Origin of the sequence: Maribacter sp. 4U21, assembly GCF_002742365.1 — a bacterium.
GTDB lineage: Bacteria > Bacteroidota > Bacteroidia > Flavobacteriales > Flavobacteriaceae > Maribacter.
The window spans coordinates 1-57,671 of sequence record NZ_MDGN01000023.1 but is presented as its reverse complement, the minus strand read 5'-3'; the positions used below and the strand labels follow the sequence as shown (position 1 = coordinate 57,671).

General features: G+C 38.9%; 53 protein-coding genes and 1 pseudogene (1 of these 54 running past the window's edge). 18 read left to right on the top strand and 36 right to left on the bottom strand.

Annotation, left to right across the window (positions count from 1 at the left end):
• The 3 genes from BFP77_RS04685 to BFP77_RS04675 all read right to left on the bottom strand — a co-directional run.
• On the bottom strand, positions 1-643 hold the 5' portion of the coding sequence (locus BFP77_RS04685; protein ID WP_099572908.1) for a hypothetical protein. 380 nt of this gene lie to the left of the window's left edge; only the first 643 of its 1,023 coding nucleotides appear in the window; it begins with the start codon at positions 641-643; its stop codon lies off the left edge, out of view.
• Positions 644-731: 88 nt separating this feature from the next.
• Complete coding sequence (locus tag BFP77_RS04680; protein ID WP_099572907.1) at positions 732-2,147, bottom strand: M20/M25/M40 family metallo-hydrolase; 1,416 nt, start codon at positions 2,145-2,147, stop codon at positions 732-734.
• Complete coding sequence (locus tag BFP77_RS04675; RefSeq protein ID WP_099572906.1) at positions 2,119-3,000, bottom strand: PPK2 family polyphosphate kinase; 882 nt, start codon at positions 2,998-3,000, stop codon at positions 2,119-2,121. Before BFP77_RS04675 ends, BFP77_RS04680 begins: the two co-directional genes overlap by 29 nt.
• A 195-nt stretch (positions 3,001-3,195) precedes the next feature.
• On the opposite strand from BFP77_RS04675, the gene BFP77_RS04670 reads away from it, so the two are divergent.
• Positions 3,196-3,891: a hypothetical protein gene (locus BFP77_RS04670; RefSeq protein WP_099572905.1), complete on the top strand. Its 696-nt coding sequence runs from the start codon at positions 3,196-3,198 to the stop codon at positions 3,889-3,891.
• Between the two features lie 5 nt (positions 3,892-3,896).
• Here the strand turns inward: BFP77_RS04670 and BFP77_RS04665 are convergent, their stop codons facing one another.
• From BFP77_RS04665 to BFP77_RS04620, 10 genes are all read right to left on the bottom strand, one after another.
• Positions 3,897-5,060, bottom strand: coding sequence for a sigma-54-dependent transcriptional regulator (locus tag BFP77_RS04665; protein ID WP_099572904.1), 1,164 nt, complete (start codon positions 5,058-5,060; stop codon positions 3,897-3,899).
• 9 nt (positions 5,061-5,069) lie between these two features.
• The gene (locus BFP77_RS04660; RefSeq protein ID WP_143751845.1) at positions 5,070-5,945 is read right to left on the bottom strand and encodes a DUF6268 family outer membrane beta-barrel protein; all 876 of its coding nucleotides are present in this window, start codon (positions 5,943-5,945) and stop codon (positions 5,070-5,072) included.
• The gene (locus tag BFP77_RS04655) at positions 5,924-6,868 is read right to left on the bottom strand and encodes a mechanosensitive ion channel family protein (protein WP_099572902.1); all 945 of its coding nucleotides are present in this window, start codon (positions 6,866-6,868) and stop codon (positions 5,924-5,926) included. Before BFP77_RS04655 ends, BFP77_RS04660 begins: the two co-directional genes overlap by 22 nt.
• A 2-nt stretch (positions 6,869-6,870) precedes the next feature.
• A complete protein-coding gene (locus BFP77_RS04650) occupies positions 6,871-8,199 on the bottom strand; it encodes an ABC transporter permease (protein ID WP_099572901.1) in 1,329 nt (442 codons plus the stop codon).
• A complete protein-coding gene (locus BFP77_RS04645; RefSeq protein ID WP_099572900.1) occupies positions 8,192-9,130 on the bottom strand; it encodes an ABC transporter ATP-binding protein in 939 nt (312 codons plus the stop codon). The genes BFP77_RS04650 and BFP77_RS04645 overlap by 8 nt, the downstream gene beginning before the upstream one ends.
• A gap of 261 nt (positions 9,131-9,391) precedes the next feature.
• On the bottom strand, positions 9,392-10,513 hold the full coding sequence (dnaJ, locus tag BFP77_RS04640) for a molecular chaperone DnaJ (RefSeq protein WP_099572899.1): 1,122 nt from the start codon (positions 10,511-10,513) through the stop codon (positions 9,392-9,394).
• Between the two features lie 8 nt (positions 10,514-10,521).
• Complete coding sequence (locus BFP77_RS04635) at positions 10,522-11,070, bottom strand: nucleotide exchange factor GrpE (protein WP_099572898.1); 549 nt, start codon at positions 11,068-11,070, stop codon at positions 10,522-10,524.
• A 137-nt stretch (positions 11,071-11,207) separates the two neighbouring features.
• A complete protein-coding gene (locus BFP77_RS04630) occupies positions 11,208-12,170 on the bottom strand; it encodes a TIGR01777 family oxidoreductase (RefSeq protein WP_099572897.1) in 963 nt (320 codons plus the stop codon).
• Positions 12,171-12,276: 106 nt separating this feature from the next.
• On the bottom strand, positions 12,277-12,939 hold the full coding sequence (mnmD, locus tag BFP77_RS04625) for a tRNA (5-methylaminomethyl-2-thiouridine)(34)-methyltransferase MnmD (RefSeq protein WP_099572896.1): 663 nt from the start codon (positions 12,937-12,939) through the stop codon (positions 12,277-12,279).
• Between the two features lies 1 nt (position 12,940).
• Positions 12,941-13,423 carry a DUF4920 domain-containing protein gene (locus BFP77_RS04620; protein WP_099572910.1) on the bottom strand — a complete coding sequence of 161 codons (483 nt, stop codon included), beginning with the start codon at positions 13,421-13,423 and terminating at the stop codon, positions 12,941-12,943.
• A 106-nt stretch (positions 13,424-13,529) separates the two neighbouring features.
• Here BFP77_RS04620 and BFP77_RS04615 point away from each other — a divergent pair, with 106 nt between their 5' ends.
• Positions 13,530-14,600, top strand: coding sequence for a branched-chain amino acid aminotransferase (locus BFP77_RS04615; protein ID WP_099572895.1), 1,071 nt, complete (start codon positions 13,530-13,532; stop codon positions 14,598-14,600).
• A 25-nt stretch (positions 14,601-14,625) separates the two neighbouring features.
• Here BFP77_RS04615 and BFP77_RS04610 read toward each other — a convergent pair whose 3' ends face one another.
• Positions 14,626-15,012 (bottom strand): nucleoside triphosphate pyrophosphohydrolase family protein, encoded by a 387-nt coding sequence (locus BFP77_RS04610; protein WP_099572894.1) that lies wholly within the window; start codon positions 15,010-15,012, stop codon positions 14,626-14,628.
• A gap of 550 nt (positions 15,013-15,562) precedes the next feature.
• Here BFP77_RS04610 and crcB point away from each other — a divergent pair.
• The 4 genes from crcB to BFP77_RS04585 all read left to right on the top strand — a co-directional run bounded on the left by crcB (position 15,563) and on the right by BFP77_RS04585 (position 18,994).
• Positions 15,563-15,934, top strand: a complete 372-nt coding sequence (crcB, locus tag BFP77_RS04600; protein WP_099572892.1) for a fluoride efflux transporter CrcB — start codon at positions 15,563-15,565, stop codon at positions 15,932-15,934.
• A gap of 290 nt (positions 15,935-16,224) precedes the next feature.
• Positions 16,225-16,563 carry a P-II family nitrogen regulator gene (locus tag BFP77_RS04595; RefSeq protein WP_099572891.1) on the top strand — a complete coding sequence of 113 codons (339 nt, stop codon included), beginning with the start codon at positions 16,225-16,227 and terminating at the stop codon, positions 16,561-16,563.
• Between the two features lie 30 nt (positions 16,564-16,593).
• Positions 16,594-17,832, top strand: coding sequence for an ammonium transporter (locus BFP77_RS04590; protein WP_099572890.1), 1,239 nt, complete (start codon positions 16,594-16,596; stop codon positions 17,830-17,832).
• A 118-nt stretch (positions 17,833-17,950) separates the two neighbouring features.
• Entirely contained in the window at positions 17,951-18,994 is a 1,044-nt protein-coding gene (locus BFP77_RS04585; protein ID WP_099572889.1) for an outer membrane beta-barrel protein, read from the top strand.
• A gap of 63 nt (positions 18,995-19,057) precedes the next feature.
• On the opposite strand, the gene BFP77_RS04580 is transcribed toward BFP77_RS04585, so the two are convergent.
• Entirely contained in the window at positions 19,058-19,705 is a 648-nt protein-coding gene (locus BFP77_RS04580; protein WP_099572888.1) for a DUF1684 domain-containing protein, read from the bottom strand.
• Between the two features lie 88 nt (positions 19,706-19,793).
• Between BFP77_RS04580 and BFP77_RS04575 the strand changes: the two genes are divergently transcribed.
• The gene (locus BFP77_RS04575; protein WP_099572887.1) at positions 19,794-20,531 is read left to right on the top strand and encodes a DJ-1/PfpI family protein; all 738 of its coding nucleotides are present in this window, start codon (positions 19,794-19,796) and stop codon (positions 20,529-20,531) included.
• On the opposite strand, the gene BFP77_RS04570 is transcribed toward BFP77_RS04575, so the two are convergent.
• Both BFP77_RS04570 and BFP77_RS04565 read right to left on the bottom strand, forming a co-directional pair.
• Positions 20,518-21,930 (bottom strand): alpha/beta hydrolase, encoded by a 1,413-nt coding sequence (locus BFP77_RS04570; protein WP_099572886.1) that lies wholly within the window; start codon positions 21,928-21,930, stop codon positions 20,518-20,520. The genes BFP77_RS04575 and BFP77_RS04570 overlap by 14 nt on opposite strands.
• Positions 21,931-22,043: 113 nt before the next feature.
• Complete coding sequence (locus tag BFP77_RS04565) at positions 22,044-22,502, bottom strand: Lrp/AsnC family transcriptional regulator (RefSeq protein ID WP_099572885.1); 459 nt, start codon at positions 22,500-22,502, stop codon at positions 22,044-22,046.
• Between the two features lie 111 nt (positions 22,503-22,613).
• On the opposite strand from BFP77_RS04565, the gene BFP77_RS04560 reads away from it, so the two are divergent.
• The 8 genes from BFP77_RS04560 (at position 22,614) to BFP77_RS16815 (ending at position 33,305) form a co-directional block, all read left to right on the top strand.
• Positions 22,614-23,003 (top strand): hypothetical protein, encoded by a 390-nt coding sequence (locus tag BFP77_RS04560; protein WP_099572884.1) that lies wholly within the window; start codon positions 22,614-22,616, stop codon positions 23,001-23,003.
• Positions 23,004-23,100: 97 nt separating this feature from the next.
• Positions 23,101-23,952 (top strand): formyltetrahydrofolate deformylase, encoded by an 852-nt coding sequence (gene purU, locus BFP77_RS04555; protein WP_099572883.1) that lies wholly within the window; start codon positions 23,101-23,103, stop codon positions 23,950-23,952.
• A gap of 37 nt (positions 23,953-23,989) precedes the next feature.
• Positions 23,990-24,694 carry a DUF4197 domain-containing protein gene (locus BFP77_RS04550; RefSeq protein ID WP_099572882.1) on the top strand — a complete coding sequence of 235 codons (705 nt, stop codon included), beginning with the start codon at positions 23,990-23,992 and terminating at the stop codon, positions 24,692-24,694.
• 348 nt (positions 24,695-25,042) lie between these two features.
• On the top strand, positions 25,043-26,563 hold the full coding sequence (locus tag BFP77_RS04545) for a helix-turn-helix domain-containing protein (protein ID WP_099572881.1): 1,521 nt from the start codon (positions 25,043-25,045) through the stop codon (positions 26,561-26,563).
• A gap of 603 nt (positions 26,564-27,166) precedes the next feature.
• The gene (locus BFP77_RS04540; RefSeq protein WP_099572880.1) at positions 27,167-30,406 is read left to right on the top strand and encodes a SusC/RagA family TonB-linked outer membrane protein; all 3,240 of its coding nucleotides are present in this window, start codon (positions 27,167-27,169) and stop codon (positions 30,404-30,406) included.
• Between the two features lie 25 nt (positions 30,407-30,431).
• Positions 30,432-32,138 carry a SusD/RagB family nutrient-binding outer membrane lipoprotein gene (locus BFP77_RS04535; protein WP_099572879.1) on the top strand — a complete coding sequence of 569 codons (1,707 nt, stop codon included), beginning with the start codon at positions 30,432-30,434 and terminating at the stop codon, positions 32,136-32,138.
• 24 nt (positions 32,139-32,162) lie between these two features.
• Entirely contained in the window at positions 32,163-32,963 is an 801-nt protein-coding gene (locus BFP77_RS04530; RefSeq protein ID WP_143751844.1) for a hypothetical protein, read from the top strand.
• A 147-nt stretch (positions 32,964-33,110) separates the two neighbouring features.
• Entirely contained in the window at positions 33,111-33,305 is a 195-nt protein-coding gene (locus BFP77_RS16815) for a hypothetical protein (RefSeq protein ID WP_143751843.1), read from the top strand.
• A gap of 345 nt (positions 33,306-33,650) precedes the next feature.
• Here BFP77_RS16815 and BFP77_RS04525 read toward each other — a convergent pair whose 3' ends face one another.
• Entirely contained in the window at positions 33,651-34,439 is a 789-nt protein-coding gene (locus BFP77_RS04525; RefSeq protein ID WP_099572909.1) for an alpha/beta fold hydrolase, read from the bottom strand.
• 223 nt (positions 34,440-34,662) lie between these two features.
• Here BFP77_RS04525 and BFP77_RS04520 point away from each other — a divergent pair, with 223 nt between their 5' ends.
• Positions 34,663-34,857 (top strand): hypothetical protein, encoded by a 195-nt coding sequence (locus tag BFP77_RS04520; protein ID WP_099572877.1) that lies wholly within the window; start codon positions 34,663-34,665, stop codon positions 34,855-34,857.
• 3 nt (positions 34,858-34,860) lie between these two features.
• On the opposite strand, the gene pyrF is transcribed toward BFP77_RS04520, so the two are convergent.
• From pyrF to BFP77_RS04475, 9 genes are all read right to left on the bottom strand, one after another.
• Positions 34,861-35,682, bottom strand: coding sequence for an orotidine-5'-phosphate decarboxylase (gene pyrF, locus BFP77_RS04515; protein ID WP_099572876.1), 822 nt, complete (start codon positions 35,680-35,682; stop codon positions 34,861-34,863).
• Between the two features lie 31 nt (positions 35,683-35,713).
• Positions 35,714-36,790 (bottom strand): peptide chain release factor 1, encoded by a 1,077-nt coding sequence (gene prfA / locus BFP77_RS04510; RefSeq protein ID WP_099572875.1) that lies wholly within the window; start codon positions 36,788-36,790, stop codon positions 35,714-35,716.
• 133 nt (positions 36,791-36,923) lie between these two features.
• Positions 36,924-38,207 (bottom strand): DUF3570 domain-containing protein, encoded by a 1,284-nt coding sequence (locus BFP77_RS04505; protein ID WP_099572874.1) that lies wholly within the window; start codon positions 38,205-38,207, stop codon positions 36,924-36,926.
• A gap of 214 nt (positions 38,208-38,421) precedes the next feature.
• The gene (locus BFP77_RS04500; RefSeq protein ID WP_099572873.1) at positions 38,422-38,631 is read right to left on the bottom strand and encodes a DUF4266 domain-containing protein; all 210 of its coding nucleotides are present in this window, start codon (positions 38,629-38,631) and stop codon (positions 38,422-38,424) included.
• Positions 38,632-38,640: 9 nt separating this feature from the next.
• On the bottom strand, positions 38,641-39,636 hold the full coding sequence (locus BFP77_RS04495; protein ID WP_099572872.1) for an FAD:protein FMN transferase: 996 nt from the start codon (positions 39,634-39,636) through the stop codon (positions 38,641-38,643).
• Positions 39,633-40,067: a thioredoxin family protein gene (locus BFP77_RS04490; RefSeq protein WP_099572871.1), complete on the bottom strand. Its 435-nt coding sequence runs from the start codon at positions 40,065-40,067 to the stop codon at positions 39,633-39,635. Before BFP77_RS04490 ends, BFP77_RS04495 begins: the two co-directional genes overlap by 4 nt.
• A 28-nt stretch (positions 40,068-40,095) precedes the next feature.
• Positions 40,096-40,539: a ubiquinol-cytochrome c reductase iron-sulfur subunit gene (locus tag BFP77_RS04485; RefSeq protein ID WP_099572870.1), complete on the bottom strand. Its 444-nt coding sequence runs from the start codon at positions 40,537-40,539 to the stop codon at positions 40,096-40,098.
• A 49-nt stretch (positions 40,540-40,588) separates the two neighbouring features.
• On the bottom strand, positions 40,589-41,767 hold the full coding sequence (locus tag BFP77_RS04480) for an AIR synthase related protein (protein WP_099572869.1): 1,179 nt from the start codon (positions 41,765-41,767) through the stop codon (positions 40,589-40,591).
• Between the two features lie 67 nt (positions 41,768-41,834).
• Entirely contained in the window at positions 41,835-44,021 is a 2,187-nt protein-coding gene (locus BFP77_RS04475; RefSeq protein ID WP_099572868.1) for a glutamine synthetase III family protein, read from the bottom strand.
• Positions 44,022-44,213: 192 nt separating this feature from the next.
• Between BFP77_RS04475 and BFP77_RS04470 the strand changes: the two genes are divergently transcribed.
• Entirely contained in the window at positions 44,214-45,236 is a 1,023-nt protein-coding gene (locus BFP77_RS04470; protein ID WP_099572867.1) for a glutamine synthetase beta-grasp domain-containing protein, read from the top strand.
• Between the two features lie 129 nt (positions 45,237-45,365).
• Here the strand turns inward: BFP77_RS04470 and BFP77_RS04465 are convergent.
• Positions 45,366-46,574: pseudogene (locus BFP77_RS04465) on the bottom strand (IS256 family transposase); the annotation flags it as partial.
• Positions 46,575-46,596: 22 nt separating this feature from the next.
• Here BFP77_RS04465 and BFP77_RS04460 point away from each other — a divergent pair.
• Positions 46,597-46,779 carry a hypothetical protein gene (locus BFP77_RS04460; RefSeq protein ID WP_180272308.1) on the top strand — a complete coding sequence of 61 codons (183 nt, stop codon included), beginning with the start codon at positions 46,597-46,599 and terminating at the stop codon, positions 46,777-46,779.
• Positions 46,780-46,854: 75 nt separating this feature from the next.
• Here the strand turns inward: BFP77_RS04460 and BFP77_RS04455 are convergent, their stop codons facing one another.
• From BFP77_RS04455 to BFP77_RS04425, 8 genes are all read right to left on the bottom strand, one after another.
• Positions 46,855-47,196 carry an L-rhamnose mutarotase gene (locus BFP77_RS04455; protein WP_099572866.1) on the bottom strand — a complete coding sequence of 114 codons (342 nt, stop codon included), beginning with the start codon at positions 47,194-47,196 and terminating at the stop codon, positions 46,855-46,857.
• 5 nt (positions 47,197-47,201) lie between these two features.
• A complete protein-coding gene (locus tag BFP77_RS04450) occupies positions 47,202-48,032 on the bottom strand; it encodes an amidohydrolase family protein (protein WP_099572865.1) in 831 nt (276 codons plus the stop codon).
• Between the two features lie 73 nt (positions 48,033-48,105).
• Complete coding sequence (locus BFP77_RS04445; RefSeq protein WP_099572864.1) at positions 48,106-48,882, bottom strand: SDR family NAD(P)-dependent oxidoreductase; 777 nt, start codon at positions 48,880-48,882, stop codon at positions 48,106-48,108.
• Positions 48,872-50,215, bottom strand: coding sequence for an L-fuconate dehydratase (locus BFP77_RS04440; RefSeq protein WP_099572863.1), 1,344 nt, complete (start codon positions 50,213-50,215; stop codon positions 48,872-48,874). Before BFP77_RS04440 ends, BFP77_RS04445 begins: the two co-directional genes overlap by 11 nt.
• Positions 50,216-50,762: 547 nt before the next feature.
• Positions 50,763-50,921 (bottom strand): hypothetical protein, encoded by a 159-nt coding sequence (locus BFP77_RS16915; RefSeq protein WP_180272307.1) that lies wholly within the window; start codon positions 50,919-50,921, stop codon positions 50,763-50,765.
• A gap of 73 nt (positions 50,922-50,994) precedes the next feature.
• Entirely contained in the window at positions 50,995-53,496 is a 2,502-nt protein-coding gene (locus BFP77_RS04435; RefSeq protein ID WP_099572862.1) for a glycoside hydrolase family 95 protein, read from the bottom strand.
• 5 nt (positions 53,497-53,501) lie between these two features.
• Positions 53,502-56,072 carry a glycoside hydrolase family 31 protein gene (locus tag BFP77_RS04430; RefSeq protein ID WP_099572861.1) on the bottom strand — a complete coding sequence of 857 codons (2,571 nt, stop codon included), beginning with the start codon at positions 56,070-56,072 and terminating at the stop codon, positions 53,502-53,504.
• Between the two features lie 38 nt (positions 56,073-56,110).
• Positions 56,111-57,671, bottom strand: a 1,561-nt coding sequence (locus tag BFP77_RS04425; RefSeq protein WP_306475413.1) for a biotin/lipoyl-containing protein, incomplete at its 5' end; no start/stop codon positions are given.

Here is a 57,671-nt window from a genome sequence, read left to right as displayed (position 1 = left end):
TTTTTTCTTGAATGATCTTTTTATTATCAACCATAGGACTATTCGCCATATACGCCAGATAAGCTTGAACTAAATCTGATTTATTGAAAGAATTCATTTTAATTTTAACTGCTCTTTCTTTTTCAGTTTGAACTTCAATTCCAAGTTCTTTAAAGTCAAAAACGTTCGCCATCATTACTTCAACCTGATGCCTTGGCGTCATTGGTTTTTGTCCATTATTAAGAGTAATCATTCTATAAAGTAATTTGTCAACCGAATCACTGTACACAATGTTTAGATAAAGTTTTTTTTCTAAATCAATTCCCTTTGATTCGCTAACTCTTGAAAGCGTATTTAGCCTTTGAATACCATCTAAGACGAATGATTTCGAATAATTCTTTTCAAAAAATTTAATGATATCTTCTTTTTTAGAACTTGTGTTAATAGACTTGTCAACAAATGCAATTGTAATTGATGGCATTATACATCCATCTACTATATCTCTTTCTAATTTTTCATAGAATTTTTTATCCTGAAGTTTTCTTTGAAATTCCGTCTTACTAATTAAAGGCACCAACTTTTCAATCGCTTCTTTATAAGTTATCGAACCACTTGCCACGATTGCATTAATTACTTTATCAGAATCAATATCGTATATATTCATTTCATTTTTTTTTCAAACGTCTTAAAGCGACTATTTTAATATATTACCAAGTCTATTTCCATTCCAACAGCACTCACACAAATGTTCTTTATTTTCCTTTTGAAACATCAGTACCATAGGCATCAAAAAGATAAATAAGACTGGTCATAGCGGCGGCGCCCAGTTCCAATTCTCTTTTATTTACGTGCTCAAAAGTATCGTTCTCTGCATGGTGGTAATCAAAATACCGCTGAGAATCCGGTCGTAGTCCGGCTAAAACCATAGTTTCGTTCTTCAATGGACCAATATCCGCACCACTGCCTCCTTTGGTAAACAAGTTCGTGAGATAAGGCTCAAAAAGATGCGCCCAGGACTTTACTTGTTCAAAACTGGCATCCGTAGTATCAAATGAAAATCCCCTTGGGGTAAATCCCCCAGAATCACTCTCCAAGGCAAAAATATGGTTCTCCTTATTTGCTAGAGCTACCTCAGCATACTTCTTGCCACCTCTTAGGCCATTTTCCTCGTTCATAAAAAGAACGGCCCTAATCGTGCGCTTGGGTTGATAACCTGTTTTCTTCAAAATTCGCAAAACCTCCATACTCTGTACGCATCCGGCGCCATCATCATGCGAGCCATCACCCAAATCCCAAGAATCTAAATGACCACCCACGACCAGTATTTCGTCCGGATAGGTACTCCCCTTTATTTCTCCAATCACATTAAAGGACTGCACATCGGGAAACTGCTTGCAGTTCTGTTTAAAATAGAATAGAATTTCCGGATTCAGTTTTACCGCGGTACTCAATAGGTCGGCAGCATTGGTACTAATGGCCGCTGCAGGGATTCGTTCCGCTTCCGGCAAGTCTCCATAGCCCATACCTCCGGTATGCGGAAAATCGTCCAAACGAAGGTTCATAGAACGCACAATGACCCCAAGAGCACCGTATTTTGAAGCGGCTACGGCGCCTCTACCCCTTTGGTCTACGGCTCCGGAATACGCAGAAAAGGTATTGATCAGTTTAGCATCCATAGGACGATTGTAAAAGACAATTTTTCCTTGAATTTTTTCTCTTCCCAAAGACTCCAGTTCCTCTAGCCCTTGTACCTCTATGATTTTGGCCTTAACACCCTTTTGCGGTGTAGGTACAGAACCACCAAGTGCGGTGATAGGTACATTTGTGGTAACCCCCGGTGTGGTTTCAAAATAGGCGAATTCCGGTGTACCCCTTACCCATTTGGGCACCATTACCGGCTGTAACCATACACGGTCCAAGCCCAAGGAATCTAATTGCGATTTGGTATAGTTTACGGCTTGTTCTGCCTGTATAGAACCCGAAAGACGTCCACCAATCTGATTGGAAAGGTAATTTAACCAATCATACGCCTTTCCATCTTCCAGTGCGGTATCGTAAATTTTACGAATCTGAATCTCGTCTTTGTTCTGGGCCTGAACTGTGCCTGCTAAAAAAAGTAATAATGCCAGTAGGCCTATCTTATCTTTCACCTTGTAGTTGATTTTCATAGGTTTCTAAATTAGCCATTATTTTAGCGTCCAAGGCTGGCTCCCTGATATCTTTATATTTTTTTAACCTTTCTAACAGGATTGTAGCGACAATGACCCGAGCCGCTTTTTTATTATCGGCCGGAATGACATCCCATGGCGCGTAGGATTTAGATGTATTATTTATCGCCTCCTCATAACAAGATTGATAGGCCTCCCATAATTTTCGTTCTTTTAAATCTCCTGGAGAAAATTTCCAGTGTTTTTCCCTAATGTCCAACCTACGCAACAACCGCTGACGCTGTTCCTCTTTGGAGAGATGAAGGAAAAACTTAAAAATAATAGTACCGTTCTCGAACAAATGCCTTTCAAAATTATTGATCTGTTCAAAACGCTTGTCCCAGAATTTCTGTTGTATATCCGCAACGGAATGTATGCCAGGTATACGCTCTCCCAAAATGTACTCTGGATGTACCCTGGTCACCAATACGTTTTCGTAGTGTGTTCTATTGAATACCCCGAATTTGCCTTTGGCCGGTAACGCTATATAGTGTCTCCATAAATAATTATGGTCCAGTTCCAATTCCGTAGGCACCTTAAAACTGTGCACCTCAACACCACTGACATTGAAATCCTTAAAGACTTCACGAATAAGACTATCCTTACCGGAGGTATCCATGCCTTGCAGACAAATAAGAACGCTATACTTTCCGTGGGCATAGAGCATATCTTGAAATTCACCCAGTTCTCTCCTAGTTATCTTAAGGTCTTTTTTTAGTTGTTTATCTGAAAGTCCAAAATCTTCTCGTGTGGGAACTTCTGAAATTTTCATCGGTCCCGTGACTCTATACGCACTACTATTTATATAATCCATACCGAAATATAAAAGATTTAATTTTTGAAATAGGTTAAAAGGTCAAAAAAAGATGGTCATTAAACCCTTGAAATATACATTTCAACCAATAAACGTAAATGGCAGCCTTTCCATCGAATAAAAAGCGCTACTAGTGCCTCCCATAATTAACTTTATCCTTGTAAAAGTCCCAAATTTTACGCCAAATCTATTATAATGAACAAAACCTACATTTACTCATACGCTATTGTGGCGTTCCTCCTTTTTTCTTCTTTTAAAGGTAGTACGGAATGTGAATATGCCGGCGCCAATATTGATTTTGCAAGAACCAAAACAGAAAAAGCGATAGCGATCGATGATATCAACCAAGCGCGTTATTTGGCCTACAAAGCCTTAAATGCTATTGAAAAATCAAAAAAGCAATTGGAAATCTGTGGATGTGAGTTCGCAGAGCAAAATTTACTAGAGGGACTTAAGAATTTGAAACTGGCGACCAAAGCAACTACCCTAGATGCTACGCGGATATATTTATTACGTTCTTTAGAGAATACCATGGGTAGTCTAAACGCCTTACAGGACCATCATTTGCACAAAGTAAAATTTAACGAAAATATGGCAATCATTGATACCGTTGATACGGCCTCCAATGGCTCTGCTATAGCTAAGAAACCCGTAAAATTACTATATCAAAAGATAGACGCTTCTTTAGAAAAATATAGTGTATCCTTGAGCAAAGTTGTAGAAACGGTAAATTGTAAAGAAGCACGCGCCTTTACTTCTAGAATTATAGAACACTGTGAAAAGGAACTATTAAGGGATAACCTATCCGAAGGTAAAATATACTACAACCTTAGAACAAAAGAAATAACCCTTGCGGCGCATCGTCGTATTGGAACCTGCGCTGCCAAATGATTTCTTTATTTGCTAGCGAACAACTTTACGTCATCCTCAGAAACTTCATCACCGCCTAATATAATAAGACGTTCAACAACATTTCGTAATTCACGAATATTACCCGTCCAATCATAGGCTTTAAGAAGTTTTATGGCTTCTTTAGAGAACGATTTATCAGCTATACCCTGCTCCTCCGTTACTTTTTTTGTAAAGTGGTTGATTAATAAAGGAATGTCATCCCTTCTCTCATTTAATGCCGGGACTTTAATTAAGATAACGGCCAACCTATGATACAGGTCTTCACGGAATTTACCGTCCGCTATTTCTTGCTGTAAGTCCTTGTTAGTAGCCGCTACGACCCTAACGTCTACCTTAATATCCTTATCTGTACCCACACGAGAAATTTTACTCTCCTGTAAAGCCCTAAGTACCTTGGCTTGGGCAGATAAGCTCATATCACCGATTTCGTCCAAGAAAATGGTTCCCTTATTTGCCGCTTCAAATTTTCCCGCACGGTCTTTGACCGCAGAGGTAAATGCCCCTTTTACATGTCCAAAAAGTTCGCTTTCTATCAATTCAGAAGGTATTGCCGCACAGTTCACTTCTATAAAGGGTGCGCTACTTCTTGCACTTTTTTCATGTATCCAATGTGCAACCAGTTCCTTACCCGTTCCATTAGAACCCGTAATAAGAACCCGTGCATCTGTTGGAGCCACTTTTTCTATCATGTCCTTAATGGCTTCAATCTCTTGACTCTCGCCAACCATTTCATAGTTCTTGCTAACTTTTTTCTTTAATATTTTGTTCTCTACCACAAGTTCTTTTCTATCCAGTGCATTTCTAACAGTAGTTAGCAGTCTGTTTAAATCCGGCGGTTTAGAAATATAGTCGAAGGCTCCCAGTCTCATAGTGTTCACTGCGGTATCTAAATCTCCATGGCCAGAAATCATAATAAAAGGTATTTCCGGTTTAATTTTTCTGGCAGCCTCCAGTACCTCAACACCATCCATTTTTGGCATCTTTATATCACAGAGTACCAAGTCGTAATCGTTATTCTTTATGGTTTCCAACCCCTTGAGGCCATCTTCCGCTTCCTCTAAAACATAAGCGTTGTTCTCCTCAGATAGTATTTTAACCAATACTCTTCTAATTGCGGCCTCATCCTCTATTACCAAAATCTTTGACATATTCCTATTTTAAATTCCTATTCTAAATCCCGTCCTGAAATACAACCCGGGTCCATTATTGAGTGTAAAAATATTCTGTCGGTCACGATCCCTTAACACTCCGTTTTGCGTTATGGTATGCCCCCCTAAAAGATAAACAGAAATATCTTTAGTAAACTTATACTGATAACCAAGGGTCAATAATAATGCCGTATGTGAAATATCCGTAGATAAATTATTATTTGAAAGAAGTATATTATTCTGAATATTTACGTAATACCCGTCCAAGAAAAGCTCTGCCTGCAAAAAATGTTGTTTTTTGGTGTATAATTTGATGCCCGTTTTTGGCACACCTATGGTATAGGCCCAATTAGGCCTAAAACGCTTTTCGTAATACACAAAAGGCAGTGGCACCTGAATGGGAGAAGTAGCGCTATAGGAAAGGCCCAATACCAACCTATAGGGCTTCTCCACGTTCTTTTTTTCTTTATATCCTCCGGCGGTATAGTTAATATTAAAATCCTCTCTTTGAATTCCGTCTGTGAAAGTCGATGCCCAACGCGGTGTCACCACTCCTATAAAACGCCAATCCTCGTTCCACTTGTACACATACGCAAAATTTACGTCCAGCACGTGAAAATTACTGAGGTCGGCCGCATTTGGCAAAGTGGTTTGGGGTACGGTATAATCAAACTTGTTGTACTCCGCACCTAGAACTACAAAATCCTTCTTTTCACGTACCGGTATAGGGACATTGGCCAATAATTTTATTCTGGTGGTCCTAACATCAAAACTATTCTCTGGCATCAACATGTATTCCGCCCTAAAGACATCTGGAGTTTGAGCGATGGTAAGAGCGACAGAAAAAACAAAAAATACCAGTCCTAATCTTCGCCCATGCCCCATTCTTTATCTGTATTTTGAACATTACTATATTGAAACGGTTTTTGCTGGAAAATATGCACATCTCGCTGTGGAAAAGGTATGACCACATTATTTTTTCTAAATTCGGCATCGATTTTATACCGAATTTCACTCTTTATCCTGGGGTCCGTAAAACTATCACTAATAAAAAAGTTCAAAGAAAACAGCAATGCGGAATCCCCAAAATCTTCGAATAATACAAAAGGCTTCGGGTTTTTAAGTACTCCCCTTTGGTTTTGAACCACCTCCTCCAATATTTTGGTAACCAATTGAACATCACTTCCGTATGCGACTCCAATAGTAACATCCTCTCTAGTGGTCTTGTGGTTTTGGGTATAATTATAGACAATATCACTAATGAACTTGTGGTTGGGTATTATGATCACCTTATCGTCTCTGGTAATGGCCCTAGTGGTGCGGAGTTTAATCTCAAAAACCTTTCCTACCCGATTGTCTACTTCTACAATATCTCCTACCCTGAGCGATTTATCCAAAATAATAAATATCCCCCCAATGATATCTTGGAACAGTTCCTGCAAGGCAAGCCCTAGACCCACGAATAAAGCGGCCGAAGCCGTAATGAGTATGGTAATGTCAATGCCCGCAGTACTCATGGTAAACAGTATTACTACGATATAGACCACGTACTTGATAAACTTGAAAATACTAACAAACTTCAGTTTATCATCGTTCTCCATTTTTCGGGTAAAAAACTGGCGAATCCATCTAAGAAAAAAACTGGTGACAATAAAAGCGGCGGTTAGTAAAAGTAATAGCCCTATGGTAATGTGGATTGATTTTTCACCTTCTCCATAGTGAAACCCCAAGTTCAAAAACTCCTTAATGGTACCCCAGATATCATCCTCGATAATTTCCTTTAGTTTTTCGGTTTCCTCCTGAATCATAGTTAATACTTAAGCCATTTAAAAAGTTCCTTATAGCTTGGTTTTTTACCGTACATAAGGATTCCCACGCGGTATATTTTTGCTGCCAACCAAACGATACCAATAAAGGTAGCTATTAATATTAAAATGGATGTTATCAATTGCCAGACCGGAACACCTCCCTCACCTATACCTCCCGGTAGTCTCATTAACATCACAATAGGGGATGTAAGTGGAAAAAGGGAGAAACCCACGGCGATTGGCCCGTGCGGATTACTGAAAACCGAAAAGAAGCCAACATATATGGCCAGAATTAGAGGCAGGATTATCGGAAAAATAAATTGCTGCGTATCTGTCTCGTTATCCACGGCAGCCCCGATAGCGGCGTATATGGAACTATAAATTAAATACCCCAAAACAAAGTAGACCAGGAAGAAAGTGATTAGCATGACCCAGGGAATATCAAAAAGTTCTTGAGCATACAACTGCATGGTCATATCCGCAGATGGCATTCCTGTATCTACTCCGGTGGGGTTTAGACCTCCTCCGGAAATGGTGGCCGGGTCTATGTCAAAAATGGTCAATGCAATAACCAATAATAGCGTACCGGATACTATCCATATTCCAAACTGAGTAATGCCAGCTAAAGAAGTACCGATAATTTTACCCAACATTAACTGAAAAGGCTTAACAGAAGATATAATGACTTCTATTATTCTACTGGTTTTTTCCTCGATAACACTGCGCATTACAAAGCCTCCGTAAATAATAATGAACATCATAATAAGATATCCGAACCCACCGCCAATAACAGCTTTTATCTCATTGATGCCTTTAAGGTTCTGTTCCCCCGAGAAAGTGGAGATATTCAATTCATATGAGCTATCCATTTCTGAATATTGCTGGGCAGATATGCCAAGTTCTCGCAACCGCTCTTGCCGCAGTCTGTCCTTGAACAAGGCTTCTAATTTTTCCAAGACCGATGTACTAGGTGATTCCTTACTGTAGAAAAACGACCTTTTTGCTACCTTTTCCAAGTCAGCTTCATTGGGGAGATAGACCAAACCATAATAACCCATGTTCAAGGTAGAGTCCTTTGCTTCTTCTAAACTTATATCCTTAAATCGTACAAAGGATGTAGTATCCGTTGTTAAAAAAGAATTGGAAAAATAATCGCTCTCGTTTAAAACCGATATCACTCTTTTTTCGTTATCGTTTAATTTGGTCAGATAGGCAATAAGTAAAATCATACCGACCATAAGGATAGGACTCAAAAAAGTCATAATCACAAAGGATTTATTACGGACTTTTGCCAGATACTCTCGTTTAATGATCAACGGTAACTTATTCATGAGAAATACCTTTACTTTTTATAGTTCGTATAAATATGTCGTTTGCCGATGGTATGGTCTCCACGAAACTATTTACATTGGCTTTGTCTCCTAAATAGTGTAGCATGGGTCTTGATTCATTAGATTCTAATTGCACGGAGAAATTAAGCTGATTCTCTCCCGTATCGTATTCCGAACTTAGTATGGTAAATTTTTCCTTTAACTGGGTCAAAAAATTATCGGGATTCTCAATTTCCAAACCGACTTCAAAAATATTGTTCTTGTACGCTTTTTTAATGTCACTTAATTTACCGTCCAATATTTTTTCAGATTGATGTATAAGTGCAATATATTCGCATAATTCCTCCACAGATTCCATACGGTGGGTAGAGAATATTATCGATGTGCCTGCGTCCTTAAGCTTTAGTATTTCATCTTTTATAAGATTGGCATTAATGGGATCAAAGCCACTGAAAGGCTCGTCAAAAATCAAAAGTTTTGGCTCATGAAGTACGGTAACAATGAACTGTATTTTCTGTGCCATACCTTTGGAAAGCTCCTGGATTTTCTTGTTCCACCAATCTCCGATTTCCAGACGATCGAACCAAAATTTAAGTTTAGCCTTGGCATCTGCTTTTGACAATCCTTTGAGTTGCGCTAAGTACAAGGCTTGCTCTCCGACCTTCATACTCTTATAGAGACCGCGTTCCTCTGGCAGATAGCCTATTTGCGAAATATGTTCTGGTTTTAGGATTTCACCATCAAATAGAACCGCTCCCTTGTCTGGATAGGTAATTTGGTTAATGATACGTATTAGGGTAGTCTTACCGGCACCGTTGGGGCCTAACAATCCGTAAATACTATTATTAGGAATTTCTAAGGAGATATTCTTTAAAGCAGTATAGTTTCCGTACTGTTTGGTAACCTCTTTAGTGACCAAAATATTGTTCATGTAGGCAATTTGTCCAAAGATATTGAAATGTTTTAAAAGGCAGGGAACATGGAGGGCAACAACACAAACTTAATGCTGGTCGAATCAATTATATAAGCGCTTAGCCTTTAAAAAATAAGATAACAAACTTCCTTAAAAGCAAAACCCACCCTCAAAAGATTAAGGATGGGAAAAAAATTGCTATGAAAAAGAAAATTGATATTAGTTTCCCAATATCAAACCAAATATACGTTTTTTATTTAAAAATCAATGATTTTAGTATTAAGAGAACATATCTTTAACTTTTTCAAAAAAAGATTTATCTGATTTTTCCGGTTTAGGCTCAAAATTTTCATTGCCCTGCATACGCTGAAAAAATTCTTTTTGCTCCTTATTAAGTTCTTTGGGGGTCCAAACATTAACGTGTACCAGTAAGTCGCCACTTCCGTAACCATTAAGGCTAGAAATGCCTTTACCTCGTAATCTTAAGATTTTTCCCGACTGTATACCCGGTTCTAATTTTATTCTAACTTTCCCGCCAACGGCATCTATTTCTTTTGAGGTTCCCAATACAGCTTCAGAAATACTCACATAAAGATCATAATGTAAATTATCACCTTCTCGTTTTAGGGTATTGTGTTCTTGCGTTTCTATAGCAACCAATAAGTCTCCAGGTACACCGTTACCGGGGGCATCATTACCTTTGCCCGGAACTTTGAGCTGCATACCTTCTTCAACACCCGCTGGAATATTAATGGAAACAGTTTCCTCGGCAACTTTTAATCCCTGCGCATCTGCATCTCCGGGTTTTCCATCTAAAATCTGACCGCTACCTCCGCAAGTACTACAAGTAGCAGAGGTTTGCATGCGACCAAGGATCGTATTTTGAACTTTGGTTACCTGACCTCGACCGTTACAGGTAGTACAGGTTTTATAGGTAACCCCTTCCGCCTGTATTTTTCGTCTTACCTTAACTTTCTTCTCAACACCATTAGCGATTTCCTCCAATGAAAGTTTAACTCTAATTCTTAGGTTACTTCCTTTAGCCCTTCTTTGACCACCACCGCCAAAGCCGCTAAAACCACCGAAACCACCGCCTCCAAAGGCACTGCCAAAAATATCACCGAATTGACTGAATATATCATCCATGTTCATTCCGCCGCCACCAAAACCACCACCACCTTCAAAAGCGGCATGTCCAAACTGGTCGTAACGTGCTTTTTTATCGGCGTCACTTAATACTTCATATGCTTCGGCAGACTTTTTGAACATCTCCTCTGCCTTGGCATCACCGGGATTCTTATCAGGGTGATACTGTAGTGCCTTCTTGCGATAGGCCTTTTTAATCTCAGCAGCGGAAGCTCCCTTACTTACACCAAGAATATCGTAATAATCTTCTTTCATACCTCTCTTTATTTTCCAACAACCACTTTTGGATGGCGAATAATTCTGTCCCCAAGTTTATAGCCTTTCTCGATCACGTCAATAACTTTACCCTTCATTTTCTTATTGGGTGCAGGAATCTGCGTAATGGCTTCATGGACTTCAGCATCAAAAGTATCTCCTGAATCTACCGCTACATTTTGAAGACCTTTAGATTTTAAAGTTTCGTTCAGTTTGCCGTTGATGAGTTCAACTCCCTTGAACATTTCTTTATCCTCGGATTTGGAAAGTTCTTTTAGGGCGCGATCAAAATCATCCAATACAGGTAATAAGGATACGATAACTTCTTGGCCCGCGGTTTTAAAAAGATCCATCCGTTCTTTGGATGTGCGTTTTTTATAGTTTTCAAACTCTGCGAACAATCTCAAAAATTTATCTTTTTCCTTACCCAAGTCCTCCCTCAACTGCTCTTCCTCGCTCAATTGTTCTTGTTCTAGGGCTTCGCCTTCATTTTCAATGACTTCTTCCTCTTTGGAAACAGCATCCTCTATATCTTCAGCTTTATTTTTATCACTCATATCTATTCCTTATTTAAGACCGAATTTGAGGTGGCAAAAGTACTGCCAAATCTTTAAAAATGTCAAAATGTCACAAAGGAATATTAAAAAATCCGCCAAAAGCGGATTTCTATCTAAATATATCGGTACGCTCTTATCTATGAAGCGTATTCTTTTTCGATTGCAGTTTCTTTTTGAGCACAGAAACCATTTAGTCCATAGATATCTTCCAATGCTGAACAAATATTTCTGAAGGTAAAATTAAAGCCCTCCTCCTCTATTTTTTTGCTACTGACCCTTTGGCTGGCAAAGAGAATATAGGACATTTCCCCGAGTATAGCCTTCATTACGAACTTTGGAATATTTGGCAGAAACAGCGGTCTTTTAAGTGCCTTGGCTATTTCCCTCACTAATTTGTTATTGCTAACGGGGTTTGGAGCTACACCATTAAAAGTACCTCTAAGATTATTCTCTCCTAAGAAAAGGAACATTTTAGCCAAATCCGAAATGTGAATCCAAGATTGCCATTGGTCACCACTTCCAAAGGCAGCTCCTACATAATACTTAATGGGCTTTGCCATCTCTGGTAACGCACCACCATCATTGGACATGACCAGACCTACGCGGACCTTGGAAACACTGAGGTTCAAGACTTTAAATGCATCTATTTCTTCTTCCCACTTGGAAACTACTTCTCCAAGAAAACTGTCATCTACTTGCTCACAGTCCTCATCATAATAATTACTTTGTGAAGATGGATAAATACCTATGGCCGACGCCGATACAAAAGACGCTATAGTATCAAAGGAACCTTTTTCAATAGCCTTATAGAGGGTCCTCAAAGAATTAACCCGACTGTTCAACACTTTTTTTTTGTAGCTTGATGTCCATCTTTTGGAAATACTGGCTCCTGCTAAATTGATGATCACAGAAACTCCATTCAAACAGGCATCGTCTATCAGGTTCTTTGATGGGTCCCAATAAAAACCTTGATAATTATGTTCAGAAACTATTTTATGCTTGCTTGTAGTGAGGTAATTAACGTCATATCCTTTATCGTGACATTGACGAACGATTTCACTTCCTACTAAACCTGTTGCACCAGTTATCAATACTTTCATAACCTAAAGATATTGCATAAAAAGGAAGCTGACAGACACTTTAATTTGGATTTAACACCTTTGTTTAACCTGTGAAGAGTTCTTGTAATATAATTCAGGCTCTGGTTTAAGGCTTGAAACCTCGTAACATTTCTCTTTTACCAGGCGGACCGGGAAGTCTTTCGACCTGAAAACCGACTTCTTGCATGGCCCTCCTAACGCTACCCTTGGCTGCGTAGGTAACAAGGTATCCATTTGATTTTAAGGCATCGAACATTTTACCAAAAATTGAAACTGTCCATAGTTCTGGCTGAACTCTTGCACCAAAAGCATCAAAATAAATAAGGTTAAACAAGTTTTTAGCTTTGATATCCCTAAAATCCAATCGTTGCTTCTGCAAATGAAAATGGGGCGCAATTACTACCTCTTTATTCCATTCACTATCGTGAAACTTCTTAAAGACAGTATCCATTTCAGGAACCGCAAGGGCATCCACATAAGCCAATTGGTGAATTTCTTCCGCACTAACAGGAAAAGCCTCTACACCCGTATAATCAATATTCAGTTCATTCTTTTTACTCTCTAAGAATGTGATAAAGGCGTTTAAACCCGTTCCAAAACCAATTTCCAAGATGGCAACATCGGTCTTTTCAAAAAGGTAGAGTCCGTTTGTTATAAAAACGTGATACGCTTCCTGTATAGCACCGTGTTTAGAATGATATTGCTCATTCCAACCTTTTAACTGTATGGTCTTAGAACCATCACCGGTAGTGATTATCTCCCTTTCCAAATTATTGTTTCAACAACACACCATCAGCTTCAAAGCCAAGTGTTCTTTTAGGCGTCACAATTTTTCCAATTTCTTCATCGGAGGCGCCGCCGTCCTTAGCATAATGTCTTTGATCTTCAACATTCATTTCTTCAACAAAAGCTAAACCGTTGACTACAACATCCTTTCCTTCGATATCCGTAGGCATAAAAAATCCATAGTCCTTAAAACGGACCATAACTTCTTCACCATTTGCCATATCCAATTTCATCCAACATCCCTTGACTTTACAAACCTCTTTAACCCTAGCAGTAAACTTGGTCTGCAAGGTATCTGCGGCCGTCATAGTATGGTATGCATCCAACATATGTTTTGCCTCTTTGGTATTTTCTAGGGTAATTGCAGCACCATAGCTCTTCAAACCATTTTCGTTACCCTGAGAATCTTGTCCCACGGAAGAAAACGAGACAAATAAAACAACAAGTAAAATGTTAAAACCTTTCATATTTTGTAAAAATTGAGATTGTACTACAAAACTGGGCATTTTTGGACTTAAAAAGAAGCCTCAATCCGTATATTTAATTAATTTTATCCTTCTAATATGATTTTAAATGCATACTGAGACAAATAATATTATCGTAGAAAAAGCGGCCACCTCTAAAATTGATCAAATAGATTTTGACAATCTTGCGTTTGGATCCGTGTTTTCTGACCATATGTTGGTTTGTGATTATAAGAATGGTAAATGGGAAACTCCAAAAATTATTCCTTATCAACCTATAACATTGGACCCATCTTCAAAGATTTTCCATTATGGTCAATCCATTTTCGAAGGTATGAAAGCCTACAAGGACGAAAAAGGTGCCATCTTTTTATTCCGGCCTTTGGATAACCACAAGCGTTTAAACATTTCTGCAAAAAGATTATCCATACCAGAACTTCCTGAAGCATATTTTATGGAAGGTCTGACCAAACTATTGCAATTGGACGAAGCATTTATTCCAACAAAGGAAGGCTCATCCTTATATGTACGCCCCTTTATTTTTGCTTCTGGCAAAGGTTTTCATGCCTCACCAGCGGACGCTTATAAATTTATAATTGCCTGCGCTCCTTCCGGAGCTTACTTTTCCGGTAAGGTAAAGGTGCTCATTGAACAGACCTATTCAAGGTCTGCCAATGGAGGTGTGGGTTACGCAAAGGCAGGTGGGAATTATGCAGGACAGTTCTACCCTACCCAACTGGCCATAGAAAAAGGATACAACCAAGTAATCTGGACTGACGATACCGAACACGAGTATATAGAGGAGGCTGGTGCAATGAATATTTTCATTCGCATAAACGATACTTTGATTACCGGACCTACGAGCGACAGGATTTTAGACGGAATTACAAGAAAAAGTATTTTAAAAATTGCAGCGGACGAAGGAATTGCGACCGAGGTGAGGAAAATATCCGTAACAGAGGTAGTAGAAGCCGCCAAACAAGGCACCTTAAAAGAAATGTTCGGAGCAGGAACTGCGGCAGTGATATCTCCCATATCGGCATTTGGTTATAAGGACCAAGACTACAACCTGCCACAATTGGAGAACAGCTACGGTTCCAAGCTTAAGAAAATTATTACCGATATACAATACAACAAATCTGCGGATAAGTATGGCTGGCGATTTAAAGTGACAGCATAAAAAAAAGGGGCAGTTTGCCCCTTTTTTATTTGTTTAAAATTGCCGAGATGTCCGGTTTAAAATAATTAGGTCCCTTAAGTACTTTTCCGTCCTCTCGATATATAGGTTTACCATCGGCACCCAATTTACTCATATTGCTGCGTTGAATTTCTTCAAATACCTCCTCTATTTTATACTGCATACCGTGTTCCAAAATAGTACCACAAAGTATATATAACATATCTCCCAAGGCATCTGCGACCTCTACCAAATCGTTGTCCATAGCAGCTTCTAGGTATTCCTTGTTTTCCTCATCCATCAAATTAAAGCGTAAGAGATTTTTTTCTTTACCCAAATCCGCTTTCATTTCCTCAGAAACACCTAATCCGAAAGACTCGTGAAACTGCTGTACTGCATTAATTTTATTTTTCATCTATTACCTTGGTTTTTGACGTAGCTTTGCGTAAAAATATGAAATATGTTCAGCACGGGACAAATCGTTTTTGCAATCCTTTTTGCACTCTCTTTTATCATAATTATCGTTTTCGCCTACCGTAAAGACCTTAAATTGCATCAAAAAAATTACAAAGGTGTAAAATGGGTAGGAATATTCTTCGTAATCTTCTTGTTTACACTCTTTATTATTAAGTATTTCCTTAAAAATTAGCCAAAATTTTACGTACACCACAAAAATTGTCCTCTACACAACAAAAAACTACTTTTCCACGTATAATATACCAAATAACGTAATTTTGCGTTATTCATCTATAAGGGGCAATAAATTATGATGACATTCTTTACAATTTTTTTTATTCTGGTTGGTTTAAATGCAATCATTTTGTTGAGCAGTTTACAGAGCATAAACAAAAAGACGAAAAAACCTGCACCGAAATTTAATGATGCACCAACATCTATTATCTATCCTATAGATTTACTTAGTACTAATTACAAAAAGGCAGTTTAGTTTTTTACTTTTATAAGGTATGAAACAAATAGTGCTTGTTTTTATTGGTGGTGGTTTAGGTAGTGTACTTCGCTATTGGATTTCAAAGATTCTCAACCCTTGTTATTCAAATTTTTATTTAGGTACTTTTTTAGTGAACATCATTGGATGTTTACTCATTGGACTTTTATTAGGTATCACCATTAAGAATAACTTATTATCCCAAAACCAAACGCTCTTATTGGCCACAGGTTTTTGCGGCGGCTTTACAACTTTCTCTACTTTTGCGCTAGAAGGCCATTCCTTATTAAAGGAATCAACCCTACTTCATTTTTCAGTGTACACCATAGGTAGTATTGTAATCGGTATCCTGGCCGTCTCTTTAGGGCTTTGGATTTCCAAATTGTTATAATACTAACATTAAGCTATCATCTTTTTATATTTTGAATAATTTATATGGTTTTGCCTTTCTTTCTAATGATTCGTCAAAAAAATAAGGTTTTCTATATCTTATTTTCAATTTTCTGCTAATAATGGTTGAGCAGTATCTTCATATCCTCAAAATTTATATGATTATTTAAGCATACCTCTAATTTTTAAGGGTATAAATTATAATAAACATAAAAATACACTTAGATACCCTCAAAAAATGAGGGTGTTAATTTTTTTAACATACATTTACCGCATTAAAATTAATATAAAATGAAAAAAATCGAGGCAATTATCAGAAAATCCAAATTTGACGATGTCAAAGAGGCATTGCATCAAATCGAGGTTAATTTCTTCAGTTACTGGGATGTAACCGGAGTTGGAAATGAAAAACAGGGACATGTCTATAGAGGAATATCCTATAGTACTACAGATATACAGCGAAGATATCTTTCTATAGTAGTTTCCGATGAGTTTTTAGACAAAACGGTCAGCACTATCCTAGAATCGGCTTACTCCGGCAACGTAGGGGATGGCAAAATATTTGTTTCCGATGTCATAGAAGCCTATCGCATAAGAACGAAAGAAAGCGGTCAAGCAGGAATCAACTAACTCAGAAGCACTAACTAAAACTTTATTAAAATGGACGCAGGATTATTTACAGCGAATAATGTATGGATGATGTTGGCTACCGCATTGGTATTCTTCATGCATACTGGTTTTGCCTTTTTAGAAATTGGCTTAACAAGACAAAAGAACACGATTAACATCTTATTCAAGAATATATTTATTATTACAGGGGGTCTCTTACTTTATTATGCCTTTGGCTTTAACCTAATGTATCCGGGCTTTGAAGACGGAGATATGGGTATATTAAAATTCGCCGGCTTCGGTATTGGCGCTCCAGAAGGAGGAATGACACCAGATTATGCAGATGGTGGTTATACGTGGTGGACAGATTTCCTTTTTCAAGGAATGTTCGCAGCAACAGCGGCAACAATTGTTTCCGGTGCCGTAGCGGAACGTATTAAAATAGGTTCATTCATGATATTTACCGTATTCTATGTAGGCTTGGTATACCCAATAGTAGGCGCATGGAAATGGGGAGGTGGTTTCTTGGATTCTTGGGGATTCTATGATTTTGCAGGTTCTACTTTAGTACACTCAGTTGGCGGATGGGCCGCTCTTGTAGCCGTTGCCTTATTAGGCGCAAGAATAGGCAAATTCGGCAAAGATGGTAAGGCAAAGGCAATTCCTGGACACAATATACCTTTAGCAACTGCCGGGGTACTCATCCTTTGGTTAGGATGGTTCGGGTTTAACGGTGGTTCTGTCCTTTCTGCAGACCCTGAGTTAACTTCCCTTGTTCTTGTGACTACAAGTTTAGCAGCAGCAGCAGGTGGTTTTGGAGCTTTCATTCTTTCCACAATTCTTTACAAGAATTTAGATTTGACCATGTTCCTTAACGGTATCCTTGGTGGATTGGTCGGTATTACAGCGGGCGCGGATTTAATGTCTCCTAACGAGGCAATAGTTATTGGTTTTCTAGCTGGTATTATTATAGTACTAGGTGTTGCTTTGATAGACAAATTAAAACTAGATGACCCTGTAGGCGCAATTACCGTACACTTAATTTGTGGTATCTGGGGAACGCTTGCCGTAGGGATATTCGGTGCAAAAGCTGGCGGAGAACAATTCTTAACGCAACTTTATGGTATACTTATCATCGGAGCCTTTTGTATCATAACCTCAGGAATAATACTGGGCGTGTTAAAAGCTACTTTAGGTCTAAGAGTTTCTAAAGAAGAAGAATTGGAAGGCTTGGATATCCATGAACATGGAATGGATGCCTATTCTGACTTTAGAATGAATCAGCACTAAAATCAAAAAACGGAAAAGGAAACGGAGCGTTTTGCAGAACGCTCCGTTATATAACCTTTTCAAAAAAATTTAAATCACTCATTACAACAATCCTCAACTGGATTATAAATTCAAACTTATGAAAACGATTATTTCTACAAAATTCGTGAAAAATTTATTTCTTTTAGCATTTACTGTTTTTTCTACAGTTTCTCTTGTAGCACAAGAAGAAGAGGAAACCTCAAAATTCTCATTATCCGGAAGCATAGACACCTACTATAGAACTACTTTTAGTGACGGTGGCCAAGCTACTACGGCCACAGGTACTTCCTTTGCTAACCAAACAGGTTTCGCTTTAGGTATGGCTAATTTAATAGGTAGTTATGACATGGGAGATACCGGTGTTGTGGTAGATTTAGTTTTTGGACCTAGAGGTACGGAAGCAACTTTCGAAAACGACGTTTTAAACGGAATTATAAATCAGGCTTACGCTTATTGGAATGTTTCAGACAAAGTAACGCTTACTGCTGGTCGTTGGAATACCTTTTTGGGATATGAAGTTATTGCCCCAGCAGCAAATTTTAACTATAGCGTATCTTATTTATTTTCTAACGGGCCCTTTTCCCATTTAGGTGTTAAAGCTGATATTGCCTTATCTGATGATGTTAGTTTAATGTTAGCCGTAACGAATCCTTGGGATGTTAACGACACAAGTGCCACGGGAGAATATGGTTTCGGTACGCAATTAGGTTTCTACGGACAATATATTAACGTATACTACGACAGCGGTAGCAACGGAGGTTTAGGATTTGAAGTTGATTATACGGGTGGATTTGATGTTTCTGACAGCTTTTTCCTAGGAATCAATGCAGCTTACAATGATAATTCTGAGACTGAAACAGGTTTTTATGGTGCGGCTCTTTACCCACAAATTACGACTTCAGAAAGTTTCGCTATCGGACTAAGAGGAGAATATTTTACTGCCACAGCGGATGGATTCGATGACACGCCTGTTACAGCATTAACCCTTACCGGTAGCTTTACAAAAGACAATCTAATTTTAAAGCCAGAAATAAGACTGGATAGTTTTGGCAACGACAACGAGCCATTTATTGAAAGTAACGGTGTTGATACCTCAAGTAGCCTTTCTTCATTTGCTCTTGCGGCCATCTATTCTTTCTAAGAACAAATTACAGTGTTAATTTATAGTTTCAAACACCAAAAACCCAGCGGAGACGTTGGGTTTTTATTTTTTAAAAGCTTTAACGCCCGCCAAAATTTTAGTGTTCAGGTTGTTAACTGAAGGTACTAAAGGACATGAATATTTCTTATTATAGGCGCAATAGGGATTATATGCTTTATTAAAATCGATAACAATAGTGTTCCCGTCAGGTATTCTCAAATCCAAATACCTTCCACCGCCATAGGTTTCCTTTCCATTGGTTAGGTCGGTAAAGGGCAAGAATAGATAGTCTGTATATTTTTCTTCAAGTATTAACTCCGGATTTTGATATACTTCCAACTCATAAGTCTTTCCTTTAAGTTGAAATTCTACTATGGCATAGACCACTTCTTCAGATTTTCTATCTGTACTGGTAGGCATTAAGAAAGGTAAAGCATCTGGTGTTCTCATGAATTTTGCCTGCACCACATAATTGGTGTCGGGTTTAAAAAATTCCAAACCTTCAAAATTTTTGCGGTGCCTATCTGCTAATGGAGATACCTCCGGGTCCTTAAATTCTGCATTGAGCTCTTTTTGAAATTCTAGAATAGCGGCAAGTTTGTCGTTATCGGCGACTGCAACAACCTCTTCCTTAACATCATGATATCGTTTTTCTTGCCTACAACTTAAAATTAGTACGCATAAAACAAACCATATTCTTGAATTAAACATATATTCCGCTTTTTTTTACAAAAATACGATATCTATATTTTTCATATTTCGTATTACCATTAACTTGTGTAGCATAAAATCATACCTAATGAAAATCAATTCACTTATCCTCTTAATACTACTAATCGCTTTTGGTTGTAAGCAAGAAAAAACAGAAAATGACTCAAAAGCCGTCGCAGAACGTTTTGTGCCAGAACTTAAAGAAAATAGGTATAATGTTGCGTTCTTAATTATGGACGGTGTATACAATACGGAATTTACCGCGCCTTATGATATTTTTCAGCATACACAATATCGTGACAATATAAAGGCCATGAACACTTTTTCCGTAGCGAATACTCTTGAGCCTATCACTTCTTTTGAAGGACTTAAAATTTTACCGGATTTCGATTATACAAAAGATAGTCTACCACAAATAGACATCCTTGTAGTACCAAGCGCAGAGCATCATTTAGATACTGATTTAGAAGATGACGTTTTACTGGAATTTATCAGAAAAACCGACAAAACGGCCCTTTACGTTACTAGCCACTGCGACGGAGCGTTTGTTCTAGCAAAGGCAGGTGTCTTAAATGATGTTACCTCCACAACTTTCCCTAGTGATATTGACACCTACAGAAAGATGTTTCCTCATTTGAAAGTTAAGGACAGCGTACTGTTCGTGCACGACGGTAAATACATTACTTCAGTTGGTGGTGCAAAAAGCTTTGAAGCGGCGCTGTATTTGTGCGAAAAACTGTACGGAGAAGAAATAGCTATTTCCCTTGCAAAGGGGTTGGTCATAGATTGGGATCTAGATACCGTGCCCCATCTTAGTCTTCAATAATATCGTAACGGGCATTCTTAAGGTATTTGTCGACTATTTTGTTGAATTCTGGTGTTATTCTTAGGAGAGCGGTGTGCTCCAAATCGTATAATGCTGTTCTGTCCGTGTATCCCACCTTCAGCAACTCTTCCAAATAAAATAACGCCGTACCATAATCCTCAATTAACGAGCTATTGGAAATAACCTTCAAATACCCTTCATACTCATCAGGCTGCGTTATGGTTTTTAGCATATAGAGGAAATTCAGCGCCTGTACATCTACCACCTTATCTGAATTTACGACATCTATATTATCATCGATTAAGGCATTTACATAACCTCTTAAACGTTTTGCCATTTGATTTTGGAAAAAAATGGAACTTTTTTCCATTTTAGCCAACTCGGACATCTGGTAGTTCCACCATCCAAGGTTGTTGTAATTATACGTAATTACATCCTCTTCCAAGTAATAACCGTAATCTGCCTTTATAAAGGATTCCTTAAGAAAGTAATTATTTTGTGCTCTATTTTTGGTCTTGAACGAATTACTACGTCGTAATTGTCTGCGACTACTCTTTAGAGAATCCAGACTTAAAAAAGGACGATAGGAACGCATCATCTCATTAAGAATATGATCTGTTAATAAAGGTTTTTCATCAGTAAACATCCTATTCGCCTTTGTAAAATCGGTTTCATATGCTTTTTGAATAAAATCCATATCTTTCTCTAAATATCCTTTGGCCATTGCCGCAAGCTTTAGTTGCCGCATAGCGTTTGCCAGTTCTTCCTTTTTAGGCCATTCATGACCCACATCGGAAAAGTGAAGGTTATTGGGGAATTTGAGTTCGTTCAGAATTTTTCTAGTTTCTAACAATTCCCTATAATTATAATCCTCTCGCCCGGCTATCCCAATAAAATGAAAGGGTTTTTTGGCACTAAGAATTTCAGCATTACCAACTGCCGCGCCACATGAAACAACTCCTTTTATCTCAGAAATGAACGTAGGGACAATGGAAGCAAACCTAGCACCATCCGAAAAACCGCCGGTATAAGTCATATTTTTGCGTATGGGCAACAGCTTAGCTACGCTATTGAACATCCTACTTACAATTAAAACATTCTTTGATAGTGTTAGTGTATCACTAACATCATTAGAACTAGCCAAAATAAAACCTTCTTCCTCTGCCGCTCCCTTGAACATAGAAAGGGCTTGCTTTCCCTTACCCTCTAAATCCATCACAAAAATGATTGGCCAAGGCTTGGACGTGGTAAAATCTGTTGGAAGGTAGAGCGAAAACGTTTCGGCCAAGGTATCGTTAACCTTAATATTATCTGTTATGACACCTTTTGATATTCTCAGTTCTTGTGCAAGTACTATAAAAGGAATTATGAATAAAAGAAGCGTAATAGTTTTTTTCATACTTAAGACTTTATCAAAAATCTAGCCAAATTTTTCTTTTAAATTTAGTTATACTAATTAGTAATAGGAAAAAAATTAAATTATTCTTCGGAGAGACCACAAAAAGCCACAAGCTACTCTTTTTCAATAATCCTTTTGATTGGTGCATTTGAGATGACTTGGGACAATACAATATTGGTTCTGGTTTCCCCATATTGTATCAATTTATCTATAAATTGTTCTAAATGAAATTGATCTTGGAAGACCACCTCCATAACAATATTTTCATTACCTGTAATCCTGTAGCAATTAACCACCTCATCTAAGGTATGTACAAGCGACAAAAAAGGTTTTAATTTTCCCATAAACGCTCTAAGTGTAATAATTGCCTTGAGTTGATGCCCTGCAAGCGCATGGGACACTCTGGCGTTATATCCGACCAGTACTCCTAAATCCTCCATTTTCTTTACGCGCTCTCCCACTGCAGGGGCTGTTAAGCCAACATATCTACCGATTTTGGCAAAGGATTCCCTGGCATTCAACTGCAAACGTTGAAGTATTTTCCAATTAAGCTCATCTAGCTTTACATTCAAAACTCCACAATTAAATTAATTTGGTTTTAAAGGTAAATTTAATAAATCTCTTTCGATTACAAAGATAAATCTTCAAAATACCAAAGTAACTTTAAGCTAAGTTTAGTTGTAATGAGCAAGAAAAATTTAAGACATATTCCCATCTACAAAAAGGCTCTGGAACTCTGTTATGTGAGTAGAGAAATCGTTTCGTACGTTTCCTTTAACAAGGACCTATTAAAACTGTACGAATCCAATAGTCTTAGAGATAGTATTGCCAATGCCTTACTTACGGATACTATATTAATTCCCCAAAAAATCGCTAAAGCGGAGCGATCCATCTCCAATACCGAGCGTTTGGAACAAGTTTCCTACATCAACATTATGATAAGAAATATGAATTCCTATTGTCTAGGCCTTGAAAAGGATGGCGTAAAGGAATTAGAGTATATAAATCTTCTCCGTTCAGAGATTAAAAGTTTTAAACGCTATTTTAAAAGGTGGAAAACTGCAATGAATTAATAGTTTCACTTCAAGTTTAAAAGTTTTGTTATATTAAGCACTACGGCTTTAAACCTTAAAAAGAATAGTCTAATTTTACTAGCTTAATAAGACTATTTTGAAAATTTTTATTCTAATAAATTGTCCGGATCAATCCGGAATAGTTTGTTCCGTAACCGGCTTTATCCACTCCAATGGTGGAAACATTATCTATTTGGACCAACATGTAGATAAATCAGAAAATGTATTCTTCATGCGTTTGGAGAGCGATTTTGATGCTCAATCATTTAAGTTAAAAGAGTTCCGTACAAGCTTCAAGAAAGAGCTAGCGCTTACACACGATATGGATTTTAGTATTCATAGTGCTGACTCCAAACCAAAAATGGCTTTGTTCGTGTCCAAGTACAACCATTGTCTGTACGATATACTTAGTAGGTTTAATTCCGGTGAGCTCAAAGTGGATATCCCTTTCATATTAAGCAACCATCCGGACCTGGCATATATTGCAGCACAATTCAACATTCCTTTTTACCATGTGCCCTTTACAAAGGATAAACGTGATACGGCAGAACAAGAACAACTGAAATTACTGAAAGAGTATCAAATCGATTTTATAGTCTTAGCCAGATATATGCAAATTGTCAGTTCAACTTTGATCGACAGATTTCCGAATAAGATAATCAATATCCATCATTCTTTTTTACCCGCTTTTGCCGGAGCCAAACCTTACCACGCGGCTTTTGCCAGAGGAGTGAAGATAATTGGCGCCACTAGCCATTACGTAACGGAAGAATTAGATGCAGGCCCAATCATTGAGCAAGATGTAACCACCGTATCCCATACCCATTCCATTTCAGATTTTATTACCAAGGGAAGAGATCTAGAAAAAATAGTACTGTCCAGGGCACTTAAATTACATATTGAAAGGAAAACGATGGTTTACAACAATAAAACCGTAGTTTTCTCGTAAGTGAATAAACAAGTTATTAATACTTTGAAATAAAATTATGCTGAAAAAGATAGGAATAGCAACACTTCTGACATTATTTATCTCCTGTGCGGAATTACAACAAGTAGTAGATCAACTGCCCCAAGGTACAACACTGGGAAATGAAGAAATTGGCAATGGCCTTAGAGCTGCCTTGGACAAGGGTATTGCAAAACAAGTGAGTAAACTTACGCAGACGGACGGTTTTTATAAGAACGATCTGGTAAAAATTCTTTTACCGGAGGAACTTCGAAAAGTTGACAAAACCCTGCGCGATATAGGTCTGGATAATCTAGCCGATGAAGGGCTAAGAGTTTTAAACAGAGCGGCGGAAGATGCGGTATCAGAGGCCACCCCGATATTTGTTAATGCCGTTAAGGGAATTTCCTTCAATGATGCCAAAGCCATTTTATTAGGAGATGACAAAGCGGCTACCTCGTACCTTACCAATGCTACCCAGAAAGAGTTATACTACAAATTTAATCCGGTGATTAAATCCTCATTTGAAAAGGTAGGTGCCGACAAAATTTGGAGTTCTTTAATCAATAGATATAATTCGATACCGTTGACCAATAATGTGAATCCGGATTTAACGGATTACGTTACCTCTCAGGCCTTAGAAGGAGTTTATACCATGATTGCGGTGGAGGAAAAAGAAATACGCACAAAAGTATCTTCCAGAACAAGCGATCTACTTAGAAAAGTATTTGCCTTACAGGACTAATTTAATTTTTTAACATTTACAACAATATATTCGTTTATACGGCGTTAAAAAATTAAGTATCAATACATTGATAAAAGCAATTAAAACTTTAGATATTTATTTTCAATTTTTTTGAGTTAGTAATTTTTGAGTTAGTTAGTTAAAAACCGGTGGGAGCACCGGTTTTTTTTGTGGTCAATTTAAATGGTGAGACAGCAAAATGAAGTAGTCAGGTCTATCATTCTCTAAACAATTAGCTGATATACAGAGGTAAACTATTATCGGGGCTTACTTTTTTAAGGATGGAATCAGCCATCATACAAATTTTATGATTACTTTAATAGAAAGCTAATTCATCAATCAAAACCAATGAGAACTTTAAGAATCTTCATCACATTCTTGTTTCTTAGTTTCTACTGTTATCCTAGTCCACCGATAGACTTTGATGACTACACAGACTATCCTCAACAACATTTGCATGAGGCCCAGAGAAGCACAGCCGAAAAACTATTCATAGAACAAAAGTATCCAGAGGCCATTGAAACCTATAAAAAGGTCTTGACGGCTAATGGTCCAAATGATTCCAAGACGTTAAAAAAAGTAGCGCAGGGCTTTGCTGCGCTCCATCAGACTGAAGAGAGTGTTGCCTATATAGAACAATATTTATATGCTGATTTCAATACCGATGTTTTTGCAGATTCGTGGTTTGATAACATAAGGCAAAATCCTCAATTTGAAGCTGCTACGGAAAAGTACACCCCTAAATTTAGTCTTTGGTCCTTCATGTACCTGTATGTTGCGCTTATCGGTTTTTATATCGCCATCATTGTGCAGTTTAATCGCAAGGTAGACCGCCCTGCCAAGGTATTGATAGGTAGTTTCATATTCATTCATTCCTTCTTTATACTTCATATCTGTTTGAACATTACAAATTATCAGTACAAATTTCCTCATTCGTATTTAATGTCTACCTGTTTTTCCTTTCTATATGGCCCTCTATTGTATTTTTATTTTAAACGGATAACGCAGAAATATAAGTTTAAAAAATCAGACCTTTTACATCTTATCCCGACAGTATTATTTTTAATATACATATTCCCTACCTATATAATGTCCGCAGATGAGAAACTTGCCATGATGTTGGACAGAGCTAGCAAGGGACTTAATCCAGGCGACTCACCCGACGTGATTATTCTAGTTATATTAAAATTGATTTCCCTTGTAATTTATGGGTACTTCATCCGCAAACTTTATCTCGCTTCTAAGAACTCTAAGGAACATACGAATAAAGAACACCGGATATGGCAGCGTAATATATACTTCATTCATATTGCCTATGTCTTATGCTATGCAGGCTACGGCATATTGATCAGTAACCATATCATATCAGGTTTTCTTTACCATTCACAGGTCGTTTGTATGGCATTAATGGTCATGTATATAGGGTACTGTGCCAACATTCAACCTAGTGTTTTTGGAGGTTCCTTTACCTTTAACAAACTCTTTTTTAAATATGAAAAATCTGGTCTTACCCCAAGTTTATCCGTAGAGCTAAAAGATAGTTTAATCTATTTATTCGATGAGGAAAAAATTTATAAAGAAAATGATATTAACCTGGAAAAACTTGCCGAGCGCCTAAATACAACAAGACATAACGCTTCTCAGGTCATTAACGAACACTTTCAAATGAATTTTCATGAGCTAGTGAATAAATATAGAATCAGTGAAGCCAAGCAAATATTTAATGAGGATAGTCAAAGAAATTTAAATATTATAGATGTGGCCTATGAGGTAGGTTATAATAATAAGGTAACTTTTAACAAAGCATTTAAAAAGGATACGCAAACCACTCCAAGCGAATACCAAAGAATGTCCGTTGAGGCATCATAGTAAACCCTAGGGAATTTTTTATCGGATACGTAAACGTTTATAAGTCTTTCCCATAATTACATACAGAGCACGTTATTTTTGAGGTAATACATTCTAGTGTAAAGCAGCTCTGAAATTAAACTTCTATTGAAAAACTTCTTTTCTATTCCTTAGAGTTTTGTTTGAATTAGTCATCAAACCTGTTCAGGGCTGCAATTTACATTCTTCACTAAGCATTATAAAAAACAGGCTGCATAACTTTTCAAAGAGCCCCGTGTTTATTTTTTCTCATAAACCGTACAGTCAAATTCTCAATTTAATAGGATAGAGCCATACTTTCTTAGATATCGAAATATATAACGCATATGGCTCTATTTGTTACAAAAGGTAAAATGGGCGTAAACTTTCATCGGCTGCGTAAACGTTTATAAGTGTTTCCCCATTTCCATTCAAGAGCATGTTTCTTTGACGTGAATGACTAATGTAAAACAGCTCTTAAACCGTTACTATCTTAAAAACCATCTATTACTTTTTCAAAAAGTATAACCTCTCTACAGATACCATAACCACTAGAGCTCCATTTTACATTCAACATTTATAACTAACTCATTTAAATTTTAAAGTATGAAAAAAAAATGTATTTGGTTGTTTATGCTTTTCCTGACCGGGATGACTTGGGCGTATGCACAACAAAAAACTGTAACAGGTAACGTAACGGATGAAGGAGGTGTTCCTTTACCCGGTGTAAACATTTTAATCAAAGGTACCACGACGGGTATCCAGACCGATTTTGACGGTAATTACGCAATTCAGGTATCAGTAGGTGAAGTCCTCGTCTATTCCTATATAGGGCAGGCTACCGAAGAGCGAACCGTAGGTCAAGAAAACATCATTAATGTAACCATGGCCGAAGATGCCCAGGCGCTACAAGAAGTTGTGGTAACGGCACAGGGCATCGTAAGAGAAAAGCGATCCCTTGGATATGCGGTAACGACAGTAGAGGCCGAAGCCGTTGAAGCAAGACCTGAAGCTGATATAGGAAGAGTTTTAAGCGGCAAAGTGGCAGGTGTAAATATTACAGCCAACAACGGGCTATCTGGATCAGGAACAAATATAATTATCAGGGGTTTTTCTTCGGCTACGCAGTCTAACCAACCCTTATTCATAGTAGATGGAATTCCGTTCGATTCCGGCACCAATACACAATCCAATTTCTTAGATGGCAATACAGAATCTAGCCGTTTCTTGGATATTGACCCCAATGCAATTGAGTCCGTTAGTGTTCTAAAAGGACTAAGTGCTACCGTATTATATGGTAACAGAGGCCGAAACGGTGTTATTTTAATTACGACCAAAGGCTCTGTAACAGGTGATGCGCCAAGCAAGACCGAGGTATCCTTGACCCAATCTGTCTTTCTTTCCAACGCGGTATTACCCGATTATCAAGATAACTATGGTGGTGGTTTTCACCAAGGTTTTGGTTTTTTCTTTAGTAACTGGGGTCCTCGATTTGACCGTACGGACGATGATGGTATAGCTAACGCAGCACAATATGTAGGTGATTCCCCAAACGGAACAGCTATTTTAAGGCATCCTTTTAACTTTATTGCGGATCCTACGTTAATAGCAGGCTTTGAAGATTTGCTAGATGATCCATACCCTTACAAACCATATAACGGTGTAGAAGAATTTTTTAGGACTGGATATGTTTACAGTACCTCTGTGAATATAAGAGGTGGTTCTGAAAAAGTAAGTTTTAACGCTAATTACGGTCGTACAGAGGATATCGGATTTACACCAGGAAATAATTTGATCAGAAATAATTTCAGCATCGGTGGTAATGCCAGGCTATCTAACAAACTTACCGCATCGGGTGTTTTTAACTTTGTGAGAACAGGTTTTAAATCTCCTCCAAATGCGGTTAGTACAGGCAGTGGTGCAGCCTTTAATGGTGGTGCAATTTTCGGTGATATCCTTTACACACCCAGAAGTGTAGATTTAACCAACCTTCCTTTTCAGGCGGCAGATGGTAGAAGTGTTTATTACAGATCAGGTAATGATATTCAAAATCCGTATTGGACCGTTGCCAATTCCAAAACCTCTCAGAATACAGAACGTTTTATTGGTAATATGTCTTTGAGCTACGAGTTTAATGATTGGATGAACCTTACCTATAGACTAGGATTGGATAGCTATACCGAACTTAATAGCTACTCTCAGAATAAAGGTGGTGTAGACGGACCCGTTCTTGGTATTTTAAGAACGTCGGTCGCGAGAAATAGTATTTTTAATCACGATTTAATATTAAGTTCGGATAAGGACTTGAGCGAAAATCTGAATCTTAAGGCTACACTGGGCTTAAACAGTAGAAGGGATACCTTCTCAAGAGATGGTCTTGAAAGTACGGGACAATTGGTTTTTGGAGTACTGGAGCATTTTAATTTTACCGTGCCTTCTGCCATAAATTCATTTTCAGGAATTCCCATTAATAGGGATTTTGAAGAGAATCTAGTCGGTGTCTATTTAGATGCAACCTTATCCTATAAAGACTACATCTATCTAAACGCCGTGGCGCGTAATGATTGGTCTTCAACCTTGGAGACAGAGAACAACTCTATACTATATCCCGGAGCCAGCGTTTCCTTTATACCCACTGCAGCCTTTGACGGTATGCAAGGAAATGTTCTTAATTATTTGAAATTAAGATTTGGATACGGGTCTTCCGCTGGTTTCCCTACACCGTTCAATACGAGAGATGTACTTACTTTAGGTGCAAGAAACTTTATTGACAGTAATGGCAACGTAATTTCTGGAAATACGGTCTCTAATACGCTTGGTAATAGAGATTTGAAAGCTGAGCGTATAGGAGAGTTAGAATTAGGTATGGATTTCCGACTTTTCAATAGATTGAACCTAAACCTGAGTATCTATGAAAAAACTACAAAAGACCTCATTACACAACAAACCTTGGATAGCTCAACAGGTTTCACGAATACCTTTGTAAATATTGGGGAAATACGTTCTCAGGGAGTGGAGATAGATTATGATTTAGACATCATTAAGAATCAGGGTAACGGTTTAAAGTTCAATTTAGCGGGTAATTTCACGACCAATGAGACCATTGTAACAGATTTAGCTGAAGGAACCAACAACATACTCTTAACTTTTGCAGTAGCAGGGGAAGCTGCTAACTACGCAGTAGAGGGCAGACCCTTTGGCGTATTTCTAGGCTCAACCTTTCTACGTGATGATAACGGAAACAGAATAGTTGGCGGTAACGGACGCTATTTGGTGGATAATACCATTTCAGAAATCGGTGACCCCAATCCAGATTGGACCACAGCACTAATTCCTTCAATATCGTATAAGGGCTTAACGTTCTCCGCAAATTTATCCTACAGACACGGTGGAGATATTTACTCGCTAACAGCAGCTTCCTTAATTGGTCGTGGAACCGTAGATGCTGATAATCCTATTGATCGTGAAGCAAACTACATCTTACCGGGCGTATTCGCTGATGGCACACCTAACAATGTGGCGATTTCATCAACTGAGGTAGGTTTCAACTCCTTTTTTGGAGGTGATATCAATGAATTAAGTGTTTTTGATGGTACTACTATTAGACTACAAGAAGCTTCTTTAGGTTATGCCATTCCAAAAAAACTATTGGAGAAAACACCTTTTGGAGCACTATCGTTTACACTATCTGGACAAAACCTCTGGTTCAAGGCAGTTAATTTTCCTGACAATATTAATTATGACACGAACGCTTCAAGTGCCGGTGTAGGTAATGGGCAAGGAATAGATTATATCACAGGACCATCGGCACGCAGATATGGTTTTACCGTAAGGGCAAGTTTCTAATCGTCAAGAAATAAAACAAAAAATTATGAAAGAAATATTAAATATAAGAAAATGGGCTTCCGTGCTCCTGGTCACCCTACTATTTAGCAGTTGTGAAACCACGGAACTAAGAGTAGTAGAGAGCCCTAACGACCTAAGTCCTAATCAAGCAAGTGTGGACTTTTTCCTAAACCAGATTCAACAAATGACAGCCCAGATACATTCTGGTGAAGAGGGCAGAAATGAAAATGGTCTCAGTCAATTTGGAATGGAACCCGTAAGGATACAGCATGGTTTTGGCCCTACTTATAGGGATATGTACAATCCTTCGGATTTTGACAGACTGTGGGACAATGTGTATGCAAGGGCATTAATAGATATCCGCACCATGAATCCATTAGCGGAGGAGGCGGAGCAGTTTACACATTTGGCTATAGGTCAAGTATTAGAAGCCTACATAATGATGTCCATGGTAGATTTCTTTGGAGATGTACCCTATTCAGAAGCATTGGTAGGTAGCGAAGGAATTCTTAATCCTAATGTAGATTCGGGTGCATCTATCTACGCTGCGGCAGATGCGTTATTACTAGCTGCGCTGGATAATTTTAACAAGGACGAATTGGTCTTACCCTCTAACGACCTTTTTTACGGTGGTGATGAAGACAAGTGGATTCGTCTTACCAATACCATGCGCTTAAAGTTATATCTGCAGACTCGTTTGGTAAACGAATCGGAGTCCATAGCAGTTATAAATAGTCTAATAGCGCAGGGTGAACTTCTGTTAGATGCTTCTGATGATTTCTTTTTCCAATGGGGAACATCAAATGCCGCTCCGGACAACAGGCATCCATATTTCGATGCTAATTATGATGGTGCGGGGCCTAGCGCTGATTTTTATACCTGTAATTATTATATGGATCTTATGGCGAACCAATACGGTGAACCGGATCCAAGAATCAGATACTATTTTTATCGTCAACAAAGTGATTTTTCAGGAGCGGATGTAGTCACAAAAGAATGTGTTACACAGATATCAACACCATCTTGGTGGGCCGCTAACCAACCTTACTGTACCGTACCCAACATCAATGGTCTAAACGGCTATTGGGGTAGAAATCATTTAGATGATGACGGTATTCCGCCAGATGATGCATTCCGAACCTTACACGGAGTTTATCCTGTAGGAGGGCCTTTCGACGATGATTCCTTTAGAAACGTATCCGGTTCGGGAGCTGTTACAGAAGGGCTCGCAGGTGCAGGTATCTCACCACTGATGATGTCTTCCTACACCAACTTTATGTTGGCCGAAGCAGCACTGGAGTTAGGCACAACAGGTGATGCCAGAATATATTTAGAAAACGGAATAAGAGCTTCGATTAATACGGTGGTTTCTTTTGGTTCTTCATTGGCATCGAGTTCTACATTTGTACCCTCAAGCGGCGCAATTGACGCCCATATTGCCGAGATATTGGCCTCCTATGACGGCGGAAACGATACCGATAAGTTAAGAATAATTGCAGAGCAGTATTTCATAGCGCTATGGGGCAATGGTATTGAAGCATATAATACCTATAGAAGAACGGGACAGCCAGATAATGTAACTCCAGGTTTCGTACTGCAGGATTCGGGAACATTTTTGAGGTCCATGTGGTACCCACAAACGGCCACGGACAGTAATAACAATTTTACACAGAAGGCTGCGCCAGACACTCCTGTTTTCTGGGATACCAATCCTGAGGGGTTTGTTGAGTAGTATAATTAAATAAAGAAAATTAAGATGAAAATAACAATAAGATCAATTCTAGGATTTTTAGTGATGGCAATACTGTTTGCATCATGCGAAGACGAAGATAAGAACCCCCTTAACCTATTGGAATTAAATAATTCAAAATCTCCTTTTGTACGCATCATAGTAGATGAACCTATAGTTGCTGCAGGTGAAATCGCATCAAGCTCGCTTGTAGCCAAGGTAGATGCGCTGGAGGACAATGTAGCTTCTTGGCAATTGGCGGTTAGTAGAGAATCTGGAGGAGTTGCTAGTGATACCATTGTATTGACTACACTTACCGATTTTCCAAGTCAAATATCCATTCCCTACACGGAAATCGCAGATGCCTTAGGCATCAGCACCGATGAAATTTCGGGTGGTGATTTCATTCGCTTTTTGGGTACGGCGACAGGTACGGACGGCACGGTAGTAACATTCGATAATTTTAGCCCAAATGTTACGGGACAGCCAGAGCAACGACAGGCGTTCAACTTTATAGTACTGGTGAAATGCTCCCCGATTACGGATGCAACTTTAACAGGAACATGGGTCATTGATATGACCGACCTTTTCGGAGACGGATGGGACGGAGCGTTCGTAACCTTTGAAATAGACGGAGTAACCACAGACTATACCTTCACCGCAGGATCCGCCGCCAATTTTGAGGTTGATGTTCCCGCAGGTACTTCTAACTTGGTTATATCCTATACAAGTGGTGCTTTTGAAGAGGAACATATTTATACGATAGAAACACCAGATGGTGATGTAAGAGGACCTTTTGGACCCAATCCGGCACCTTGTATTAATTAATAGATTTAGATACACTTTTCGCTGTATCAATCTTTAATTTAAGTAATTAGAGTCATCCATATCATGAAACAAATGATAAGATGGCTCTATTTTCGTTGGGGCCAATACCAAAACAAAATTGTTATATGCTCCGCCAAAATCCAGTAAATGACATCAGGGCAGGCCTACGACGCATTATACGGAAGGCCAACATTTACTTTATGGCAAGTGTTGGAGCTTTTTAATCCTAATAATGGATTGAAAATACGCCGATTCAAGAACCTTAAACAAACCACTAGCAGAAACTTAGCCGATAAGGAGCTCTATATCCGTTGCCATTTACAATTAAGAAGAAAACTGTAGGAACCGAAGGATTTTTGTATGACATGCCTATTATGAAAAGCTATCGAAGACTATAGTTTGAAGCATGACCTAAGTAAACAGCGTAAAAAATAGGTAAAAATTCATCGGTAAAGGGAAATGTTTATAGGAATTACCCGTTATAATTGGGTTAGTGTGTTTCTTTACAGTGTAATCTAAATCAAGAGTAATTAAAAAGCAGCTCTGAGTCTACCTTAAAAAAAATAACTTCTATCTTATTTTTTAGAGTGGTTATTTGAATTAGCTATCAATATCCTCTCAGGGCTGCATTATTACGCTTATTCTATTGATACTTGTTTTCAGTAAGAAATATCAAGTCAATAATTACTATCTATTTTCCATCCCGACCAGATAACCAATAACCATTCTATTAAACAATTTCGGCTGTTCTACGTTGACGACATGGCCACAATCTTCAATGATGAACAAAAGAGAATTCTCATGGGCATTAGCTATTTTTCGTATCGATGGTAAAAAAAGATAGTCTTCTCCACCCATTACGTAAAGCGTAGGAATTTTAATGTCTGCAGACCTAAAGAAACGAAGTAATGGATTTATTTCGGAGGTAAGCTTAAACCATCTAATAAATTCTTTTTGATATAACTTCTTAGCTTCCCTTACGAACAATGACCTCGACTCCTTATGGTTTTTATTCGGCATTATAACAAATGCAAAAAATTTATATAACCACAAATAAGGGATGATGGATTTGAACACTACTCCAAGTTTCATAAGAATTTGAGAACGGAGATTAAGCTTCATAATGGCACCACCCATAATCATGGTCTCTACTCTATGTGGGTGTTTCTCGGCCAGATTCCTTATCAATATCGTTCCAAGGGATATTCCTATGAAATGGGATCGCTCTATGTTCTCAAAATCGATGACCTCCACAATATCGTCGGTAATGGCGTCAAAAGTGTATTCACTATTAAAAGTGTCCTTTAAGTTTGGTTTTGAATTACCGTGCCCTCTTAAATCCAACAGGAGCACGTTAAAATGCTTTTTAAACTCCCGTAACTGTTTAAACCATATTGATGAGCTACCACCCGCTCCATGAACGAAGGTAACCCAGCTATGGGCATTCTCATTGGTATATTTGGTATAGTTTAGCAATGCTTTCTTTTGCCCAAAATAAGGGCTAACCCACAATGTATTGAATCTTTTCTAATTGTAGTACTATTACGAAGAAAATTAGTTGTCCTTTTCGCTATTTTTAAAGAATTCCTACGGCTTTTGTTAAAAAAAAGACAAATTACCTGATTATTAGTTGTATAGCTATTACCCAAACATCTAAAACCTCTTTTGCAACGTATCTTTGTTAGAACAAATCTTTATTATGGAAAAGCAATATTGTAAAGTAGGGTCGGTAACACCGATAGCAGCAAAGGCAGATGCCATTACTATGTTAGAGTATCAATATCGAAACTTCTTGGATAAGGCCTCTAACATGAAGTATTCCGACACAAAATTGGGAGAATTTTTTGAACAGAAGGCAAAAAAAATTCAAAAAGCCTTAGATAGCTTGGTTTAGAGACTATTCAATTTTTGAAAGTTCTTCACTCATTTGGGTTTGAAGCTCTCTGGCCTTGTTTTGAGCTGCGCTGGCAAAATCCCTGTCTTTTGAGGCATAAATAATACCTCTAGAGGAGTTTACCAACAATCTTACGGAAGGTGTCATTCCATACGTACATACCTCTTTAAGGCTACCACCTTGGGCACCTACACCTGGAACCAACAAAAAACTATCGGGAATTATTTTCCTTATTTCCGCCAAATATTCCGCTTTAGTGGCTCCTACCACATACATTAAATTTTCTGAGCCTTCATACTGTCTTGATGTTTCAAGAACTTCTTTATAAAGTTCCACCCCATTGATTTTTTTGGTTTGATAATCGTACGCACCCACATTTGAGGTTAATGCGAGTAGGATCGTATGTTTATCTTCAAAAGCCAAAAAAGGTTCAACGGAGTCCTTGCCCATGTAGGGAGCAATGGTGATGGAATCAAAATTCAAATCTTCAAAAAAAGCTTTAGCATATCTCGTTGAGGTGTTTCCGATATCGCCCCGTTTTGCATCAGCAATGGTAAAAATTTCCGGATATTCTGCATTGAGGTAGGTAATCGTTTTCTCTAGTGCGATCCAACCCTTTATTCCGTATGCCTCATAAAAAGCAATGTTAGGCTTGTAGGCTACACAAAGGTGGTGTGTGGCATCAATAATGGCCTTGTTAAACGAAAAAATGGGGTCTTCCTCCTGTAAAAGATGTTCTGGTATTTTATCTAAATCTGTATCCAGACCAATACATAAAAAGGACTTTTTCTTATGAATTTGGTCAATGAGTGCTTTGGTAGTCATATTACAATTATGGGATGGGATGCATAAGTTATTAAAAAATCTCCGATGCTTCTTTTAACTTTTCTGTATTTTCTACAAGACTAAGTTCGTCAATGATTTTTTGGATGTCACCATCAATAATATTGGAAAGATCGTACAAGGTTAAACCTATTCTATGATCGGTAACCCTACCCTGCGGATAATTATAAGTTCTAATTTTTGCGGAACGGTCACCACTACTAACCTGAGAGCTTCTTTTGGCGGCGTCTTCCTCTTGTTTCTTGGCCAATTCCAGATCATAGAGTCTTGAGCGCAAAACCCTAAAAGCCTTATCCTTGTTTTTATGTTGCGATTTTTGATCTTGGCATTGGGCCACCAGACCTGTTGGGATGTGGGTCAAACGTACCGCGGAATAAGTTGTATTCACGGATTGTCCACCTGGTCCTGAAGAACAGAAAAAATCTATTCTAACGTCTTTGGGGTCTATTTGCACATCAAAATCTTCCGCCTCTGGCAATACCATTACGGTTGCAGCACTGGTATGCACTCTTCCTTGGGTTTCGGTTTGCGGAACTCGCTGCACCCTGTGGACGCCGGCTTCAAACTTTAAGGTGCCATAAACATCGGTGCCCGTAACTTCAAACTGAATTTCCTTGTATCCACCGTTAGTACCTTCACTTAAATCTATGACATTGGTTTTCCATCCTTTGCTCTCGCAGTACTTTGTATACATTCTAAAAAGGTCTCCCGCAAAAATACTGGCCTCGTCCCCACCCGTTCCCGCTCTGATTTCTACAACGACATCTTTAGCATCCTCCGGGTCTTTGGGAATGAGCATAAATTTAATCTCATCTTCCAGAATCGGTAATCTTGATTTTGCTTCTTCCAACTGCATTTTTGCCATTTCCAACATTTCGGCATCACTCCCGTCAGAAATTATCTCCTCCGCTTCCTCAACATTACCTGTCAACTCCAAATATTCATCTCGCTTGGCAACAAGTGCTTTAAGATCACTATACTCCTTCGTCAATTGCACATAACGCTTCTGGTCCGTTATGATATCCGGCTGAATGATTAGGTCGGACACCTCATCAAAACGTTGTTTTACAATGTTTAATTTGTCTATCATTGGCTTACTTCACTTGTGTGCGAATTTACAATAATTTTGTAGAAGCTTTAGGCTTGCTCAATCGTATTGTTAAAAAATCGATTTCAAAAAATCTTACTGAAAACGTCTCACTATTGCATTGAAAGGGGAAGCATTAATCAGTTACAAAAGTAGTCCCTAGAGTAAAAATAAAAGCGTCTAGACCGTCACTCCTATCATATTTGTTAAATCGAAAATCAATTGTTTTTAGCCCGAACATAAATACTTTGGCCGTGGTAAAAATATCTTTATACCTAGCTCCTATCCCAAACTGATTGGCGTTATAACTGGACAAATCATAATCGGAAGTATAAAAATTTAAGCTAGAGAGTGCCTCTTCCTTGGGGTAAAAATAATCGGCAGCTGTCTGCACATAATACCTGTAGGAGGGATAGAGCGTAAAAGAATCACTTAGTTTAATAGGAATCTCTAGATTGGCCGTATGTGAGGTAATACCCCAATCATCTGTATAGAAACGGTAATAGGAGCGTAATACGAACCGGTCTCCTACAAAATAATTTAAACGTGCGCCGATAGGGATTTTAAAACGACTATCCGGTAGTCTTTCTACATCATCCGCCAACTGAAAATCTTCAATGAAAAAATCTGCGACGTCACCAAAATACACTCTCTGAAAAGGGGCGCTCAGCAAACCTTGTTGCCGAACCAAATCTAAGAATACAGAACCCTGTAATCGCTTACCAAGAATCTGGGAAAAGAACAAGGAAAGGGCATAAGAGTTCCGGTTTTCGTTTTCAAAAACGGTAAAATTAGAGCTGTACGTGCCAGGTCCGGAAATTCTAGCATCTGCAAAGCCATTTCTTAGCTCTATAGGATATTGTGGATTCCATTGATCCAAAAATACATTTGCACTGAGCCCTATTTCCGTATTCTTTTCATTGAACAAACGTGTGTATCCCGCACCGAAACCAACGGAGAAATAATCGTATTCCGATGAGATGTAAGCATTTGCACTTATAATGGAATTTCGGTCTTCTGAACTGTGTTGGTAGGATGGGTTAAAATACGCTAGCACATCTTGTCTTGAAGCTCCGGAAGAAGCACTGAAGGGACTGGTATTATTGTTTGGATGGCCGTCTAAGGGGTTCACGTTGCTCGATGAAGCCGAGGTGTAGGCAGATATCCCTGCATCTACTGTTAGTACATCATCCGGATTGACGGGAATTTTTACAACAATAGTGGAAGTTGCATCGGTCAGCTGTTCGGTACCCTCTCCTCCGGTCACCGCAGCATTTTCACCGTCCTGACCGTAATAGCTAAAAAGCAGGTTAATCTCTGTGGCCTCCAAAACTCTTTTGGTATAGGTAGTGTTGTCCTGTCCAAAAATTGAAAAAGCACATAGAAAAAAAATCAGCGGAACAGTTTTTAAATTTCCCAAGGTACTTGATTAGGTTTCAGTAAAATTTTATTTAAAATTAAATAAGCCACTCCGCTTTTTCATACAGCTCCACTGCGCTCAGGGTAAATTCAACCAGCAAAGTTCTAAAAAGAACTTTAGGTTATAGTTTCAGTACTCCCCGAAACGCCGACCCTTCGACTACGCTCAGGGTAAATTCAACCAGCAAAGTTCTAAAAAGAACTTTGGGTTTCATTTAATTACAACCGCAGCCACCTCCTGTTTTGCCGCCGTTGGCGCCTGCAGAGGCTTCCCTGTATATTTGAAAATTGGTTTCAAATCGTTCTGCGTTTCTAGCGGATAATTGCATTTCCTCATCGTTCAAATACGCTTTATCATACTCCTTTACCGCAACGCAGGAAGTGCAAAACACCAAGAACATTAATAAAAAAAACAATCTGTTCATAGTTTGAAGTTAAGGATTATTGTCGAAAAGGATTCCACCACTCTTATGAATTTTGTTTGCGCTATCCACAATAATCACCTCTGTACCTCCCAATTGGTTCACAAGGGAAAGACCAGCATTTTTACCCATTATAAAAATTGCTGTAGCCAAGGCATCACAAAGTTCGGCACTTTTGGCAAAAACGGAAACACTATTGATCCCCGCTGATGGGTATCCCGTTCTCGGATCTATAATGTGGGTATATTTTTTACCATTGATCGTTACGAACTTCTCGTAATTTCCAGAAGTGGCTACAGAAGACTCCAATATGGGCAGCCACGAGAAAATTTTGTCCTTACTTAACGGATTGGCTATCCCGATTAACCACTTCTCTCCACTAGTCTTAGTTCCCCATGTCGTTAAATCCCCGGACGCATTAATGATACCGGCAGGCACTTGTTTAGAGACCAGGAGTTCTTTTGCCTTATCTGCAGCATATCCCTTACCGATTGCCCCAAACGATATTTTCATTCCCTTATACTTCAAAAAAACAGTGTTGTCCACACTGTTAAGAATAATATTCTTGTGGCCCACTTTGGAAACCGATTCCCTAATCTCTTGGTTCGTTGGCATTGTCGTCATAGAACCATCAAACTTCCAAATCTTATCCATCGAGGAATATGAAATATCAAAAGCACCATCCGTTATTTCCGATATCTGTTTGGACCGCTCTATCAACTTAAAAAGCTCTAAACTTACTTTTACCGGTTTTATCCCAGCATTTCTGTTTATCAGAGTAGTTTCAGAAGACGCATCCCATGAAGAAATCATTTTTTCTATTCTTCTTATTTCCCCTATCGCCTCTTGAATATTTATGTAACCCAAGTCTTCGTCAACGGAAACTACCGTAATATCAAAACGGCTACCCATAAGTTTCAATGACTTTTTAACCGTGACATAGTCCTTACTTTGACTGAACACGGTTATAGCGAAAAATAGAACTACTATGGATAAAACAGTTTTCACTTTTGAAAGGAATTTAAAAGTGAAATGTATTCTTCGGCTTCTTGATTTTCGTAGGCAAAGCTTCCTAAAACGGTTTCATCCTTATCCAATAAAAGGACCAAGGGAAAATAACCCTTGGAATTAAATCTCTGCGCTAGCTGCTTGTTTATTTCTTCTTTCTGAAGTGGTAATCGGTTCTTTTTTTTCCTAGGAAAATCGGCCTTGAACAAAATTAAATTCTCGTCTGCATACTCCTTAAACTCCTCAGATTGAAACAATAATCTATCTAATTTTATGCATGGGGCGCACCAGTCAGACCCAGCAAAAACAAGAAGAATTGGTTTGTTCGTATTCTTGGACCTAGAAATTGAATGCTCGTAACTTTCCTCCCAATCTTGCGATAACGCACAAAGTGGAATTACAAAAAGGTAGATGAGGAGCTTTAGTTTCAAAATTCAATAATTTGGGACGTCGTGTATATTATTCAAAAACGCGGAGTATACTTCCGTTCAGTTCCGTGTTATAAATCTTTAATGGCTTTGCAACACTATTGGGAATGGTATTTAAAGGTGCTCCTGTTTGGTCAAATCTAGATCCATGGACATCGCAAAAGAAAATACCTCCGTTCTGATTTACAAATCTTACTTGATCATAATTTTGATGACTGCAAACTTGGGTAGCAGCAACGAACTCCCCCTCTAAATTCTTAACCACTACGACCAAATTTTTGAGAATAAAGCCTCCGTTATTTTCCAAGTTGGCAGCCTCGGCAGAGTTTAAGTCTACCGTAAAATCGATGCCTGTTGGTGGATCTACCAGGTTTCCATCTATACCATCATCTTTACCACAACCGCCCAAACAGGGAAATGTAATGGCGAAGGCCGCACCGGCGCCTAAACTCTTTAAAAATTGCTTTCTTTCCATAACTACATATTTATAATAAACAACGTAGTATTACTTCTTATCGTATGCCTTAATATATAAAGGTACCGTACGGGCTGGCAATAGTGAGTTTTTTTGTTGAGGAAGCCTCGACCCTACCAATTATCTTGGCATCTACATTAAACTCTTTTGATATTGCAATCAAATCCTGTGCCATCTCCGGATTTACATAAATTTCTAAGCGGTGACCACAGTTAAAAACCTGATACATTTCCTTCCAATCCGTTCCTGATTGCTCTTGAATGAGCCTGAACAACGGCGGAACCTCGAAAAGGTTATCCTTGATGATATGAAGATTATCGATAAAGTGAAGAATCTTTGTTTGAGCACCACCGCTACAATGAACCATTCCGTGAATATCGTCACTGGTATATCGTGAAAGTATTTGCTTTACGATGGGCGCATAAGTTCTCGTAGGAGAAAGCACGAGCTTCCCTGCGTCCAGGGGAGCATCAGCTACGCTATCCGTTAGTTTGGTTGCGCCGGAATAGACCAAATCAGAGGGAACCTCGGCATCATAACTCTCAGGAAATTTGTCCGCCAAGTATTTTGCGAAAACATCATGTCGTGCGGAAGTAAGTCCGTTACTTCCCATACCTCCATTATATTCTTTTTCGTACGTGGATTGCCCGTAGGAAGCTAACCCAACGATTACATCTCCCGCTTTAATATTGGCGTTATCAATGACTTTGTCCCTTCTTAATCTAGCGGTTACCGTAGAGTCCACTATAATTGTCCTGACCAAATCCCCAACATCGGCGGTTTCACCTCCTGTAGAGCGTATGGAGATACCGTGGGACGATAAGTCTTTAATGAGTTCTTCCGTGCCGTTGATAATTGCGGATAATACTTCTCCCGGAATTTTATTTTTGTTTCTTCCTATTGTTGAGGATAGCATGATATTGTCCGTTGCCCCCACACAGATTAAATCATCAATGTTCATGATAAGAGCATCTTGTGCGATTCCTTTCCAAACGGATAGATCTCCCGTCTCTTTCCAGTACATATAGGCCAGTGAGGATTTGGTGCCGGCGCCGTCCGCGTGCATAACAAGGCAGTAACCCTCATCTCCCGTTAAATAATCAGGAACTATTTTACAAAAGGCTTTAGGAAACAGGCCTTTGTCTATGTTCTTTATGGCATTGTGTACATCTTCCTTAGAGGCGGAAACGCCCCTTTGACTGTATCTTTCGCTCGTGGATGAGGACATATAATTTCTTTACGACAAAAATAGGAGAATTGATTTAAAATCAGAATTTAGCTAGCGAAAGTAATTGCTATTTAATGAACAATAGCTCCCTGTATTTAGTCAATGGCCATAATTGGTCTTCTATGAGCTTCTCTAGCTTATCGGAATGTAATCGAATTTTATCAAAATAAGGTTTTACGTTCCCACAGTAGGCTACCGCTCTCTTTTTACTTTCCTTAATAACATTTGCTTTCTTTCTGGCCTCGGTCATTGCATCCGTAAGTTTTTTGAGCTCATTTAAGTGCTCTCCAATTTCCTCTATCATGGTTAGTTGACCTACAGAAAAACTCTTATGGGCAGCTCCGTAAATTTCCTTAAGACCAGAAACGTTGGTTATCAATTTATTCTGATAGGCAATTGCGGCAGGAATAACGCTACTGTATACCAAATCACTCAATACCCTACCTTCAATCTGAAGGTGTAATATATAGGCCTCCAATTCAACTTCTACCCTCGCGCCCACTTCAACATCACTCATCACCTTCATCGTCTTAAATAAAGCCAGACTCTCTTTCGAGGTCAGTATATTTAAAGCATCCGGGGTATTTTTATTATTACTTAGTTTTCTCTTTTTTGCTTCGTTCTCCCATTCTTTACTGTAACCGTCGCCATCGAAACGAATCCGCTTAGAGGTCTTTATATATTCCCTAAGGGTATTGAATATGGCCTCATCCTTCTTAAGGTTCTTTTTATCTATTAAAACATCTACCTCCTTTTTAAAATCCTTAAGTTGCTTTGCAACAATGGTGTTTAAGATGGTCATGGGTTTAGCACAATTGGTCTTGGCCCCTACCCCGCGCATTTCAAACTTATTACCTGTAAAAGCGAACGGAGAAGTTCTATTACGGTCTGTATTATCCAATAATATTTCCGGAATCTTCCCAACTACATTTAGCTTCAGTTCCGTCTTTTCCTCGGGTGATAGTTTACCTTGGCTCACTCCTTCCAGTTCATCAAGCACACTACTTAACTGTTTTCCGATAAATATGGAAAAAATAGTAGGTGGTGCCTCGTTTGCACCTAGCCTGTGATCATTACTGGCCGAAGCGATAGAGGAGCGTAAGAGTTCCTCATAAGTGTTTACCGCCTTGATAGTGTTAATGAAGAACGTAAGGAACTGGAGGTTCTTCATGGGCGTAGAGCCCGGACTCAAAAGATTGACGCCGGTATCTGTAGCCAAGGACCAATTATTATGTTTGCCTGAGCCATTAATATCTGAAAATGGTTTTTCATGAAAAAGCACTTTAAACTGATGCTTATCCGCAATTTTGTCCATCACATCCATCAATAAAAGGTTGTGATCTACGGCCAAATTGGCCTCTTCAAAAACCGGGGCCAGCTCAAACTGGTTTGGTGCTACCTCATTATGACGGGTTTTTACCGGTATACCCAACTTGGTACATTCCTTTTCTAAATCGCTCATAAAACTGAGCACCCTACTTGGGATAACACCGAAATAATGATCATCTAACTGTTGTCCCTTCGCAGCGTTATTTCCTACTAAGGTTCTACCGGTCATAATAATATCAGGCCTGGAATGTGCAAGAGCCTTATCTATCAAAAAATATTCTTGCTCCCAACCTAAAGTGGCGTTTACTTTGGCAACGTTCTTATCAAAATATTTAGCCACTGCTGTCGCAGCTTCATCCACGGCGTGCAACGCTCTCAACAGCGGCGCCTTGTTATCCAATGCCTCTCCCGTGTAGGAAACGAAAATAGTAGGAATACACAAGGTAGTACCATAGATAAATGCCGGGGATGTCGGGTCCCAAGCGGTATAGCCCCGTGCTTCAAAAGTATTGCGGATACCGCCACTAGGGAAGCTTGACGCGTCTGGTTCTTGCTGCACCAACTGTCCGCCTCCAAACTTTTCAAGAGCTGTACCATCTGGCAATAAATCGAAAAAAGCATCGTGCTTTTCTGCTGTAGCTCCGGTTAAGGGTTGAAACCAATGTGTATAATGTGTGGCACCCATAGAAATGGCCCAACCTTTCATAGCTTCCGCTACCTGGTCCGCGATTTTACGGTCAATTTTAGAACCCGAAAAAATAGCATCCCTAACACTTGCCAATGCGTCTTTGGTAAGATATTGAAGCATTCTCTTTTCGTTAAAAACATTTACTCCGAACAAGTCTGACCTTCTTCCTTTTTCTTCAATAGCGATTGCTTTTCTTCTATGACTTTCCGCTATTGCCGCTGACCTTTGTACTGACATATGACCCTAATGAATTATTAATTCCACAAAATTACGTTCTTAAAATAGAAATATCACAAAATACCCACCAAAAAATGGGGGTGTATCTAAAATATTCTCATTTATAACGAATTACCCCCGTAAAAATTCATATAATTCCATAAAAAACATATTTTTGTTTGTCTTTTTATTATTAATTTATAACATGAAAATATGGCTAAAATTAAATTAGAGTATATATGGTTGGATGGTTATTTTCCGACCCAAAACTTGAGAAGTAAAACAAAAGTAGAAGAACATGAAGATTTTAAAGGAACGTTAGAGGAGCTAGGAAACTGGTCTTTTGACGGGTCTTCTACAAGACAAGCCGAAGGTGGTTCCTCTGACTGCTTATTAGTTCCTGTAGCTATTTATCCGGATCCGGCAAGAATTAACGGATGGTTGGTCATGACAGAAGTTATGAATGCAGACGGAACTCCTCATGTTTCAAATGGTAGAGCCACTATTGATGATGAAGATGATGATTTCTGGTTCGGTTTTGAGCAAGAATATTTTATAATGGACACTGCTACACAATTACCCTTAGGTTTCCCTATCGGTGGTTACCCTGCACCACAAGGAATGTATTACTGTTCTGTGGGCGGAAAAAATACGCACGGAAGAGATTTGGTTGAAGAGCACGCCGATCTTTGTATAGAAGCTGGTTTAAACTTTGAAGGTATTAACCAAGAGGTTGCTTCTGGTCAATGGGAATTTCAATTATTCGCTAAAGGTGCTAAAAAAGCCGGTGATGAAATCTGGATTGCCAGATATTTATTGGACAGACTAACGGAAAAGTATGGTTACTATATTGAATATCACCCAAAACCTTTAGGTAAGGATATGGACTGGAACGGTTCTGGTATGCATGCAAACTTCTCTAACACCACGTTAAGAACTTGTGGTTCAAAAGAAACCTACGCAACCATTTGTGAAGCTTTCCGCCCATACGTAAAAGAACACATCGCCGTTTATGGTGAATTCAACGATCAACGTTTGACGGGAGATCATGAAACAGCTGCCATTACAGATTTCTCTTGGGGTGTTTCTGATAGAGGTGCCTCTATCCGTATTCCAATTATTGCAGTTGAGAAAGGATATAAAGGATGGTTAGAAGATAGAAGACCAGCTTCAAATGGTGATCCTTATAAGATTGCCGCCAGAATTATAAAAACAGTTAAAACAGCGAAAGTTTAATAAACCGAATTAATTGTTGCTATAAACCGGCTTAACTATTGTTAAGTCGGTTTTTTAGTTTTTAATGGGCTGCAAGGGTGTATTCATCCAGTAGTCTCCAAAATTATCCGGTTTAACAGGGTCTGTAAATTAAACTCTGTCCTTTGTTTCAATTCCTTTGGGGCTAGCCCCAAAGGAATTTGCGTTTAATGCCAATGGTATCCTGTCCCCAAATTTAATATAAAGTTGTTGAACCGTAAGACTCCAATTATGTAGTGGGCTTGTCCATTTCTTTTCAATGTTCTTTGTAGCAAGATATACCAATTTTAGGAGGGCTATGTCATTGGTGAATGCACCTTTGGTCTTGGTCACTTTGCGTATTTGACGATGGAACCCTTCTACTGCGTTGGTGGTATAGATAATCTTTCTGATAGGTTCGGTATACTGGAAGTACTGTGATAGCTGCTCCCAATTACGTTGCCAACTCTCTATGACAACAGGGTATTTGTCGCCCCATTTCAATTCTAAATCCAATAACCTGTCTTCTGCTACTTCTTTGCTTGTCGCCCGATAGACCAGCTTTAGGTCTCGCATGAACTCCTTTTGGTCTTTGGAAGCAATGTATTTGAGTGAGTTGCGTATTTGGTGTACGACACACAGCTGGACCTGTGCCTTGGGAAACACGCTCAATATCGCATCGGTAAAGCCACGAAGGTTGTCCGTGCAGGCAATCAAGATATCCTTCAGACCTCGATTGTTCAGGTCTGTAAGCACCTGTAGCCAGAAGTTGGCCCCTTCGCTCTCAGAAATGCACATGCCCAATATTTCCTTGCAACCTTCCTTGTTGACACCCAAAATATTGTAAAGTGCCTTATGGGTTATCTTGCCGTCTACTTTGACCTTGTAGTGCATCGCATCGAGCCATACAATACAATAGAGCGGCTCCAACGGGCGGTTCTGCCACGCTTTTACATCTGGTATAATCTTATCGGTTATCTGGCTCAGAACGGTATGGGAGATATCGGTGTCGTACATTTGTTTGATATGGGAAGAAATGTCCCGGTAGCTCATCCCAAGACCGTAAAATCCGATAATCTTATCCGATAGATTGTCTGCTAAAATAGTCTGCCGCTTTTTTATCAGTTCCGGTTCAAAGCTGCTTTGCCTGTCCTGGGGAGTTTCGATATCAAAAGTGCCGAAACCGCTCTTGATGGTCTTTTTGCCCTTTCCGTTGCGCTTATTGCCAATACTACGCTCCGATTCGTCCAAATGACCTTCCATCTCTACCTCAAGAGCCTTCTCGATTACATTTTTGAGCATTGGAGCAAAAGCTCCGTCCTTACCGAAAAGGTTATTGCCGACAGACCAAGGTCAAAAAGAAATGGGCATACTCAAATATGGTCTCAATGGTAAGATTACATCTTATGAGCTACATAAACCTATTCAGTTTTATGGAAAACCCTACCCAAAAGTGGGACTATCTTACTACAAAACCGCCCGACAAACAGCTATCACTATTCTGAACGATACCCTGCTATTGGAAAAAGAAGAAACAAACCAATAAAAACAATGCCTCACAAGACTTAAATAGTAAAACCGTATTTTAGTCGGACACTAATGATTTTTAATTAACTTTTAACTAATCAGTTTTTTTGAGTTCAAATATTTTTTCCATTAGCTCCCATTTAGTTCCTGGGGAAGAATTTGGGAGTGCTTTTTGATACTTCCACATCAGCCTTTCCCACTCGGATACTTTTTTGTTATTTGAATCCAGCTCATTTTTTTTCGCGAAAGAAAAGTTTGAATCTGCATCGATAATCATAAATAACCGATTATGAACGCAATAGATTTCCATATCTACTATGCCACTATCTGTAATACTTTTAAGAATTTCTGGCCAGACTTCCTTGTGATACGCAATGTATTCCTCAATTAAATGGGCATCCTCCTTTAAATCCAATGCAAGACAATAACGTCCCATAATATCTAAACATGTAAATTATATAGTTTGATAGCGTTGCCGCTAAAAATAGCTTTTTGCTCGTCCTCGCTCAATTCCTCGATATATGTACGAACTATTTCCAGAACTTCTTCGTATTCAGCCGCCAGCAAACACACGGGCCAGTCCGAGCCATATAATATTCGTTCAGGGCCGAATGCGGATAGCACTACCTTCATGTAGGGTTCGAAATCAGTAGTATTCCAACTTTTCATGTCCGCCTCCGTAACCATTCCTGATAGTTTACAGTACACATTGGGTAGGGTCGCCAATGCAGTTATATCATTTTTCCATGTATCAATTTCCTGAGTTCTTATCAAGGGCTTTGCCAAATGGTCTATGACAAATCCTTGATCAGGAAATTCTCTAACTAGTCTAATTGCTTCTTTTATTTGTTTTGGATGAATGAGAATATCGTAAACTAGACCATATTGCGCTAGTTGCGATATCCCGTTCTGAAATTTCTTTTGCATCATAAAGCCCTCTTTTTCCGCCTGCACGATATGTCGCACACCTTTAAATACTTTATTTCTTGAAAAGTACTCCAGCCGTTCTTTACAATTTTCGGCACACAAATCCACCCAGCCAACTACACCTTTTACAAAGGGACTTTGTCTTGCACATTCCAGTAGAAAGTCATTTTCGTTTTCTGATTGATGCGCTTGCACCGTAACGCATCCTTCAACGCCATTAATATCTAAAATCGGCTTCAAATCTTTTGGTAAAAAATCTTTTTGGAGTCTCTTCATGGAGTCGTCTATCCAAGCATCTCTTGCTGGATCATACTTCCAAAAATGTTGATGGGTGTCAATAATCATTAAAATTACTATTTTAAAAGTATACTACTCACAATTGATACATTTCTCGAAAAACATTCACAAAATTTTCTTCCTAAGATCCGCTTAAGGTTACAAAACCGCCATCTATCGGAAAATTTGATCCTGTGATAAAAGCAGCTTCGTCGGAACACAGAAAAACCGTTAAATCGGCAATTTCTTTGGGTTTACCCATACGACCTATAGGCTGTGTTTTCGATAATTTTTCGAACATTTCCTTTTCTCGTCCTGGATAGTTTTTGCTGATAAACCCATCTACAAATGGTGTGTGAACTCGCGCTGGTGAAATACAATTACAGCGGATACCGAAATCTAGATAATCTTTTGCAACAGAATAGGTCATCGTAAGTACAGCGCCTTTGGTCATTGAATAGGCGAAACGGTCCTTAATGCCCAGAGAAGAAGCAATGGAGGCCATATTTATAATAACACCACTATTTAATTTCATTGTTTCTATGGAGGATAACATACAGTTGTAAACACCTTTTATATTTACATTATACAACAAATCCAAATCCTTTTCCTTAGTGTTTTCTAAACTTCCTACGTGTGCGATACCTGCATTGTTGATTAAAATGTCGATACTGCCTTTTTTTAGAATAGCTTTAAAAGTGCTTTCTACCAGGGCACCATTCGCCACATCACACTCATAGATGTTCGCTTTACCTCCGGATGCGGTGATAGCCTTTGCAGTATCTTTTGCGTGTTCTGCCTTCAATTCTAAAATATGGATTATGGCACCGTGTTCTGCCAAAGCGAGTGAAATAGCTTTTCCAATACCGCTTCCTCCTCCAGTAACGACTGCCTCTTTTCCTTTTAAACTAAATTTCATGTGATGTGTTATTAGGCATTTCAAGTTCTTTTTTCCAGAATGTACCATCCGGGAAACTAAATTCTGCTAACGATTCAGGTTTCATGGTAATGCTATAGCCAGCTAAACTTGGAGGCATGTAAGCACCGTTATTTATGACCACTGGATCAAAGAAATGCTCGTGTAAATGGTCCACGAATTCTATAATCCGTTCATCAAGTGAACCGCTTATAGCAATATAATCTATCATTGAAAGGTGTTGTACATATTCGCACAAACCTACGCCTCCTGCGTGGGGACAAACGGGTATATTAAATTTGGCCGCCATAAGTAATATGGATAGTATCTCATTTACACCGCCTACCCTGCAACTATCTATCTGACAGATTTCTATAGATTTCGCCTGCATCAATTGCTTGAAAATAACTCTGTTCTGACAATGTTCCCCCGTAGCCACTTTTATAGGCGCAATTGCCTTTGCTATTTTTGCATGGCCTAAGATATCATCCGGACTTGTAGGCTCTTCAATCCAATACGGATCAAATTTGGCGAGCTGCTTAATATTGGAAATCGCTTCATCCACTTCCCATTTTTGGTTCGCATCCATCATTAATTTTAAATCAGTTCCAATTTCTTCACGTATTATCTGCGACCTGCGCATATCATCCTCAAGATCAGAACCTACCTTTATCTTCATGTGATTGAATCCGGATACTTTAGCTTCCCTACACAATCTGCGCATTTTCTCGTCTGAATATCCTAACCACCCTGCCGATGTGGTGTAAGCAGGATATCCATTTTTTACTAGGTGAGCTATACGCTCTTTTTTGGTGCTTTCTTTCTTCTTTAACAGGGTCAAGGCTTCATCTGGAGTAATTGCATCAGTAATATAGGTGAAGTCTACACAACCTACGAGTTCCTCGGGGCTCATATCCGCTATCAATCTCCAAAGTGGCTTGCCTACAGATTTTGCATATAGATCCCATACAGCATTTACAATAGCACCCGTAGCTAAATGTATAACTCCCTTTTCCGGACCTAACCATCGTAATTGACTGTCTCCTGTAATCATTTTCCAGAAACCTCTCATATCCGCGGTGAAGCTTTCCAAACTCTTACCTATTACCAATGGGGCTAAGGATTCAATAGCCGCTACACAAAGTTCATTACCGCGACCAATTGTAAAGGTTAAGCCATGCCCTTCTAGTCCATTAGTAGAATCCGTTATAAGGATTACATAGGCCGCTGAATAATCCGGGTCTGGATTCATAGCATCTGAGCCATCCAAGGTTTTACTGGTGGGGAAACGTATATCCTTTACTAGAACGTCCGTTATTGTAATAGGTTGTGCCATATTCTTTAATTTTTTTAACAAAACTAAGCGACTATTTTTTTTCTAACCACCAAATTGGACACTTGAATCTGTATTTTTTTTGCCAATTTAGAGAGTTTTATTCTTCCTAGGGATAAAAGCGGCAATGAATAAATAAATATTTGTTTCTGGTGTATTTCCAATTAATCCTTGCTTCTCCTTTTTCAAGGTATATCTAAACTATTACCTTTTTTCAACTTCGCTACCGTATCCAATCCTCTCCTACAGAACTTTGATTACAGTCCTGTCACCTGCTTTCACTATATATTTTTTATAAAGGAATTCTCTGTGCCACATTTCTTTACTTATTAAAGATGATTTTAAATATGAACATATCTACCATTTTATAAAACGTGTATAGGATAGATACGACTTATTTTAGATATCCACTTTCCCTATTTTCAGAACCCGTAGGTATATCCAGATTTAAATTACTTAACTCTCTCCTGCCTGTTCTACGAGCACCATTATCTCCCCTCTTTTTCTGGATATTCTGATATTATATTATAGCGTTCTCCTGGGTCTAGCATTACTTCACTGCCGTTTTACCAATTTTTGGAGTTTCAAAACCGGCGGTACCATAAAATCCCAAATCACCATAGTATTGATCGCCTATAAATATTACGATTACAATTGGATGGTCACTAGACGCTCCTTTGCTCGTTTCACAACCTATGAATACGACCATGGCAAGCAAAACAAAACTAGAATTAAGTAAATTAACTATGTTCGGTAAGTTATATTTATGTTTTTATTCCCATTTAATGCGCTTTAATTTCTAATTCCATAATTTCCCCAGGTTTAGTTTTAATATCATATTCAAATACTTTTTTTAGGGTGGTACTTGTTAACGTACTGGTACCTTTTATAATCGGTTTTTTTATTTCGGGTGTATGATAGTAAGGATTTGTATTTTCCATCTCGTTTTCAACTAACACTAGTTCTTTTTTAGATTTCAAGGGCCAGTACGATCTAATTCTACAATTACCGCCAATGGTTGATTTTATAATTAGTTGAGAGACTTTATTTTGAGCCCAGCTTAGCTTTTTGATTTCAAAACCTCCCCTTGCCCTTATTCCATTAATTTGACCTGTATTCCAAGGGTCGGGAAGTGCTGGTAGAATATGTATGGCTCCATCATGACTTTGTATTAACATTTCGGTAATACCCGAAGTAAATCCGAAATTACCATCTATCTGAAAAGGCGGGTGCGCATCGAACATATTGGGATAAGTACCGGCTTTACCCCTTACATTCAGGTTTTCGTAATCCATATCCTCTACCAAACTTATTTGTTCGGCCATAAGTTTGAGCGCGTGATTGCCATCTAATAAACGAGCCCACATATTTATCTTCCAGTTCATAGACCATCCTGTTGCTGGATCACCCCTATAAAACATAGAAGTCTTTACAGCGTTAAATAGTTCCGGGGTTCTATAGGGTGAAATTTGATTAGATGGATGAAGCCCGTATAAATGCGATATATGCCTATGATGATCTTCGGCACTGTCCCAATCTTCTAGCCATTCTTGTAATTGACCTAAGCGTCCGATTTGCATAGGGAGTAGTTTTGCCAACGCTGCTTGTATCGAATCTTTGAGTGTATTATCTTTATGTAATATTTCTGAAGCTTTCATTGTTTTGGTAAACAAATCAAATACCAATTGATTGTCCATGGTTGCGCCGGCCACAAGCAGATTTTTCTCCTCACGAACCATTTGTGGCGCATTCTCTGGCGATATTGACGGACTCACAACGAGCCAATTATTCGTTGGCTCTTCTACTAGAAAATCAAGATAAAAGCGTGAACCTTCTTTTAAAATAGGATATACCGATTGTAAATAATCGGTGTCGCCACTAAATATGTATTTTTCCCAAAGGTGCTGAGCGAGCCATGCGCCCCCACAAGGCCAAGTTCCCGCCCTTGCATCTATAGCTCCTGTAAAACGCCAAATATCCGTATTGTGATGGGCAACCCAGCCATTAGCTCCGTACATGATTTCCGCAGATTCCCTGCCCGTTTCCGATAACTCTTTGACCATACGTAGCAAAGGCTCATGCATCTCCGTGAGATTTGTGATTTCCGCTGGCCAGTAGTTCATTTCGGTATTTATATTAATGGTATACTTGCTGTCCCAAGGTGGATAGAGTTGATTGTTCCATAAACCCTGAAGATTTGCTGGTTGGCCACCAGGTTGTGAAGATGATATTAGCAAATAGCGACCAAATTGAAAATATAGCGCAACCAAGTTAGGATCGTTACCCTGAGAAAATTCTCTTATTCTTAAATCGGTTGGCTTGTGAATACTATCTGTTTCGCCCAAATTGATTTGTACCCGATCAAAAAAGTTTTTATACTTTTCAATATGAGCAGTACGTAATTCGTTATAGTCTTTCTTAACTGCTGTTTGAAGTTTAGCGTTCGCGACTTTAAAGGCATCCCCAGAAATATCATCGTAATTTTTGAAGTTTGTACCAATTGAAATATAAACTAACGCTTCATCTGCATCGGTGACGGTAATTATAGAATCCGTCGTTGTGACAATACCGCCCTTAGGGATTATTTTCACCAAGGTTTCAAATTTCACTTCTCCATTTATACCTTCATGGTCGGCCGTGGTGCCGGACATTTTAAGCAGGTTTCCGTTGGCTGTCGTGATGTTTACTCTTTCAGGTCTAGTAATTCTTGATTTAAAGCTTAGAGAATTTGGTTGGCTTGCCATAATTTTCATTACGATTACTTCATCCGCTAATGAAGAAAAAGCTTCTCTTTTGTAATGCGTATTACCAATTTTATAGCTTGTTCTGGTAAAAGCACTATCTAGGCTTAAAGACCTTTGGTATTCGGAGTAGTTGTCATGACCTTCAAAATCCATAAAAAAATCCCCCACTGTTTGATATGGCATTCCATGTCCGCTTTCGCTTATGATAGTTCTTAGCGCGATGGCTTCAGCTTCCATATACTTGTCCTCAAAGATGAGTTTGCGCACGTGATCCAGCGAATCCTTAATTTTGGGATTACTATTGTTATGCGGGCCACCGGCCCAAACTGTACTCTCGTTGAGTTGTATATGCTCTGTTGATGGCGCTCCATGAATCATAGCCCCTAAACGGCCGTTACCTATGGGTATTGCAGCTACCCATTCTTCTGCTGGTTCGTTGTAATATAGCACATTGGATTGAAATTTTGTGAAGTGCTCTGTTTCAGTTTTACAGGACAAAAAACAGAGTGCGAGAGCGCCTATGTAAATGACGTTTTTCATTATTTCTATAATTTGACTTCTATTTTGTCACCATTGAATACGACTTCTTCTATGTTATCGCCTCCAATAATTTCCACTTTTAAGTTCATCGGATTCTTTTTAAAATCAACATATTCATCTACTTTGGTTGAAATGGAGAGCTGTTTGTTGTTTTCGTAATAAGAGAAGAGCACTTCCGAATAGATTCCTTTTTCATACCTGTAGGATTCACCGTCATCTAGATAAAGCTGATACTGAGCATCTTTTCCCGGATATATTTTTATCTGTACTGGTTCATCTGTTTTTTGAGTAGCATATTGTATTTTGGGACCCATGGGCAATATAGAACCTGCTTTCACAAAGAGTGGAATTTCATTTAGAGGTGTATTGACTTCTACTGTACCACTTTTCATGATTTTTTCACCTGTCCAAAAGTTATACCATCCACCTTTCGGCAGATAAATCTCTTTAGTACGTTGCTTGTAATTTGTCACGTTACATACCAATAAAGACTCACCGAATAAAAACTGGTCTTTGTTTTGCCAAGTATTTTTATCCTGCGGATACTCGTATACCATAGGAGCCATGAGTAGTTTTCCTTCTTTAGTCACATTCCAGGCTTCAGAATATATGTAGGGCATTAATTGATACCGAACATCAATGAATTTACGAGCCATGTTCTCAAATTCTTTTCCATAGTTCCAAACCTCGGTATCGGAACGGTATCCATGTATTCTAAAAATCGGGTTGAAAGTGCCGAACTGAAACCATCGTGTTAAAAGTTCTATGTACTCCGGATTTTCATATTGATCATCATATATGGGATTCAGGCTTTTACTATCCCTGAAAAATCCTCCTATATCGTTTGTCCAATAGGGAACGCCTGCCATTACAAAATTCATTCCGCCAGTAATTTGTTCCGAAAATTGTTTCCATGTTCCTGCAACATCCCCAGACCAAGAAGCAGAACCATAGCGTTGTTGACCAGGGAATGCCGATCGTGTAAGATTAAAGACCCGTTCTTCGGGGAACTCATCACGTCTGCCATTATACATAGCCTCAGCTACCAAAAGAGAATAAATATTGGCAACATTTCTAAAAGGACCCACTCCTGTTTCTTCATCATCATGTGGTTTTCGTATTGGCTCCGTTCCATCTAACCAAATATGATTTACTCCTAACTTGAACATGGAGTCACTTAGCATTTCATAAAACTGCCTACCCACTTTTGGTTCATAGAAATCAAGATAATGATTGCCTTCAGTTTTAAATTTATATTCAAACAGGTCATATTTTTCCAAAAGAGGTGTATTATCTACCTCTGGCCACACAGATACCATAAGTTTCAAATTTAGGTCCGCTAATGTCTTGGTCATCCCTTGGGGATCAGGATATTTTTCCCTGTCCCACTCTGGTCCTTTGGTGCCCTTAGGCCAGTAATACCAATCCTGAACTATGTTGTCTACAGGAATCTTTCTTTTTCTATATTCTTGTGCTTTTTCTAATATTTCATTTTGATTTTGATAGCGTTCGCGACATTGCCAGAATCCATATGCAGATTTTGGAAATAGAGGAGCTTGCCCTGTCAACTTTCTATATTTTGAAATTATAGTACTGGGGTTATCGCCATGGATAAAATAATAATTAATGGCATTCCCGCTCCTACTGCTAAATATCGTTTTATTATAATCCGGTTCATTATAAAGTAGCTTACCGGTAATCCTTGACCCAGAATTTTGAAAAACGACTGGATAGGTTTTCCCTTCTTCTAAGTATTTCTGACCTGAAAAAGCAACAGGTACCCAAGTGGTGGTATAGTTAATGATGGTATCGGTATCAATCGTAAGGAAAATTTTACCGTCCCTTCGTTCGAAGGAATCACTCTCTATTATAAACGAATAGCTACCTGTTTTTTTGGGCACGAATTCTGTTTTTCTTATATTCTTCTCTTCATCTATAATTGTTTCTAATTCAATTTCATAATCTGGAGGATTAAAGTCTGTAACACTATAATTATTCCAATAAATACCAAATTTGTTAGTTGATACGATGAACGGGATGGCTATTTCTTGATTATACTGTTGCATGCGAACCGGTACATTTTTCCAATTCATTATTCCATTTTGGTAATGTCCTAACCCGAACAGACCTTCATCCCCACTTGTAAATTCTTGAGAGACGCTATTTGCTGATTGCCCAGTATTCTTAAGGAACGTATTTTCATTCGTTTCTGCAAGAAGCGGTTTAGAATCAATTGATTCGTAATTTACCATACCGTCATTTTCTACATTGACTTTTAATTTATCCGTAATAATAGTGACCTGCTCGTCTGATTCGATTAATTCCCAAGCTACAGGCTGTGGTTCTAATACAGTAACATAATCGGGTATAGAGGAGGCTTCCTGGTCGTTTAAAATTTTATGTATATGAATAATAGATTCGTCTACAACCGTTATAGTAATCAGAATGCTGTCTTGATGAATAACGATACCGTTTGCCGACCGATCAATCTCATATTTGTAATTGGTTTCGCATCCTAATAACACTAAAAGCATGGTCAGTGCAGCCATGAAAGTACAAATCTTAATTTTGGGCATGGTCTTTAAATTATTATTTCAAAGTATATATAGAAATCTTATTTGAGTGTTATAATCAGATCATCAGAACCTACCAAAGCACCGGCTTCAATTAAAATTTGATCTACCGTACCATCGGAAGTGGCTACCACGGTACTTTCCATTTTCATGGCCTCGATTATGAAGAGCGGTTGGTTCTTTTTGATCTCCTGTCCTTCCTTCACCAAAACATCCGATAACGATCCTTGAAGCGGGGACCCGATATGTTTAGCGTTGGACGCATCGGCCTTCTTATTTTCCTTTTTGGTAACGTTGACCGCGGAATCCTTGATCAGCACATTACGTAGTTGGCCGTTTATTTTAAAAAATAGGTTCACTTGCCCGGCTTCGTCCGGTTCACCTTTCAACATCAGGGAAATCAATACCTTTTTCCCTTTGTCGAGCTCTACCATTATTTCCTCGCCCACTTGCATCCCGTATAGGAAATTCTTGGTGGGGACATTGATTACGTTACCATTTTTGACATGGTTGTTATATGCTTCCATGAAAACTTTGGGATATAGTCTGTAAGAAAGGAAATCCGTGATCTCGAGTTCCCTGCCCATCCCGTTTTTGAACATCCTTTTGAATTCTTTGAAATCCCTCTCAAAATCGATAGGTTCCAGATGAGCGTTAGGTCTGCCCGTATAGGGTTTTTCATCTTTCAGGACGATGCTCTGTAATTTCGCCGGAAAGCCTCCGTAAGGCTGCCCTAGGTCACCCCTGAAAAAACTCTTTACGGACTCGGGAAATGAGATGGTCTCCCCTTTGGTCATGATATCATCTACCGTCAAGTCATTGCCGACCATGAACTGGGCCATATCGCCGACCACCTTTGAACTGGGGGTCACCTTCACGATATCCCCGAACATATGGTTTACCTGGCCGTACATCTTTGTAATGTCCGTAAACCTATCCTCTAGGCCCAGGGCGATCGCCTGCCCCTTCAGGTTTGAATATTGCCCGCCGGGAATCTCATGTCCATACACTTCTCCGGTACCGGACCTCAGGCCGGATTCAAAGGGATAGTAATAATTGCGTATGGCTTCCCAATAATTGGAATACGCCGCTAATTTTTCGGTGTCCATGGGGTTTTCCCGTTCATGGAACCGTAACATTTCAAGTACCGAATTAAAATTGGGTTGTGAGGTAAGTCCCGATAATCCGCCCAACGCAACATCGACGACATCCACTCCCGCTTCTATCGCCTTCAGGTAGGTGGCCGTCTGTATGGACGAGGTATCGTGCGTATGGAGGTGCACCGGAATGTCTATTTCAGATTTCAATGCTTGAATCAGCATAAAGGCGGCATCCGGCTTCAACAATCCTGCCATGTCCTTGACCCCCAAGATGTGGGCCCCGGCATTTTCGATATCCTTGGCAAGTCTTATGTAATACCGCAGATCGTACTTTTTCCTTGAAGGGTCCAAGATATCGCCCGTGTAGCAGATGGACCCCTCCGCCAAACCTCCTGTTTTCTTGCGAACATGCTCTATACAAGGGGCAATGGATTCCATCCAGTTCAGGGAGTCAAAAATACGGAAGACATCGACCCCTGTCCTCCAGGCCTCCTCGACGAAC

Coding starts and splice junctions, on each gene's coding strand:
- BFP77_RS04680 (WP_099572907.1), bottom strand. CDS start 2,147: ATGAAAATCAACTACAAGGTGAAAGATAAGATAGGCCTACTGGCATTA.
- BFP77_RS04675 (WP_099572906.1), bottom strand. CDS start 3,000: ATGGATTATATAAATAGTAGTGCGTATAGAGTCACGGGACCGATGAAA.
- BFP77_RS04670 (WP_099572905.1), top strand. CDS start 3,196: ATGAACAAAACCTACATTTACTCATACGCTATTGTGGCGTTCCTCCTT.
- BFP77_RS04665 (WP_099572904.1), bottom strand. CDS start 5,060: ATGTCAAAGATTTTGGTAATAGAGGATGAGGCCGCAATTAGAAGAGTA.
- BFP77_RS04660 (WP_143751845.1), bottom strand. CDS start 5,945: ATGGGGCATGGGCGAAGATTAGGACTGGTATTTTTTGTTTTTTCTGTC.
- BFP77_RS04655 (WP_099572902.1), bottom strand. CDS start 6,868: ATGATTCAGGAGGAAACCGAAAAACTAAAGGAAATTATCGAGGATGAT.
- BFP77_RS04650 (WP_099572901.1), bottom strand. CDS start 8,199: ATGAATAAGTTACCGTTGATCATTAAACGAGAGTATCTGGCAAAAGTC.
- BFP77_RS04645 (WP_099572900.1), bottom strand. CDS start 9,130: ATGAACAATATTTTGGTCACTAAAGAGGTTACCAAACAGTACGGAAAC.
- dnaJ (WP_099572899.1), bottom strand. CDS start 10,513: ATGAAAGAAGATTATTACGATATTCTTGGTGTAAGTAAGGGAGCTTCC.
- BFP77_RS04635 (WP_099572898.1), bottom strand. CDS start 11,070: ATGAGTGATAAAAATAAAGCTGAAGATATAGAGGATGCTGTTTCCAAA.
- BFP77_RS04630 (WP_099572897.1), bottom strand. CDS start 12,170: ATGAAAGTATTGATAACTGGTGCAACAGGTTTAGTAGGAAGTGAAATC.
- BFP77_RS04620 (WP_099572910.1), bottom strand. CDS start 13,423: ATGAAAGGTTTTAACATTTTACTTGTTGTTTTATTTGTCTCGTTTTCT.
- BFP77_RS04615 (WP_099572895.1), top strand. CDS start 13,530: ATGCATACTGAGACAAATAATATTATCGTAGAAAAAGCGGCCACCTCT.
- BFP77_RS04610 (WP_099572894.1), bottom strand. CDS start 15,012: ATGAAAAATAAAATTAATGCAGTACAGCAGTTTCACGAGTCTTTCGGA.
- crcB (WP_099572892.1), top strand. CDS start 15,563: ATGAAACAAATAGTGCTTGTTTTTATTGGTGGTGGTTTAGGTAGTGTA.
- BFP77_RS04595 (WP_099572891.1), top strand. CDS start 16,225: ATGAAAAAAATCGAGGCAATTATCAGAAAATCCAAATTTGACGATGTC.
- BFP77_RS04590 (WP_099572890.1), top strand. CDS start 16,594: ATGGACGCAGGATTATTTACAGCGAATAATGTATGGATGATGTTGGCT.
- BFP77_RS04585 (WP_099572889.1), top strand. CDS start 17,951: ATGAAAACGATTATTTCTACAAAATTCGTGAAAAATTTATTTCTTTTA.
- BFP77_RS04580 (WP_099572888.1), bottom strand. CDS start 19,705: ATGTTTAATTCAAGAATATGGTTTGTTTTATGCGTACTAATTTTAAGT.
- BFP77_RS04575 (WP_099572887.1), top strand. CDS start 19,794: ATGAAAATCAATTCACTTATCCTCTTAATACTACTAATCGCTTTTGGT.
- BFP77_RS04570 (WP_099572886.1), bottom strand. CDS start 21,930: ATGAAAAAAACTATTACGCTTCTTTTATTCATAATTCCTTTTATAGTA.
- BFP77_RS04560 (WP_099572884.1), top strand. CDS start 22,614: ATGAGCAAGAAAAATTTAAGACATATTCCCATCTACAAAAAGGCTCTG.
- BFP77_RS04550 (WP_099572882.1), top strand. CDS start 23,990: ATGCTGAAAAAGATAGGAATAGCAACACTTCTGACATTATTTATCTCC.
- BFP77_RS04545 (WP_099572881.1), top strand. CDS start 25,043: ATGAGAACTTTAAGAATCTTCATCACATTCTTGTTTCTTAGTTTCTAC.
- BFP77_RS04540 (WP_099572880.1), top strand. CDS start 27,167: ATGAAAAAAAAATGTATTTGGTTGTTTATGCTTTTCCTGACCGGGATG.
- BFP77_RS04535 (WP_099572879.1), top strand. CDS start 30,432: ATGAAAGAAATATTAAATATAAGAAAATGGGCTTCCGTGCTCCTGGTC.
- BFP77_RS04530 (WP_143751844.1), top strand. CDS start 32,163: ATGAAAATAACAATAAGATCAATTCTAGGATTTTTAGTGATGGCAATA.
- BFP77_RS16815 (WP_143751843.1), top strand. CDS start 33,111: ATGACATCAGGGCAGGCCTACGACGCATTATACGGAAGGCCAACATTT.
- BFP77_RS04520 (WP_099572877.1), top strand. CDS start 34,663: ATGGAAAAGCAATATTGTAAAGTAGGGTCGGTAACACCGATAGCAGCA.
- pyrF (WP_099572876.1), bottom strand. CDS start 35,682: ATGACTACCAAAGCACTCATTGACCAAATTCATAAGAAAAAGTCCTTT.
- prfA (WP_099572875.1), bottom strand. CDS start 36,790: ATGATAGACAAATTAAACATTGTAAAACAACGTTTTGATGAGGTGTCC.
- BFP77_RS04500 (WP_099572873.1), bottom strand. CDS start 38,631: ATGAACAGATTGTTTTTTTTATTAATGTTCTTGGTGTTTTGCACTTCC.
- BFP77_RS04485 (WP_099572870.1), bottom strand. CDS start 40,539: ATGGAAAGAAAGCAATTTTTAAAGAGTTTAGGCGCCGGTGCGGCCTTC.
- BFP77_RS04480 (WP_099572869.1), bottom strand. CDS start 41,767: ATGTCCTCATCCACGAGCGAAAGATACAGTCAAAGGGGCGTTTCCGCC.
- BFP77_RS04475 (WP_099572868.1), bottom strand. CDS start 44,021: ATGTCAGTACAAAGGTCAGCGGCAATAGCGGAAAGTCATAGAAGAAAA.
- BFP77_RS04470 (WP_099572867.1), top strand. CDS start 44,214: ATGGCTAAAATTAAATTAGAGTATATATGGTTGGATGGTTATTTTCCG.
- BFP77_RS04460 (WP_180272308.1), top strand. CDS start 46,597: ATGGGCATACTCAAATATGGTCTCAATGGTAAGATTACATCTTATGAG.
- BFP77_RS04455 (WP_099572866.1), bottom strand. CDS start 47,196: ATGGGACGTTATTGTCTTGCATTGGATTTAAAGGAGGATGCCCATTTA.
- BFP77_RS04450 (WP_099572865.1), bottom strand. CDS start 48,032: ATGATTATTGACACCCATCAACATTTTTGGAAGTATGATCCAGCAAGA.
- BFP77_RS04445 (WP_099572864.1), bottom strand. CDS start 48,882: ATGAAATTTAGTTTAAAAGGAAAAGAGGCAGTCGTTACTGGAGGAGGA.
- BFP77_RS04440 (WP_099572863.1), bottom strand. CDS start 50,215: ATGGCACAACCTATTACAATAACGGACGTTCTAGTAAAGGATATACGT.
- BFP77_RS16915 (WP_180272307.1), bottom strand. CDS start 50,921: ATGGTCGTATTCATAGGTTGTGAAACGAGCAAAGGAGCGTCTAGTGAC.
- BFP77_RS04435 (WP_099572862.1), bottom strand. CDS start 53,496: ATGAAAAACGTCATTTACATAGGCGCTCTCGCACTCTGTTTTTTGTCC.
- BFP77_RS04430 (WP_099572861.1), bottom strand. CDS start 56,072: ATGCCCAAAATTAAGATTTGTACTTTCATGGCTGCACTGACCATGCTT.